The sequence below is a fragment of the Arthrobacter sp. AB6 genome (assembly GCF_031844545.1).
Classification (GTDB): domain Bacteria; phylum Actinomycetota; class Actinomycetes; order Actinomycetales; family Micrococcaceae; genus Arthrobacter.
The window spans coordinates 57,672-102,178 of the sequence record NZ_JAUZVL010000015.1 but is presented as its reverse complement, the minus strand read 5'-3'; the positions used below and the strand labels follow the sequence as shown (position 1 = coordinate 102,178).

The window sequence follows — 44,507 nt, the reverse complement described above, 5'->3', positions numbered from 1 at the left end:
GCTATCATGCCCGGCCGGAGCGGGGCAGGGAACTCGTGAATGAAGTCATTGCGTCATTCCCGTCCTGCCCGATCCCGGAAATGGCCCGCCTCGGCCGGACCCTCAAACAATGGAAGACGGCAATCCTGGCCTACTTCGAAACGAACGGCGCCTCCAACGGCCCTACCGAGGCAATCAACGGCGTCATCGAAACCACCCGCAGAATAGCTCGAGGCTTCCGCAACTTCACCAACTACCGGCCCAGATGCCTACTCGCCGCAGGAGGCCACCGGCACTACCTGAGCAAACAAACCAACCATGCATAACTGCGAAGGTCCCGATAACGGCGATGTGATGCGTGTCGGCATGCGTGTCGATTCCGCCGTAGACCTTGATTTGCTTCTCGGTCACCATGGAGACTGCGCCCTTCCTCGTTGTCGGGTGCGCAGCTCGGAGGGCGTCAGTCAGTTCACTATCGGGGCTCTTCACGGTTGGTGGGGAAATGGATCCTTGGAATGAGCGTCATGCCGCCGTCCGGACGGCACTTCTCAAGAGAATAACGGATTTGTAGTTGGCGGCGTTGCGGTACCCGCGGGCGGTTCGTTTGATGTTTTTGATTGCCGTGTTGTTGGCCTCGACCTTGCCCGTCGTGGCGCCGGTGATGATCAGCACCTCGATCTCTTTCCACCATCTGCAGACGGTGCGGTAGAGCCTGTTCGTCTCCGGCCGTGCGGCTGCCTTGACCAACTCCTCGAGTACCTTCTTGGCCGCAGCGGCGTCTTCCAAAGAGCCGGTGCGCAACAGGGCTCTGAGTTGTTCCTTCACCTTCCAAACGGCGTGGAGCGTGCCGGTTGGATCGTCCAGAGCGAACACTTCCTCGAGCCGGAGGGCGGCCCGGCAGCTGAGGGTGTCACCGCCGCGCAGGAGCAGCATGCGGTGCGCCCAGGCCTTGTCGATGGCCCTGCCGCGCCGGCCGTTGACCTGCTGGGAGAGGTTCTGCCGGGTCTCGGTCATTGCCTGGTTGGCCAGCGAGATCAGGTGGAAGTGATCGACGGCGACAGCGGTCCGGGGCAGCCACATCCGCAACGCCTTCCTGAACGCCGCGGAGGGGTCGATCGCGACAACTGCACGGCCAGGCGCCAATGCAGCGGCCGGGCGAAGAGCCAGTCCCCGACGCCCTTGTGGTCCCGGCCGTCGACCACGCCAAGGACCTGACCGGTATCCAGATCCACGATGGTTGTCATCCACGGCTCGAACCGTGTCCACGCTTTCGTGGTCGGATCCTGGAAGTAGCGCACGGACCGGAACCGGTGCTCATCAATGCCCAGCATCCGCGGGCTGAGCTTGTCCACGTCGGGCAGCTGCAGCAGGCAGGCCTCGGTCACCGCCGCCCGGACCATCCACCAGGACACGGCGAAGCTGGCAGCTGTCTCCGAGACAGCCCTGCCGGAGCGGATGACCGCGTCCACGAGCTGGTCCCGCAGCCGGCTCGTCGAGCGGGCCCGGCGCGGCACCTGGGGTGTGGATTCGAAGAACGAGAGCCGGTCGCACGCTGACTCTTCGCAGTACCAGCGGTACTTGGACCAGAGCACGTCCACCGGCCCGGCGACGGGGATATCACGGAGCCGTTGAAGCCGGCGTTCCTTCCGCCGGGATGCGATGACTCCGCAGCTTGGGCAGCCTGGCGGCTGGTCGGTTTCGATAATGACCTGTCGGCGGCCGGCAGTGATGGTGGTGGAGATGACGTGGTAGTCGGGCAGGTTGAAGAGGATGGTGGCAGCGTCGGCTGCGACCCCGGTAGGGTCGTTCAAGGGCTCGTGGTCCTGTTCCAGGTTGAATGCTAGACACACTCATCCCAACAGGGCCACGGGCCCTCTTGTCTTCAACGACACGAACTCAATTCCCCATCAACCACGAAGAGCCACTATCGGGGACTCGCCAGACTCCTATCAGGACATGACGGCCTGCCGGGCTGCACTTCGAAAATGAGCCAGGTCGGCCGACAGGTCACGGGAAGGACAATCACCAGGGAATGATGTCAGAAGAGCCGGGAGTCAGACCCGCCTCACCAGATCATCCTGCATCCAGCAAGCCGAGGCCGCCACGTCCATCAAGGAGCCAGACCAACCGGTCCACAACTCCATAGTGAAGAGCCCCTACAAGGACCCCGCGTGTGCTCAGCTGCTATGCAGTTCCATCCAGTTTAAGGCTCATCATCTTTCAATGCATCGTTGTCATTCACCGTCGGAGGCGGCGCCACGCTTCCATCAGCAACCAGCCACAAATCATCGTCAAGGCCGCAACCATGCTGATAATCACGAAGGGCCATCCAGGAGGCTGAAACTCGATGGTTACCTCAGTTCCAACGGATGACTCAGACAAATCCAATTTGACAAGGTAACCACGCAGTGGATCGGCCAGTTGCGCACCTTGGACGGAATAGCCTGGCCAATCCAAGCGACTCAACACCGCACTGGCATCCCCTTGAGGCAAAGAGTCGACCCTAAGCACCACCTTCTGACTACTCATAGAAACCGTCGTCAACTGGACACCAGTACTTTGCCAAACGACATTGCCTGTATCAAGGTGGGGGTTATTACGTACCCAGAGCACGGTGTTCTCCGTGGTCTCGGCAACGTGCCATCCCTCCGGGACCGCAACTGCGCTGATCTTGCTTGTCCCCGCATCATTCAATTCACGAATCAGTTGCACCGAGTCGATCGAGAGCAGGTCAACAAGTTGCGTTCCCGTCGCCCCGTCTTTCGTGAACAACTTCTCGCCAGATAGCGGACAGGTCCATCCATGAGGATCTAGACAGAGATCCTCCGCGTAGTTTTTGTACATAATTGGCGTGTAGAGGTTTTGGACCGGGTGCTCGTTGAGGTACCAAGAATTTGCGAGCAACGTTTCATCCCAGACATCCGGGCCCAACCCGGCAGGGTTACCCGAAATGAAAGTCATCCCCTTTGCCTTTTTCAAGGGAATGTCGAATGCCCGGCCATCGTCAGGAAGCCCGAAGTCAGGCAACGGCGTCGCCTTGAAGTAATGGTGCTGTCCTACGGCGGTTGCCAAGGTGACACCTACTACAAGGATCACGGGCAACTGGCGCCATTGGAGCCATGGGAGCCATCGGACTTTCCCGCTGCCGTAAAGAAGCACAAGAAGACTGCCCAGACCTAGGGCGGAGAGTGCAGTAAATTTCAGGTGGACCCCGGGATTGGGGATTTGAGCCCATGCGATGTAAGCGCCTGCAACCAGCAGGCAACTCAAGGCAACAATCCGCGATCGATTCAACACAGGGACCCGGTACTTGCTCAGGAGAACCGACAGAATAATCAGCAAGGCCAAAGACACGTATGGCGTAAGACGTACAGGAAACCGAAGGGGGCCAAGATCACTTGGGGCCAGTACGAGTGCAAGGGAAACTGTGCCAAAAAATAAGAGACCCCGAAGATCCCTGAAAGCCCGCCTAGCACGGTTGAAATCGAGAATTCCCACAAGGGGAAGAAACCACGCTATATAAAGCAAAGGCACTGGCGAGTATGTTCCCCACCATCCAGAGACCTGCGGAAGGCCGCTGCCGATCCAAGAACTGGCAAATCCGGTTAGGTCCGGGGTGAGGAAACCCGTGTTAGATATCTCCGATTCGCGGGCAGTGACCGGTGCAGTCAGTACTCCCGGCAGGTACACCGCGATCGCAACGAGTCCCAAGATAAAGCCGGCCAACACCAATCTCATAAAGCCAGAAAGGGTTTTACCTGCCCAAACCTCGAGCAACAAACCAACCAACACCAATACAAGCATCAAGGTGCCATGGACATAACCGATGGTAACGAGGAGGTAACCAGAAATTAGCCCGGTAAGGGGACTCTTACCTTCGTAAATTCGCTTGAGGCCATACCAAGTAAGGGGTAAGAGGGCGAAAACCATAAGTCCAGTCACCCATGACGCCGCATCCATGTACACAGTAAAACCAGTCAGTGGGACCGCGACCCCGGCCGCCAACGCCCACGTCCGACTGGCACCGTACTCCCGCGAGAGGAGGAAAACGCCGAGGGACAGTATGCATAGAAACGCAATCTTAAGAACGCTAGCAAAGAAGACAGGACTATCTGTGACGCTGGCGCCAAGTCCGATGAGCATGATCAGCGGATTCCAAAGCCCCCACTGGCCCTCAGCGGTATAGTTACCAGCTCCCCAGGCCTGCGCGCTGAAGATCGGCCATTCACCGGAACGAAGCTTGGTTCCGATCTCAAACCAAATCCCGTAAGCACCTGATTGGGTGTCGTCGTAAAAGTAGAAGCGTGGGTTGTTGACTAACGGGATCAACGCAGCAACCACGGTCACAAGCACAGCGGAGGAGGCGTATATCAGATCCTCGAACCACCTGTGAGCGCTTCCTGGTGAGACGTCAACAGGAGCTCCTGTTTCGACGCCCTTGAGAGAGCCTACGGCTGCATCCATATGTCAGTCCCTAACCTTCACTGCGAAGCCGATGCACGGCTTCCCCGATCGGGCCGTCAAAAACAACGTTGCCGTGCTGGAGGACGATGCCTCGATTACATACGCGTGACACTAAATCGAGGTCGTGACTCACAACAACCAGGGTTTTTCCATCACGAGCCAATTCTTGAATTTTGTCTATGCACTTACGCTGGAACGGTTCGTCTCCGACGGCCAATATCTCATCGATTAGAAATACTTCAGGGTTCGTATGAACAGCCACCGAGAAAGCCAGCCGGAGATACATGCCGGAGGAATAGAACTTCACCTCGGTATCAATAAACTGACCAATTTCGGAGAATTCAATAATTGAATCGAAACGCTCCGTGGTCTCAGCCTCAGACATGCCGAGAATCGCCGCATTCAAAAATACGTTATCGCGCCCAGTCAGGTCCGGATGGAAACCTGCTCCTACCTCAATGAGGCCAGCCACCCTGCCACGGGTCCTCACAGTTCCTGAATCCGGCAACATCACGCCGGATATGTGCTTGAGCAGAGTTGATTTACCGGAACCGTTAAAGCCAAGAAGCGCCACGGTCTGTCCCTGGTCGATTGTCAGTCGTACATCTTTCAGCGCGTGAAACTTTTCGGACAGCTCACCCTTTCGTCCCTTGAGCAGCCAGACCACTGTCTCTTTCAGAGACCGGGAATGACGAAGAACAAATTGCTTGCTGATGTTCTCGATCTCGATCGCAACTAAATTCGTTTTTTGCAATACGCTCACCTCTTATAGTTCCTGCGCGAATCGGCCTTCAAGGCGGCGGAATGTCAACTGTCCGGCCGTGACGACAAGTACGGCTACGAGAAGGCCGGCCGGCAGCCAGATAGTGAGTAGATTGGGCGGAAGTTCCGCACTGCCATCCGTGGTGGGGAACCAGAAGGCAAAATGGAAAACCTCTACGGCAATCGTCAGAGGATTCATTTGGTATACGAAAGCGAAGGTGGAACCAAGAGCTGCGCGTACTTGTGTCCAAACGTAGAGGACAGGCGAAGCCCATGTGGCAACCATAAGGAGTAAATCAACCAAGTTCTCAGCGTCACGAAAGTAAACATTCGCGGCGCCGAAAAGGAGCCCTAGCCCGACCGCCAGTAATGCCACGAGCAGGAAGGCAAGCACGGCTACCACTAACTGGAGAAGGCTCGGCTGCCACCCCGTAAAAAAGCACGCCACGAGCAAAACCAAGAGTTGAGGAAAGAAATGAACAGCAGCTACCCATACAGATGCAACCGGGAAGAGTTCCCGAGGAAGGTAAATCTTTTTGATCAAGCCGCCGTTAGCGACCATTGACCGGGAAGCATTCGAGAGTGCCTCAGAAAAGAAGTTAATTAGGATGATTCCCGAGAAAAGATAAACCGCATAATTCTCGGTACCCCTGCTCTGACCTAAAAACACACCCAACGCAAAGTAGAATACGCCAAACTGGATACCCGGTTTCACGTACGACCAGAGGATTCCCAATATAGACCCGCGGTACCGCACAGTGAGTTCTTTGGCCACCAGCAGCCGCAGAAGATAGCGTCTTCTATAAACATCTGCCAGGCCAGCACCGGCCCCAGCCACGATCAGATCAGAACTCATCGTTCCTGAGCGCTTCCATTCTTCGCATTTTCGATTGTCGCCTCCCAAGCCCGGATCGAAGTCACCTCTGAGAGTTGGCTACGATACTGCTTCTGCAGTGTTTCCCAGTCTTGGCGGAGTCGCGTATGCAGTAGGACACTTTCACGCAGAAGGGCGCGAGCCTTCCGGGAATCACGCTTGTACCACGATGCTCCAGTTCCGTCAGCATTTGACACCACCGCGCTATCCAGTTGGGACAGGCGCCACCATTTACTGTCTTGGTGAGCAATGGCGACTTCAGGATTTTGTGCCGACAAATTCGAGGCCGGGATGGTCGTTTGTTTGATGAGGGTCTTAAGTAGCCAAGGGCCGAGTGCATACAACTTCGGAGCCGATGGTTCTTTACCCTTCTTCGGGGGTTTCCGCCGTCGAGGCGGCGGAAACGCTGCCGGGTCCTGTTGCATTGCAGAGTCGGGGAACTTACCCTTCATCGCGCGGAGCTCGGGCGCCCTCTTCGCCATGGTCCTGTGCATATGGTCAGGACCACTAAGAACGTCGTGAAGGGCCGATATCCTGGCTGAAGCCGCGTAGTACTGCATAGAAAAGATGTGCTTCACGTCGGTGGCAAGGCTCTGTCTCAACAGATCGCCACCCTTGTGATAAGGCGAATGGATCAGGCCCGCTACTAAGCGGTTCCGGCCATGAAAATAGGCTTGCCAGTCGACCGAGTCGTCCTTGTCGATCCAGGACACGTGCCAAACCGCCGTCCCGGGCATGGAGACGGTGGGAAAACCTGCCGCCTTGGCCCTGAGCCCGTATTCTGCGTCATCCCACTTGATGAACACGGGAAGAGACAAACCTATCTCTTTGATGACAGCAGTAGGGATCAGGCACATCCACCAACCATTAAAATCCACATCCCACCGCCGGTGCATCCAGGGGGTGGCCCTCAGATTTTGAGTGGCCAAGTTGTGGCGGTGATAGAGGTCGCCACTTGGACCCCATAAGAACTTCCACAGATTAACGGACTCAGCATAGGCGTGAAGTACGGAACGATCGAACATGTCAAACATATGTCCGCCGACGATCGTCGGCACACGGCAGAAATCGGCGAAGGTTGCAGAACGCAGTATCCCCTCGGTTTCAACCATGACATCGTCATCAAGCAGGAGAACGTAATCTGCTTCCGCACCGTTCACTGTCTCGAGCATATTTCGCGAGAAGCCGCCAGAACCACCCAAATTAGGTTGGTCGATGACCCGCAGTTGCGCACCCATCTCGGCCGCAAGCTCATCGAACCCCTGGACGTCACGGACTTTCTCGTTTCCTTGGTCCACGACGATCATTTCGTGTATGACCTCACGGAGATCGGAATCAGCAGCTATAGCGGCGATAGTGTTGTTGCAGTAGTCCGCGCGGTTGTATGTGGTGACGCCGATATTCAGCCGGCCACACGGTTTCCCGTTATCAGGCACCGCCCACTCGGCCGAGATCAATGTCATGCCTTCGGCGTCAGCAATCAAGTCGAACCAATACCAACCACCGTCGCCGAACTGAGCCAGTGAAAGCTCTTGGACACTAGTTTCCTCGCCCGAGACACGGAAAGATTCCACGCGCTGCGTTACACCGCGTGCGTTCGACCGATAAACCACCAATGATCCGGAGCCCGAAGTCTGAACTCGCAGGGTAACTGTGGACACGGTTGTCCATTTGCGCCAATAAGCGGCAGGAAAGGCGTTGAAGTACGATCCGAAAGAAAGCCGCTGTCCGGGACGGACACGGACTGAGCGCCTTCCCAATAGGTCGTCAGGATGAAGTGAAGTGCCCGACGACTGGATTTGCACAGATGTTGCTCCGGCAGCATCGTCCCGGAGCGGACTATTAGGAACGTCGCCGGAATCCATGTACAAGGGTAGAACGTCGAGGTCCCTATCGGCAGGGAAGACCACCCGGTGCACTACGCGCATCGGGTTGGATTCTGTCGCGTCGGGCAGCATCGAGGCGTCCCGCAGAGGCGGCCCTGATTGAACAGTCTTGCTCATGCGTCCACGCCTCCGCTTTCCAGCTTTACGCCGCTTTCGAAGTGCGGCCGGATCTTGTTGTCGAACATGGTCAGCGCAGAACCGATGGCCATGTGCATGTCCAGGTACTTGTACGTGCCGAGGCGCCCGCCGAAGAGGACGTCCTTCTCGACCGCCGCCAGGTCGCGGTATTTCAGGAGCCTTTCCCGGTCAGCGGACGTGTTGACCGGGTAGTACGGCTCATCACCCTTCTCGGCGAAACGTGAGAACTCTCGCATGATGACGGTCTTTTCCGTCTGGTAGTCACGCTCGGGGTGGAAGTGGCGGGGTTCGATGACCCGGGTGTAGGGGACGTCGTCGTCGTTGTAATTCACAACGGAGGTGCCCTGGAAGTCCTCCATGTCCAGCACTTCTTCCTCGAAGTCGATGGTGCGCCAGGACAGGTCACCTTCAGCGAAGTCGAAGTAGCGGTCCACGGGGCCCGTGTAGATCACCGGGATGTTCCCGACCACCTTGTTCTTGCTGTACTCATTCGACTCATCGAAGAAATCGGTGTTGAGGCGGACCTCGATGTTCGGGTGCTCCGCCATCTTTTCGATCCACGCCGTGTAGCCGTTCGTGGGCAGGCCCTCGTACTTGTCGTTGAAGTACCGGTTGTCGTAGTTGTACCGCACTGGGAGCCGCGAAATGATGCTGGCCGGCAGGTCCTTGGGATCCGTCTGCCACTGCTTGCCGGTGTAGTGCTTGATGAAGGCCTCGTACAGGGGACGGCCGATCAGCTGGATGCCCTTGTCATTGAGGTTCTGTGGATCGGTCCCGGCGAGCTCGCCGGCCTGCTCCTGGATGAGTTCCCTCGCCTGGCCCGGTGTCAGGTTGGCACGGAAGAACTGATTTATGGTCGCCAGGTTGATGGGGAGTGAGAAGACCTCGCCCTTATGCACGCCATAGACCTTGTGGACATAGTTCGTGAAGGTCGTGAACCGGTTGACGTACTCCCACACCCGCTCGTTGGATGTGTGGAAGAGGTGGGCGCCGTAGCGGTGCACCTCGATGCCGGTCTGCTCTTCTTTTTCGCTGTAGGCGTTGCCGCCGATGTGGTGGCGGCGGTCGATGACGACAACCTTCAAGCCCAGCTCGGTAGCGGCCTGTTCTGCGATTGTCAGGCCAAAAAAGCCAGACCCTACGATGACGAGGTCAGCGGTCACAAAATCTCCTGGATTGAATGCGGGCAGCGCAATTGTGCGCATTGTCTGCTGCTCTAGCCTACCCGAGGGACAGCGGGCCCCGTCGAATCGAATGCTCCGGCCAGTTGTCCACATACGAGTTTCAGCGGGGGCTCTCATGCGCGCCGCCCGCCTACCGTAGGTCCAAAGCACCAAAGGATTCACGCCCATGACACTCCACTGCACACTGGTCCGCAGCCCCCACGCGCTGCATGCCCGGCCGCCCCTGGAACTTTCCATAACGGCACCTCCGGGTACTTCCGGCGCGAAGATCCACGCCCGGCTGGTGGAGAGGTTCGGCACGGGAGCGGTCTCCGTCTGCGGGGATGACCTGTGTTCCATGAGCCTCGGCACAGCACCCCTTGTGAATGGCGCTGTCCTGGTCGACGGCGGGAGCCAGCCCCCCAGCCGAAGAAGGCTGAGGAGTCCGGCTCCTGACACCGCCGCACTCATCGCGCTGGCTGTGCACACCGGCGCCGGAGCAGGCATCCTGGTCCCCCTGCGGCGCGGCACTTACACGATAGGCAGAAGCAATACCCGCATCGTGGTTCCCGATCCTGAGCTCTCCCGTGAGCATGCCCGCCTGGTGGTCACCGAAAAGGACATCATGATCGTCGATCTGGATAGTGCCAACGGCACCTATGTCGACGGCGGGAGGGTACGCCATGCGGGCGTTACCACGGACTCCACTATCCGCTGCGGCAATACGGCAATGTCGCTCGTCTTCCTGGACCTGCCTGACAAGGCACTGGCCGACGCCGGCACGTCAGTTCAGGAGCCTCTCACCGTCACGGGCCGCACCGACTCCGGCAGTCGCGGGATCCTTCTGCTCACCGCAGTTCTCCCACTGGCCATCGGCATAGGACTCGCGGTTCTTTCAGGAATATGGATGTTCCTTGGTTTCGCGGCCGTCTCGGCAGTCTCCGTACTCATCCCGCTGGCGGCGGGCCGCCGCCAGGGGCGCGAGTTCGCGCGACGGATCCAGTCGGCAGTGGAGGAGGACCGGAAGCGGCGGCAGCGGGCAGGCCCCTCCCTCCCGCTGCTGGTGCTGGTTGCCCGCCATGGGCAGGTTGCGGCTTTCCGCGACGAGGGAAACGGCAGGGTGTGGCTTCGCCTTGGGCAAGCGCCCCAGGAAGCCAATCTGAAAGTCGAGCCGGGGGCCGCGCCCCGCGCTGTCCCGTCAGCCGGGGAAGTCCCCGTATTGCTGGATCCGGGTCCCCCCAACACCACGTTCCGTGGGCCCCGGACCGTTGCGGAGGCGATGATCAGGTCGCTGGTCATGCAGTTGACAGGCTACCCGCGTGGCAACAGGACCCGCATCATCATCTGCGGCCCGCTGGACACTCTGCCGCTCGCTGCCCGCTTTCTTCCCGCCGTGACCCTCGCAGCGTCCCCGGAAGCCGGACTGCGGGCACTGGCGGAGGGCTTTGGATGCACGTTTGCGCATGGCGTCCTCCTGTCCATCGACGCGTCACTCATGGACGGGGGCGGACTACGGGAAGAGGCAGCGCGGTTGGGGTGGCAAGTGATCCAGTTTTGCGTGCCTGACACAGTTCCGGGTATCCCCGACGTGGAACTCGCCGAGCGGCAGTCATTCCTGCGGGAAACGCGGCGCCGCATTGCCTTCGTCCCGGACCTGGCACCCGAGGACGTGTTCAGCAACTTCTGCCGGCAGGCGGCGGCCTTGCCGAGGCGAGTGGAAGGACAAGGACAAGGGGTTCCTCCCGCATGCACACTGGACGAACTGCTGCGGCTCTCTCCCGAGGACACAGCTGCCCGCTGGGATGCGAGCACCCGCACCCACGGTTTAGGCGTTCCGCTGGGAGTTGGAGCAACAGGGCCGCAAAACTTGGACCTGCTGGCTGACGGTCCGCACCTATTGGTGGCGGGAACCACAGGCTCGGGCAAATCGGAACTGCTCCGAAGCCTGGCGCTGGCGCTGGCGCTCACCCATCCTCCGGACAGGGTCAATTTCCTCTTTGTCGATTTCAAAGGCGGATCAGGCCTTGGTCCGTTGGCGGGCCTGGTCCACTGCGTCGGCATCCTGACCGACCTGGCCACCCACGAACTCGAGCGGACCCTCGCATCACTCCGGGCGGAAATCAGGGTCCGGGAGGAAGCCCTCGCCGCTGCCCAGGTTCCGGACCTCGCCGCCTACCGTTCCAAACGTGCAGGCCGAAGTCGTCCCCTCCCCCATCTGGTCATAGTCATCGACGAGTTTCGGATGCTCGTGGACGACGCTCCAGAGGTGCTCCGCGAACTCATGAGGATCGCTTCCATCGGGCGCTCGCTCGGCCTGCACCTCGTCATGGCTACCCAGCGTCCCCAGGGAGCGCTGACCGCCGATATCCGTGCAAACGTCACATCCAGCATCGCGCTTCGCGTCCAGTCCGAGATGGAGTCCCACGACATCATCAGGACAGCGGCGGCAGCCGGGATCCGGCTGGACACTCCGGGGCGTGCCTTTATTGCCCGCGGCATGGAAGAGCCGGAGGAATTCCAGGCGGCAGCAACGGGACAAGCGCGCTGTGCCACAGCATTGGAAGAAACAGAGGTACACCTCACCACGGAATATTTGAAGGCGATGCGCGAAAACACCACTGCACCCGCCGGCACCGCTGACCGGACGCCGGCAGAAGCAGCAGCCTCCCTCGTCTCGATGGTTCGAAGTCTATGGGCCTCACAGGGTGGGGCATCACCTCGGCCGCCGGTTGCCCCTCCGCTGCCCCGGAAGCTCGCCCGACCCGAACAGAAAATATCCCCTGGCGGCGTGACCGCCGAGGCAACGGCGAAGGACGGGACCAGCCAGTGGACCATTGAGCTGGGCTTGGTGGACTTGCCCGACCGCCAAGAGGTCGTGCCGCTGTTGTGGGACCCCGCAAAAGTCAGCCACCTCGCATTTGTCGGAGGCCCGGCGTCCGGCGCCGCGGAGGCCCTTGACCTGGCCGCCCGGGAAGTGGCTGGCCATGCAACCGAATCACACTGCTACTTCCTGGACGCCGGCGGAACCTTCCTCGGCCTGGCAGCACACACCCGGACGGGAGCACACGCAGGGCTGCACGAGCTGCGGCGTGCCGTCCGCATACTTGAACGGCTGGCCCAGGAACTGGCCAGCCGCCTGAGTCGGGCTGACCGCCACGTTCCGCTGGTCCTTGTCATCTCCGGCTGGGGGGCCTGGGTATCGGCTTTTCGGGCAGGACCGCTGGCCTGGGCCGAAGACCTTGTCCAGGATCTGGTCCGCGACGGCGCCCACGCCGGAATCACGGTGCTCATCTCCGGCGAGAGGGAACTCGTTACGGCCAGGTTCTGCGGATCACTTCCCAACCGCATCTACTTCCCCGCAGGCTCCAACGAGGACAGCCGAATCGCATGGCCAAAGATGCCCTCCACAGCCGCGGTCAAAGGCAGGGGCGTGGCACTCGGGCCGATCGTCGGCGGGACCGCGGCCGTCTGCCAGCTCTTCGAACCCGCTGCGGCCAGTGCCGCGCATGGCGGCACCAGCCCGGCCCACGTCGTTACGGCGGGGACCCGGCCTTTCCGGGTTGAGCCGCTGCCCTCCATGGTGTCAATCTCGGAGGTTATGGCGTTGGCTGCCAGGATGGACGACGTCGGGGCGACTGTTAGCGAAGCGCCGCTTGCGAACGGGCAGGGATCACGCCGAAACGCCGCCCATGCCCAGCCGCGGGACCTGCTGCTGGGCGTCGGCGGGGACGAGCTGCAGCCTGTCACCATGCGGATCCCGGCTGGCGGCGTCTTCGCGGTGCTCGGGGGAACAGGTACCGGGAAGACGAACGTCCTGCGAATCCTGCAGGCACTTAACCCCGCGGGCCACTGGACCTGCCCCGACGGCGGCATGGACCCGGAGGAGTTCTGGAAGTGTTCGCTGGCCAGGGCCAAAGCGGGGGAACTGCCAAGGACAGCGGTGCTGTTGGCGGACGACATTGACCTCTTGCCTGCCTGCGCCTTACGCGAGCTGTCCGAGTTGCACGCTCTCGGCCACCCAGTGGTCCTCACGGCAAATTACAGCCCGTTGCTGCTTCAGCGAGTTCCGCTGGTAATGGATTGCCGGGCCGCCGGAAAGGGACTCCTGCTGTCTCCGCGGTCCGCATCGGAGGGCGACCTGTTCGGGGTCCGCTTCGACATCGAGCCGAATCCGCCTGCGGGCAGGGGGATGTTGATATCCCGGGGGCGGACCGCCGCTGTCCAGGTGGCCTGGGCGGGGACCGAATAACAGGACCGGCAGCAGAACCGGCTAAAGCGCCGGCGTGCCTCCACCGGTGCGTGAGGCGTAGCTGATCACCTTGCTGTGGAACAGGAGCACGATGGCTGTGATGGCCGGAACCAGCATTGCCAGCCCAGCAAGCAGGAGGCCGCTGCCCAGAGTAGGAAATCCGATGGTCAGAACGAACAACTGCGCTACAAGGGCCGCAGCCCGGGTCCAGCGGTAGCCGCGGTTCAGGAAGACGGCCACCGCATACAGCCAGGCGGAGAAAGCAAGCAGGAGCACAAGGGTGAATACTGCTCCCCAGAAGGACAGGACAGGACTCCCCGCCACCAATTGGTAGCCGTACCACCCCGCCGCGACCAGGAGGGCAGTAGCCTCCGCGGCCACCACCAGAGCCACCACAATCGCCGCGCCGGGCCGGGCGCTCGGGCCTCCACCATCCTGGCCGCTGCGGTCCTGACCGGGGTCCTCGGCGGGTGAAGGGGACTCTGCTGGATTTACCGGGGGTCTTGACACACTGGCACCCTACCGGACATAGTCGGACAGTGGTGAGGGCCAGCGGCGCCGGTGTGATGTATCGCTCAGCTTTCCGGGGATATCAAGCGTTATTACCCCTTGTTTACACAGCGTTAACATGACAGGCTTGATTCAGATGACCAAGGGGGCCCTGCCGGGCCCTTTTCCTTTGTAGCTACTAGTGAATAATTTCACAAGGGCTCTTCCCAGAAATGGAGCAACTGATCAGCATGGATTGGCGTAACCGCGCAGCGTGCCTCGAAAAGGACCCCGAACTCTTCTTCCCCGTCGGGAACACCGGGCCTGCCCTCCTGCAGATCGAGGAAGCAAAAAGCGTCTGCCGCCGGTGCCCCGTTGTGGACACCTGCCTGCAGTGGGCCCTCGAGTCCGGCCAGGACGCCGGCGTCTGGGGCGGCATGAGCGAAGACGAGCGCCGGGCGCTGAAGCGCCGCGCTGCCCGCGCCCGCCGCGCTTCCTGATCCCACCGAAAGTCCCCATGTTCAAACAGCCCCGGCTGCAACCTTCCAAGGCTGCAGCCGGGGCTGTTTCAGTTGTTCCTCCTGGGCAAGGCCGGCTCCCGCGAAGGCTGCCGTGCTCCGAACCTACTTCCCGGCAAGGCTGAGCCGGATCTCGACGGCGGTGCCGCCACCCTCCCGTGGCCGCCACTGGATGGTCCCGCCCAGTTCGCTCGTCACCAGGGTCCGCACGATCTGAAGCCCAAGCCCCTCAACGTGAGGTGTGTCCGGAAGGCCCGCGCCGTCGTCGGCAATGGTGACGGTGAGCTCCTCTCCGTCATCTCCGTCCGACCGGTCAGCGATCAGCGAGACCGTCCCAGCCCGCCCCTCCAGTCCGTGCTCCACGGCATTGGTTACCAGTTCGTTGATGACCAGGGCCAGCGGGGTGGCGAGGTCGCTGGGCAGCTCGCCAAAGGTGCCGGAGCGTTCCGTCCTGACCTGCTGTGAAGGTGAGGCGACTTCCGCGGAAAGTCGGAACTGCCGTCCGATGAGCTCATCAAAATCCACGCTTTGGGTAAGGCCCTGGGACAGGGTCTCGTGGACCAGCGCGATGGTGGCCACCCGGCGCATCGCCTGCTCAAGCCCCTGTTTCGCTTCGTCGCTGACCATCCGCCGGGACTGCATGCGCAGCAGCGCCGCGACGGTCTGGAGATTGTTCTTGACCCGGTGGTGGATCTCCCGGATGGTCGCGTCCTTGGTAACAAGCTCCATTTCACGCCGGCGAAGCTCGGACACATCGCGGCACAGGACCAGCGCGCCGAAGCGCTGCTGCTCGTCGCGGAGCGGAATCGCGCGCAGGGACAGGCTCACGCCCCGGGACTCGATCTCACTGCGCCACGGCATCCGGCCGGTCACCACGAGGGGCAGCGTCTCATCCACCATGCGGCGGTCCTTCAGCAGGCTGGCGGTCACCTCCGCCAGGGACCGGCCCTCAAGTGACTCCCCGTCACCCAGCCGCCTGAAGGCAGAGACACCATTGGGACTGGCGTACTGCACAATGCCTTCTGCATCCAGCCTGATCAGCCCGTCCCCCACACGCGGCGCACCGCGCCGGGAGCCCGTAGGCGACGCGAAGTCCGGCCAGAGCCCCAGCGTGCCCATCCGCAGCAGGTCATACGCGCACTGGCGGTACGTCAGCTCAAGCCGCGACGGCATCCGCGAGCTGGAGAGGTCCATGTGCGTGGTGACCACGGCAAGGGTGCGCCCGTTGCGGACCATGGGGACCGCCTCCACCCGCAGGGCCATGTCGCTGCTCCAGTTGGTTTCGCTGGAGCGTTCGATGGAACGGCTGCTCCAGGCCTTGTCCACGAGCGGCTGCAGGTCGGACCGGATGCCCTCGCCCACGAAGTCGCCGTGGAACACCGTGTGCGTGGTGGAGGGCCGGACGTGCGCCAGCGCCACGTATCCGTGGTCCGGGTGTGGGAACCACAGTGCAAGGTCGGCGAACGCCAGGTCCGCGACCATCTGCCAGTCCCCCACCAGGAGGTGCAGCCACTCGGCATCGCCCGGCCCAAAATCAGCATGTTCCCTGATGGGGTCCGTAAAGATTGCCACTGCACCTCCATTTGCGACGCCGATTCGCTAGCGTCGAACGATTGACCTCAAGAGCCTCAATGCTACCGACAGTGACGCCATATCGTCGGCCTCGAGTGAATTGACCTCGTCGAACATGGACTTGGCCCTGCTTAGCTGCTCGGCATTCTGAGCCTCCCAGTCCTTCAGGCGGGCCTCCGGCGAGTCGCTGGCAGCGGTGGCGTCCAGCACCGCGGTCGTCATGTCCGAGATGGTGGAGTACAGGTCATCCCGCAGGGCCGCCCGGGCCAGCGCCTGCCACCTGTCCTGCCGGGGCAGGCTGCTGATCCGTTCCAGCAGCGAGTCCGCGTGGAACCGGTTGAAGACGGTGTAGTAGACGGCCGCGATTTCGTTCACGGGGTCCTTGCGCACATGCGCAATCTTGGCAATGTCCAGCAGTACGAAGCTCTCGAAAAGCTCCGCCCATCGCAGGGCGAGGCCCTCCGGCAGTTCCCATTCCCGCGCCGTCTCCAGCCAGCCTGCCACCCGTTCCCGGTCGTCACCCCGCAGGTAGTCCAGCAGGTGGGCCCGCATCGGCTCCATCACGGGCTTGAACTCCGACACGACGTCGGCTATCGGCCGGGATACCGTGCCCTGGCCCAGGAGCCAGCGGACTGCACGGTCAAGCAGCCGCCGGATGTCCAGGTGGACGGCACTCCAGTGCTCGGTGGGGAAGGACGCCGGCAGGCTGTTCAGCTCCCCCACCATGAGGTCCAGCTCGTAGATCTCCCGCAGGGCCACAAACGCCTTCGCCACCGCTGCTTCGCTCGCCGATGTTTCCTCCATCACCCGGAAAGCGAACGTGATGCCGCCGAGGTTAATCATGTCGTTGGCAACCACCGTGGCAATGATCTCGCGCCGCAGCGGGTGGGTGTCCAGTTCAGCGTCAAAACGCTCCCGCAGCTGCGCCGGGAAGTAGGCGCGCAGCGTCTGCCGGAACCAGGGGTCGTCCGCCAGGTCGCTTTCCCGCAGTGCGGTCGCCAGCTCGATCTTGGCATACGCGGCGAGCACCGACAGTTCCGGCGATGTCAGCCCCTGCCCCTGCTGCAGCCGCTCCCGGAGTGCTTCGGTAGAGGGAAGTGCCTCAAGGTCCCGTTTCAGGTCGGCCCTCTTTTCGAGCCAGTCCATCAGCCGTTCGTAGCTTGGGCTCCACTCGGCCACCCTGGTCCGGTCGTTCAGCAGCAGGATGTTCTGGTCGATGTTGTCTTCAAGAACCAGCCGGCCCACTTCGTCGGTCATCGATGCCAGGAAGCCGGCGCGTTCTTCCGCCGACAGTTTTCCGGCGGCCACCATCCGGTCCACGAAGATCTTGATGTTGACTTCGTGGTCGGAGCAGTCCACCCCGGCGGAGTTGTCGATGGCGTCCGTGTTGAGGATGACACCCTGCAGCGCTGCTTCAATGCGGCCGCGCTGCGTCATGCCGAGGTTTCCGCCTTCGCCCACCACCTTGACGCGCAGGTCCCGGCCGTCCACCCGGATCGCGTCGTTGGCCTTGTCCCCCACCGAGGCATTGGTCTCGGTGCTCGCTTTGACGTAGGTCCCGATGCCGCCGTTGTAGAGCAGGTCGGCGGGGGCCAGGAGGACTGCGCGGAGGAGCTCCGGCGGGCTGAGTTCGGTGGTTTCGGCCGGCAGTCCCAGCGCAGAGCGCACTTGGGGCGAAACCGGAATCGACTTGGCCTGCCGGGCGAAGACTCCGCCGCCTTCACTGATGAGCGACTTGTTGTAGTCATCCCACGAGGACCTCGGCAGCTCGAACAAACGCTGCCGCTCGACGAACGAGGCTTCCTCGTCCGGGTTGGGGTCGAGGAAGATGTGGCGGTGGTCGAAGGCAGCAAGGAGGCGGATGTGGCGGGACAACAGCATGCCGTTTCCGAAGACGTCCCCGGACATGTCCCCCACGCCCACCACGGTGAACGGCTGGGCCTGGGTATCCAGGTCGAGTTCGCTGAAGTGGCGTTTCACCGACTCCCACGCGCCCCGCGCGGTAATGCCCATCGCCTTGTGGTCGTACCCCACGGACCCGCCGGACGCGAACGCGTCCCCGAGCCAGAAACCGTACTCGGCAGCGAGCCCGTTGGCGATGTCGGAGAACGTCGCGGTGCCCTTGTCGGCAGCCACCACGAGGTAGGAATCGTCGTCGTCGTGCCTTACAACGTCCGACGGCGGCACAAGCCTTTCGCTGTCACCCTCGGTGAGGAGGTTGTCGGTGATGTCCAGCAGGCCCCTGATGAAGGTCTTGTAGCTTTCGATCCCTTCCGCCATCCAGGCAGCGCGGTCAAGGGTGGGATCCGGAAGCTGCTTGGCAAAGAAGCCGCCCTTCGCACCCGTAGGCACGATGACGGCATTCTTCACCGTCTGCGCTTTAACCAGCCCAAGGATCTCGGTGCGGAAATCCTCGCGGCGGTCGGACCAGCGAAGCCCGCCGCGTGCCACCTTGCCGAAGCGGAGGTGGACCCCCTCCACCCGCGGCGCATAGACCCAGATCTCGAACATGGGGCGCGGGAACGGCAGGCCTTCGAGCCGTGCCGGATCGAGTTTGAAACTCAGGTGAGGCTTCTTCTGGTAGTAGTTGGTCCGAAGGGTCGCCTCGATCAGGTTGACGAAGGTGCGAAGGACCCTGTCGGCGTCGAGCGTTTCCACCTTTTCAATGGACGCGTCCAGGTCCCTGCGCGCGGACGCCTGGGCCTCGGCGCGCTCTTCGTCGCTGAGGGAAGGATCGAAACGCGCGGCGAAGAGCGCCATCAACCCCTTGGTCACGCGGGGGTTGGCCAGCAGGGTGTCGGCCATGAAGCCGAAGGAGTTGGTGTTGCCCATTTGGCGCATGTACCGCGCGTAGGCCCGCAGCACGGTGATCTTCCGCCACTGCAGCCCCTCGCGCAGCACCAGCCGGTCGAAGCTGTCCGACTCCGCTGCACCCGTCACTGCAGCGCCGAAAGACTCTGCCAGGAGCTGACCGGTGGAGACCGGGTCCACCTTTGCCGGGTACTTCAGCCCAAGGTCATACAGGAAGAAGTCGCGGCGGTCCGAAGTTTCGATTTCGAAGGGCCGCTCGTCCAGGACCTCCAGTCCGAGGTTGTGGAAGTACGGCAGGATTTGGCTAAGGCTCTTGGGCTCCAGCATGTAGAGCTTGACCCGGGCGTCCTCCTCCAGCGTTGCCCCCGCGCCTTCCGGGAGATAGACGTGGACGCCGGGCCGCTCCTGGACAGTACCTTCAGCCCTTTCCGCGGCGGCACCATACTTTTCGAACCGGGCGATGTCCTCGAGGGCGTCCTCGACTTCATAATCCACCCGGTAGCTGGCGGGAAACGCTTCCGACCAGATGGCGGCAAGCTCCTTCGCCTCCGCGACGTCCCGCCCCTCGCGCAGGACCTCCGCGATCCCCTCGCTCCAGGAGCGGGCAGCCCGCACAAGGCGCTTTTCCAGCTCTTCCGTATTGACGTTGCTGACGTCCGCGTTCTTGGGCAGCCGGATGCGGAAGAACAGGCGGGCCAGAGCCGACTCCGTCATGCGGGCTTCATAATCGATGGAGACGGCCTGGAACGTTTCGCGGAGTTCCTGCTCGATGCGGAGCCGGACGTTCGTGGTGTACCTGTCCCTTGGAAGATAGACGACGGCGGACATGAACCGGCCGTAGATGTCCGGCCGGAGGAACAGCCGGGTGCGCCGGCGCTCCTGCAGTTTCTGGATGCCGAGGGCGGTGGCAGCCAGGTCCGGGACCTCAATCTGGAAAAGTTCGTCCCTGGGATATGTTTCCAGGATGCCCAGCAGGTCCTTGCCGGAGTGGGAGTCCGGGGGAAAGCCGGCGCTTCGAAGCACCGCGTCAACCTTCTCGCGCACAATCGGAATATTCCGGACCGAGCCGGTGTAGGCGCTGGTTGCCAGGAGGCCAATAAAGCGGCGCTCGCCGTTGACATTCCCCGCGGCGTCAAAGCTCTTCACACCGATGTAGTCCAGGTAGGCCGAGCGGTGGACGGTGGAGCGGGAGTTTGCCTTCGTGATGACCAGTGCGCGTTTTTCCCGCGCCTTCTTCCGGCCGGTGTCCGTCAGGTGCTGGATGTGGGGCGAGTCGGTGGAAGGCCGCAAAAGCCCGAGGCCGCTGTCTTCACGGAGCTCCAGGACATCTTCCCCGTCAACGTTGACCAGGTCGTATTCCCGGTAGCCCAAAAACGTGAAGTTCCCGTCGTCGAGCCAGCGAAGGAGGTCCTGCGCCTGCCGCAGTTCGGCGATTTGGGAGGGGTTGGCTGTCTGGTCAAGGCTTTCCGCGATTTGGATTGCCTTCTGGCGCATCTTTGGCCAGTCTTCCACTGCGGCGCGGACATCCTTCAGGACCCGTTTAAGGCCGTCCAGAAGGGCGGCTTTCGCTTCTTCCGAGACGCGGTTGATCTCGACGGCGATCCAGGACTCCATGTGCGAGGCGTTCTCGCCCTGGGCAATGAGGTGGGACAGGTTGGGCATGGCGGCCGTGTCGCCGCTTGAAATCCCGATGTGCGCCGGGACCCTGCTGACCTTGGTGAGCTCGCCGCTGTCCCTGTTCCGGGTAGCCACGAAGAGGGGGTGCATAACCAGTTTGATGGCGGCATGCTGCCGAACGAGTTCGGCGTTGACCGAGTCCACCAGGAAGGGCATGTCATCTGTTACAACGAAGACCACGCTGCTGTCTTCCTCGTCCAGGATGGCGACCTTCGCCTGGCCAGGCCGCCGGACGGAAGCGATCTCCCGGTGATGATCGGCGCGCGCAACCAGCACGTCCCGGGGGTACGTTCGCGCGTCCTCTTCGGCGAGATGCTGGTAGTAATCCCCAATGAAGCCCTCATCGCCTTCAAGAGAAAGGGGCTGATCCTCCACGCTGGATCCAGACGACATCGACAAACGCCTCCATCACAAGATATTTGCTGCACCATTGCAGCTCTTATGGCGAGCCTAGTCCTTCGCCCGGCGTCGTGCTGTGGAAGAAAAGACAGGAGATCTACGATTTTGCTGGTCGGATGCACAAACCAAATTGCGGATGGCCTGGCGGAGGGGCGAATCTGGTGCAACCTCCAGCAGCAGGGATCCGCCCAACAGTGCGGCATCCGCCGCTGACACATCGTAGGGGAGGAAAGCCTTCAGCTCAGATGCGGGACCGTACCGTTCCCAGGCATCCTTCAGCTGCCGCTCCGGCCCCCTGCCTACCGACGAGGCGCGTACCCGGTTCATCACAACAATGGGTGATGCCTGGGGAACGGATACCTCGAGCTCGGCGAGGCCACGGACCAGCCTCGGCACTCCAACCGGGTCCGCGGTGCCCACTGCGTAGAGTGTGTCAGCCAGCTCAAGCGACCGCAGCGTAGCTGCGTTCCGCCGCGGTGCGAGCGTGTCGAAACTGAGTTCTTCATCCGCTTCAAGGCAGAACCCGGCGTCCACCACCACGATTTCGGCAATCTGCCGGGCGCGTTCGAGGACCAGCGCAAGGGCGGACGCCCTGAGCTCCGTCCAGCGGTCCGCCCGGGTAATACCGGTAAGCACCCTGAAAGTGCCTGCTTTGGTTGCCACTGGTGCGGCAATCTTCTCGAGCGCCTCCACGTCCAGCAGTCCCTGGTCCGCGAGCCTGCACGCCTGTGCAAGGCCAGCCGACTCATCGAGGAGGCCCAGGACGGCCGCTATGCTGGCGCCGTAACTGTCGGCGTCAACAAGGAGAACGGCCTTACCTTCCGCCGCCAACTCCCCCGCTATGTTTGCAGCCACGGTGGTCCGCCCGGGAGCTCCGGCCGGTCCCCAGACCGCGATGATCCTGCCCGGGCCCGGTTCGTCCGGGCCCGGGCACGGCTCTGCCTGGTCGAGCTTCAGGGCAGCGCCGGGGTCAGCCGGTCCGCTTCTCCGGGCGAGACCACCGGGTCCCGGCCCTGCGAGTTGGGCTACCGCCTCCGCAATCCTGTCGGAGAGCGCAGCCGACTCCACGCCGGTCAACGCTGACGCAACCCCTATTGACCGCAGCCGGGCGGCTTCGTCGGCGCTGTCAGTCAGGGCGATGATTGCCACGCCAACGGCCGCGAGCCTGTCCACGAGGGACGAAGTCAGCCCCTCGGACCCGTCCGCCACAATCGCAGCCCTGGCCAGGCCACTTTGGCACGCCGCCAGAAGTTCAGGAAGTTCCGCGCACCTCCTGACCACCGTGACCGGTCCGTGCAGGCGCTCGAGGCCGCCCACCAGATCATCCCGGCTCTGGCCGACGGTAACTACCGGGATGCTCACCTGGCACCGCCGCCCGGGTTCCAGACCACGGAGATTTTCGCTTCGTTGGCCTGGGCTCCCAGAAGAGCCGGCATCTGGCCGTCCTCTACCAGCACCATCAGGACGGTGGTTTTTGACGATCCCAAGGCGGTGGAGCCTGCGGTTACTTCCGCGATCTCAGCACCGGGGAGAAGGAGCTTCGGTTCGCTGAATCCGTTGCGGGCGTCCGGCTGTGCAACCCAAACGTCAACCCTCGCACCGGCGACGGCCTGCGCCGGGAGGGTTTCCTCGATGGTGAGGGCTACCGGTTTCCGGTCGAGTTCGTCGACTGTGCCAAGGCTTGCGCGGGGCACCAGTTGGTCCTTGCCGATGCGCTGGACCGCCACCACGCCTTCGGGGAGACCTGATTCGGCCGTAATGTACTGCGCTTCCGTCTCGCCCAGGCGCACCTTTGCGCGCACGACGTTGTCCCGGGTCAGCCTTTCCCCTACCGCAATGCCGTCACGGGCCGCATATACCTCGGTGGTCCGGTCCGCATTGCCAACAAGGAACACAACACCCGCCACGGACACCAGGACCAGAAGGACACCCACCAGCAAGCGGGGGTCCTTCCATGATGGCCGCTTCAACCTTGCCGCCGTGGCAGATGAATCAGGAACCAAGATAATTCTCCCCCTATGCGCCAGCCCTGCTTGCCGTGTCCAAACACCCTCATTGTTACCGCCGGGGCGCTGGAACGAAAGTCACGATGCCAAACAGGGCCAATCTGTGGATAACAGCAGCATGATGCCCCTTTCGATGGCAAAATGGAGGCATGCCAAGGTTCCTAACGCTTGCAGATGTCGCCGAGCAGCTTCAGATCAACTCGCCGGCCGCGTACGCGCTGGTCCGCAGCGGAGAACTGAAGGCCATCCAGGTGGGCGGCCGGGGGCAATGGCGGGTTGAAGAAAAGATGCTGGAGCAGTACATCGAGGAGCGCTACGCCGAGGCCAGCCGGATGATCCAGGAATCAAAGTCCAAGTCAGTCTGAGCTCCGTCCGGGACTTCGGCGGCAACAGTACCGCCGGCTAAAAATCGGCAGTCCGCCGTGACCTGATGGCCGCCAACCCCGCAAACGGGATGACTGACACCTGTCCGACCTGGCTGCTGCGGCGCACCTCCCCCGGAGTGAACGTCGCCAGGTCCAGGTAGTCCTTCCCCACCCGGTCGATGACACCGGCCAGCCTCACCGCCCCGGCGCCATGCCCCAATGTCACCGCCAACTCCGCACGGTCCCGCGCCAGGGCGCGCAACGCGTGCGCAAGTCCCAGCGCCCTGCGCACCGCCGAGGGTTCAGTGACTGATAACCTGCCCAAGCCCACATAACGTACAGCGGCGGCATACGGGACCAGGACCTGGTGCCGCTCCTCATCGAGCACCAGGGCATCAGCGCCGGCGTGGCTCAGTGTGCCGCGGGCAACCTCGCCACATGCGAGATGCACGGCGAGGCGGCATCCCAAGGCGCCGCGGAGCCGGTCCGCGAGCCCGACGTCCACCATCTCCGCCCGGGCCCGTTCGTTGATCTCGGCGTCCATGGAAAGCCGCTCCGCTTCGGCGAACTGGCTTTCCATGTCATTGAAGAGTGCATCCCAGCGCATTGCGCCAGCGTAGGACCGCGCCGGGCGGCCGGTCAATGCAGCAAGTAATTCTTTCCAGCGTATGGACAAACCTGCACAGCTAGGATCAAACTGTGCTTATGCGAATCAAACAGCATCAAACTGCATCAAACAGGGACTTTGCGGTGAGGTACGCTGCACTGCGGTTGTCCGCCGACGCTGTGGCAGCGGCAGCTGCTCTCCTGTTGGGTCTTTTGCTATGCCTCGTCGGTTCGGGGCTGATGGCACAGTGGAAGGATTCGTCCGCGCGGCAGCAACAGCCCGGCGTCGAGGAGCTTCTGGCCGCCGCGGCAGGCATGGCAGGAGCGGGCATTGTGGCCTGGTGGTTCCTGTCGCTGGCGTGCGCGGCAGCAACAGCCTTCCTTGCCAGGACCGGCAGGACCAGGGCTGCAGCCGCCAGCCGGAAGTTTTCCCCCGCATTCATGCAGCGGCTGATGCTTGCCGCGTTGTCCGTTCAACTCCTGTCCGGACCCGTTGCCCACGCCTCGGTGCCGGCACCCGGCCCGGCGTGGGCACCCACGCAAGGCCATTCAACCTCGGCGCCCGCCAGCCACGCCACGGCGACAGCCCCGGTTTCAGTTCAGTCCCCGCCGGCCGGCACGGAGGCGCTGTCCGGTGCAGGGACCCGACCCGGGAAAGAAGCACCTGCCGGCAACGTGGCGCCCGTCCATACAGGGACGGAACCCGTTGTCGTCGAAGCGAGGGCGACATCAACACCCGTCCACCCTGGCTGGCAACCTGTCCCGCCGGTGGTGAACCCTGGCATGCTTGCGGCTCCTGCCACCCGGGTCCCTCAGGAAGCGGCGGCTGCGGGGCTTGAAGGCGTCACCGTCCAGGCGGGAGACACCCTGTGGGACATCGCTGCCCGTCATCTGGGACACGGCGCTTCGGACCTGGACGTCGCGCTTCAGTGGCCCCGCTGGTACCAGGCCAACCTGGCACTCATCGGACAGAACCCTGACGTGCTGCTCCCGGGACAGATTCTTCAGCCACCTTCACACGCCCGCAAATAGCCAGGTCCGCTCCCGTCGATCCGTCAACAGTCCTTAGCCCGATCCCATCCGCCGTCCAACTGACCGGCCATCCAACCAAGGGGAACCAATGAGTGCAGTAACATCGATACGCACGGACCGGACAACAAGCAGGGCGGGCCAAGGTGCAGCCCCGGGAACGGAGGCAGGCCATGCGCCGCCGCGCCGGGCACCTACACCATCGTTGGCTCCGAGCCGCCACGGAACTCCCGCGCCTTTGCATCCCGCCGACGACATGGCAGAGGTCCGCGCAATCACCCGCGCCACGGTGCAGGCAGCCATGGAGGTACTCGCGGGGATCCGGCCGATCCATCAGCTCGCCCGGCGCCTTGACCCCCGCTGCCTGGCGGCACTACAGCACCGCGCCGCCCTTATCCGGCGCGAGCTCACGCGGACGGGCAATCCGGCCCTGGCAAAGCTCCATCGCAACTCAACTGTCAGGTCGGTCCGGGTCTGCGAGGTCGCCGACGGCATTTACGAGGCCAGCGCAGTGGTGGTGGACGACGTCCGTGCCCGTGCTGTTGCCGTCCGGCTTGAGCAAAGCAAACAGGTGTGGCGGGTGACTGAACTTATCATTGGTTGAAGACGCAGCGAAAAGGCAGCAGGGCCGGGAACCCTTGTTCCCGGCCCTACACTCACTGCATTGCCTGGCACTGCCGCCGGCAGGTCCGCCAGCGGTCAGCGGCGCTTCTTCTTTGCGGAGCGCCTGGCCGCATCCTGCGCGGCCGCCTTGGCCGGATTTCCGGAACGGCCGGAGGAACGGGTCTCTACCCTGGTCTGCGTTTCACCGGTTTCGCTCGGAGCCGTGTACTGCAGCTGGGCAGGCTTTTCCGGTGCTTCCAGACCGGCGGCCCGTACCTGCGGTTCAACATGCTCGGTGTGTCCGCCCTGGGCATCTGCCACCACCACGTCCTGGGCAGGCGTGACTTCCACTTCAAGATTGAACAGGAAACCGACGCTCTCTTCCCGGATGGCTTCCATCATGCTCTGGAACAGGATGAAGCCCTCACGCTGGTACTCCACGAGGGGATCACGCTGTGCCATGGCGCGCAGGCCAATGCCCTCTTTGAGGTAGTCCATCTCGTACAGGTGTTCCTGCCACTTCCGTCCAATGACGGAGAGGACCACCCTGCGTTCAAGTTCCCGCATGCTTTCGGAGCCGATTGCTTCCTCACGCGCCTGGTACACCAGCCGCGCGTCGGACAACAACTCCTCCTTCAGGAACTCAACGGTGAGCCTGGACTTCCCGCCGGCTTCCTCGATGATCTCTTCCGGAGTAACGCTGACAGGGTAGAGCGTCTTGAGGTTGGTCCAGAGCTGGTTGTAGTCCCAGTCGTCACCGTTACCTTCGGCCGTTGCGGCGTCGATGAAAGCGGTAATGGTGTCCTCGACGAAGAACTGCACTTTCTCATGCAGGTCGTCGCCTTCGAGAATCCGGCGCCTGTCGCTGTAGATAGCTTCACGCTGACGGTTGAGGACGTCGTCGTACTTCAGGACGTTCTTGCGCTGTTCGGCGTTGCGGCCCTCAACCTGCCCCTGGGCGGAGGCAATTGCCCGGGACACCAGCTTCGATTCCAGCGCGACGTCGTCGGGCACGGAGCTGTTCATGAGCCGTTCGGCAGCCCCTGAGTTGAAGAGCCGCATAAGGTCATCGGTCAACGACAGGTAGAACCGGGACTCGCCGGGATCGCCCTGGCGGCCGGAACGTCCGCGGAGCTGGTTATCGATGCGGCGTGATTCGTGGCGCTCGGTGCCGAGGACGTAGAGTCCGCCGAGGTCCAGGACTTCCTCATGTTCGTCCTTGACGGACTGCTTCGCAGCCTCAAGGGCGGCCGGCCACTGGGACTCGTACTCCTCGGAGTTCTCTTCAGGGTCCAGTCCGCGCTTCGCGAGCTCGGCCACAGCGGTGAACTCAGCGTTGCCGCCGAGCATGATGTCGGTACCGCGGCCGGCCATGTTGGTTGCCACCGTGACGGCACCCTTTCGGCCCGCCTGGGCCACGATGGCGGCTTCGCGTGCATGGTTCTTCGCGTTCAGGACCTCGTGGCGGATGCCCTCCTTCGCAAGGAGCCGGGAGAGGTATTCGCTCTTTTCAACGCTGGTGGTGCCCACCAGGACGGGCTGGCCCTTTTCGTGGCGTTCGGCAATGTCCCGCACAACGGCGTCGAACTTGACCGTTTCATTCTTGTAGACGAGGTCCGGCTGGTCGATGCGCTGCATGTCCCGGTTGGTGGGAATGGCCACTACGCCCAGCTTGTAGGTGCTCATGAACTCGGCTGCCTCGGTTTCGGCGGTGCCGGTCATGCCCGAGAGCTTGCCGTACATGCGGAAGTAGTTCTGCAGCGTCACGGTGGCCAGGGTCTGGTTCTCAGCCTTGATCTCGACGCCTTCCTTGGCCTCGATCGCCTGGTGCATGCCCTCGTTGTAGCGCCGGCCGGCCAGGATGCGGCCGGTGTGCTCGTCTACGATCAGCACTTCGCCGTCCAGGATGACGTAGTCCTTGTCCCGCTTGAACAGTTCCTTGGCCTTGATGGCGTTGTTAAGGAACCCGATGAGGGGTGTGTTCGCAGACTCGTACAGGTTCTGGATACCGAGGTAGTCCTCCACCTTTTCGATGCCGCTCTCCAGGACGCCGACGGTGCGCTTTTTCTCGTCCACCTCGTAATCCTTCTCCGGCTGCAGCCGGAGGACCACTTTGGCGAATTCGCTGTACCAGCGGTTGGTGTCCCCCTGCGCGGGGCCGGAGATAATCAGCGGGGTACGCGCCTCATCGATGAGGATCGAGTCCACCTCGTCAACGATGGCGAAGTTGTGCCCGCGCTGGACGAGCTCGTTCCTGTCCCACGCCATGTTGTCGCGGAGATAGTCGAATCCGAACTCGTTGTTGGTTCCGTACGTGATGTCCGCGGCGTACTGCTGGCGCCGGACGGCAGGGTCCTGGTTGGCCAGGATGCACCCGCTGGTCAGGCCCAGGAAGCGGTAGACGCGGCCCATGAGGTCGGACTGGTATTCGGCGAGGTAGTCATTCACGGTGACCACGTGGACACCCTTGCCGGTCAGCGCGTTCAGGTAGGCGGGAGCGGTCGCCACCAGGGTTTTGCCTTCACCGGTCTTCATTTCCGCGATGTTGCCCAGGTGCAGGGCGGCACCACCCATCAACTGGACATCGAAGTGGCGCATCCCCAAGGTCCGTGACGAAGCTTCGCGGACTGCGGCAAAAGCCTCGGGGAGGAGGTCGTCCAGCTTCTCGCCGTCCTGGTGGCGTTCGCGGAGCCGGGCGGTTTCTTCCCGGAGTTCGGCATCGGTGAAGGTCTTGAAGGAATCTTCCAGGGCATTAATGGAGTCGGCATAGTTCCGCAGTTGCCGGAGTGTTTTTTTGTCACCGGTGCGGAGAAGTTTTTCGATAAGTGATGCCACGTGAAGATGCTCCCAGTCTCATGCCGCCGAATTCTGGCGTTTTTAGTCTACGGGAGAGACACCGCCGAGAGTCCCGTTTGTTCCCTCAGAGCGGATACTCCCCCGCCGCCGACTGCCGCGGCGAGGCTCCCCGCGAGGTCGCCCACCGGGAACACTTCCACATCGGACAGGCCGAGCCAGTCCGCCATGAGCCGAACCTCCGCAGCGAGTTCGACGGCGGTGTCCGGCGGGGCGTCCGGCTCCGCGAAGGCGGACCTCGCCAGCAGGGTCCCGCGTTTGCGGTCCGCCTTCAGGTCCACACGGGCCACGATCCTGTCGCGGAGGAGGAAAGGAAGGACGTAATACCCGTAGCGCCTCTTGTGTTCGGGCGTGTAAATCTCGATCCGGTAATGGAAGCCGAACAGTTCCTCAAGCCGCCGGCGTTCGAAGACCAGGGAGTCGAACGGACTCAGCAGGGCACGGCCGGTGGCCCGGCGAGGCAACCTCGCCCCGACATGGCGGAAGACGTCACGGTCCCAGCCCGGCACAGTGACGCGCTCCAGCCTGCCCATCCGCACCAGATGTTCGACGGCGGCCGCCGCGGCTTTGGGAGGCGTGCGGAAGTAGTCGGCGAAACAACGTACGGTGCCGATGCCATGTGCCTGGGCAGCGGCGTCGATCAGCCGGTGCATTGCTTCCGCGGGACCGGCCTCGTCTCCCGCCGGCGCGGTCTGCTGCGGCAGCACCCTGGGAGTCAACGTGTACCTCCGCTCGAACTGCTCCGTCCGCGATGCCGCGGAAACCACGCCTTCCTCGAACAGATGCTCGAGCACGCGTTTGACGGCATTCCAGTTCCAGCCCCAGTTGGCCGTCTCCTTCTCCTCGACATGGCCCATCCTGGCAGTCAGCTGGGCCGCAGTCAGTGGCCGTGAGCGTGCCAGCGTGTCCAGGATCTTCCCTGCGATTGCGTCGCGAAGGTCCGGGTCCATGCGGGAGGCGCCAACCCAGGAGCGCTTCTGCCACAGGAGAAGGTCCGCGTAGTGCTCCGGGCGGATGTAGCTCGCCTCGTGGGCCCAGTACTCCACCATGCGCCGCGGATGGACGTCGGTCATTCGCTGCAGGATGTTTAGGTCGTAGTTTCCCAGCCGCGAAAAGAACGGCAGGAGGTGGCTCCGGGAGACGACGTTCACGGAATCGATCTGGACGAGCTGGATCCGGGCAAAGGTGCGGCCCACCGCCCGCGAGGTCACGGGGCCGGTGGGCCGTCCTTTGTCGAGTCCCTGGGCTGCCAAAGCGATCCGCCGTGCCTGGTCCAGGCTCAGCGTCGCTGACACATCAGTCCTCTCTGTGGATGGTGTTCACCACCCTAAGCCTTTGCGGCGGCGTCATCCGAACGGTACGCGATGACCTTTTCCTCCACCACGGTGTCTCCGGGTTCGCACTCGTGGTCCAGCGTGATGACCCCGTAGGTCCAGCCGCGGCGCCGGTACACGACCGACGGCGTGTTGGTGGCCTTGTCCACGAAAAGGTAGAAATCATGGCCAACAAGTTCCATGTTGTCTACGGCATCGTCGAGGGAGAGGGAGGCGGCAGGAAAAACCTTGCGCCGGATCAGGACCGGGGAATTACCGGCCGGGATGTCGTTTTCAACATCGTAGGGAGACTTGTCCTCGGGGGCGGCGACGGCCTCGTTCCGGTGGCTGGCCTCGACATAAAGCGGTTCTTGCGTGCTGGCAGGTTCCAGGGCGGCCGTCGCTTCCCGGACCGCCTTAGGGGTGTGCCGTCCATGATGGACCTTCTTACGGTCCTTGGCCCGACGGAGCCGTTCAAGCAGTTTGTTGTAGGCAAGATCAAAGGCCGCGAACTTGTCAGCGGCGCTGGCTTCGGCACGAATCACGGGTCCCCGGCCCAGTACGGTCACCTCAACGGTCAGCTGATCGCCGGTCTGCCGGGCATTGGTCTCCTTGGAGACTTTCGCGTCGACCCGCTGGACCTTGTCCCCAAGCGACTCGATTTTCGAAATCTTTTCCCCGGCATATTCACGGAACCGGTCTGAAACTGTCAGATTTCGTCCGCTGATCATAAACTCCATGGTGCCCTCCAAATGACTTCGGTGACACGACGGCGGCGCTTCCCTGGGCCGATCTGTGTGACAGTCGAGCCCCTCTCCGAGCCGCCATCGAAAGGTACATTCTGTTCTTGGTACCCACCACCGACGTTAGTTCATAGGCACCCGTTATTCATCCTTTCTTGGTTTATTTTTTTCTAAGTCATGGCGGTTTCCGCGGGTCCCCGGGGTGGGGCGCTGTGGCCCTCGGCGTCCGGCGGGCGTGTCGCAGCGAGGACGACGGCGCCCGCTACCTTGGCCCCTGCCGCATGAAGCGCGCGGGCTGCTTCGGCCAGCGTGGCGCCGGTGGTGAGGACGTCGTCGATGATGACGCAGCGGCGCCCGGCCACCCGTGCCTGCCCCCGCACGGTGACCCGCATGGAACCGCGCACCCGCTGCGCCCGGGCCCCCCGGTCCAGGCCTTTTTGGCCGCCCGGCAGCTGCAGGACGGCCCCGCCGGATTTGGCGAGGACATCTGCGACAGGCAACCCGGCAAGCTGCTGCGAGGCCCCGGCAAGCAGCAGGTGGACGGGGCTGAAGCCCCGGTTCAGATAGGCCTTGGTGCTGGTGGGCACAGGGACAAGACAGGTCTCTTCGAAGCCATCAATTGCTGCGCGGACCGCCCCGCCGAGCGCGCGGCCCAGGCTTCGCTTGAGCTGATACTGGCCGTGCCTCTTGAACGACAACAGCGCCTGCGCGAGCTCTTCGCGGTAGACGCCGGCAGCCACCACCGGAAGCAGCACCAGCCCGTCCACATCCATTAGTGCCGGTGCTCCGCTTTCTGCCCGGAACGGGACTGCGGTGAGGCGCCGGATGTGGCGGCCGCAGGGGATGCAGAGCGCCCGGTCTTCCGCACCGCAGCAGACGCAGTCAACCGGAACGGCAAGCGACAGTAGGTCTGCCGCCGCTCCCGCCAGCTGGTCGGTGAACCGCAGGAGGGCGCTGCCGTGGTCTGAGCGGTGCCTGCCGGAAATTATTTCGGCAGGCGGGTTGAGGTCGGGATCGAGCCGGACACGTGTCACGGCCCTCCGGCCGGCCAGGGGTCTGATGTCCACCCCTACATCTTCGGCCTGCGCACCGTTGCCGGGCAGCGGGCAGGCGCGCTATGTGGACAGTGCCCCGACGGGCTCCTGCCTACCGCGTTCTCAGCCGGGAAATGCCGGATCGATCGGGCCCTTGATCTGCGGAGACCAGCCGTTGCCAAGCCGCTGGAAGATCCCTTCGGCGGACTGGGCATAGATTTCCTCGGACCCGTTGCCCGCGCTGAGGGCCACTAGGCCCGGCCACGGTGCCAGCTGCTGCGGCTGCCCGGAGGTGAGCGACAGCAGTTCCGGGGTGACGTTCTGCCCGGCAGATCCCTTCATCACGGCAACGGTTGTATCCGTGACCCAGACGCCCTGGTCCGGATCATTGCCAGTGGCCAGGGTAATCGGCGGTGTCAGCTCACGCGGCGTGCCGTCGGCGCCCCGGATAATTCCGGTCACCTGAACCCGGGTCTTGCCGTTCTGCTCCGAAATCACCAGCGCCCGGACCGCTTCCCTGGAAATCCGGAATTCCTTGACTGTCCTTCCGGCCAGCCACGCGGGCGACAGGGTGACGGTGGGGACGGCGGCGCCCTCCGCAATCCCGGCCGGGCGGAATGCCACAACTTCAGTGCCGCCCGTGGCACCCGGACCTGCCGACCAGACCCATTCACTGAGGCCGAAGGATGGCCGGCTCAGCGTGGTCCTCGTGGTCAGTGCCCGTGCGGGCTGCCCGGGACTGATGCTGTACAGCGTGGTGCGGCTTTCATTGAGGAAGGCGGCCGTCTGCGAAACCGGGGATTCCGCGGGGAACCGCGGGGTGAGCGATGACACGGGCTGCATGTCCGGAAGCGGCGAGACCCTGTTGTTTTCGTACCGCACCAGCTCGTTGCCGCTGATGGCAATCTGGCGGGACGGCACGCTCTTGTCCTGGACCGGCGGGAGGACGGCTCCGTTGTCCTCCACCCGCACCAAGTCCTGGTTGGCGCGGAGCTCGACATTGACGACGTCAGGCTGGCTGCGGAACGTCAGCGTCAGCTGCATCTGCATCCGGAGCCGGTCCTCCGGGGACGTCTCCATCAGTTCCTTGGCCGTCAGGTCCACCTGCGCAGCCCCCGAGACGACGGGAACCGATTCCCGAGCGAGCTTGATGCCGGAGGGGAACGCACTCGCCACCGCCCCGCGCAGGTACGGCGCAGGGCCCGCCAACAGCGCGCTGGTCATCGCCTTGACCGTCTTGTTCTTGATAAACCAGCGGACATCCGGGACAGCGAACGTGAAAGTGGGGTCGTAAAAGTAGATGGGGTAAGCCCCGTAAATCACTTTGAAGGTTTCCTCGGCGATGGCGGTGCCGTCAGGGAGGTTGGAAATCCGCCATTCACCGTCCACCTGGGTGAGAGTCACGGGAATATTCTCAATGGTTCCCTCCGGCGACTGGGTGGCGATGCCGTCCGCGTCCACGGTGTAGGCGACATCCAGCTCATAGTTGTAGACATTCTCGTTTCCCGTTGCCACCACCCGCGCCTCCCGGTAAACGAGCGCCCGCTGGTCCGGTTTCCAGGACACCGAGGAGGCCTGGGTCAGGTATTGGCGTGCCACAGCGTAGTCGTCCTCGTAGCCGCTGCCGGCCCGGTAGAAGTAATCGATGATGGTTTCCGGCAGGGCACCCGGTTGGGGAGCTGCCGGCAGAAACACCGGCGCGCTGACGTTCCCCGCGCTGCCTTCGCTGCTTTTCCCCACCGGCCCCGAGGTGGGAATACGGGCGCAGCCGGCCAGCAGTACCAGCAGGAGGACCAGCAGCGCAGCAGGCAGCTTCGCCCGGCTGCCGGCGCGACCCATCATTTTCCCTCCTTGGGGGACGATGCCGGAGCAAGCGACGTGGCCCCCGTTTCCAGGACCAGCATGTTCCTTGAGCCCGGCTCACCGGGAAGCGTGATGTCCTCGGGCTCCAGCTGGACCGGCGACTTGTCGATCTCTTCTCCTTGGCGGAGCGGCAGCGTCAGCCGGAAGTTGGCGCCGCTTCCCTTCTTGCCCCACGCCTGGAGCCAGCCGTTGTGCAGTTTGGTGTCCTCCATGGCAATGGACAGGCCAAGGCCGCTTCCGCCGGTAGTGCGCGCCCGCGCAGGGTCTGCCCGCCAGAAACGGTCAAAGACGCGCGCCGCTTCCGCGGGATCCATTCCGATCCCCTGGTCCCGGACGGCCACCCCGACGGCGGTCTGGCTGGCTGCCACGGTGATAGTGACGGGCTTACCTTCGCCGTGCTCCACGGCGTTGAGGATCAGGTTCCGCAGGATCCTGTCGATGCGCCGGGCATCCATTTCCACGATGACGGCACCCTCCGGTGCCCTGAGGACGATCTCGGAACCATATTCGGCAGCCACCGGGGCGGCACCCTCGATGGCGTGGGCGATCACCTGCAGGATGTCCTCCGCTTCCGCATCCAGTACCGCCACACCGGCGTCGAACCTGGAGATCTCCAGCAGGTCCGAGAGGAGCGACTGGAACCGCTCCACCTGGTTGTAGAGCAGTTCAGCCGAACGCTTGTTGATGGGGTCAAAATCGTGCCGGGCGTCGTACAGGACCTCCGCAGCCATCCGGACAGTGGTCAGCGGTGTCCGCAGCTCGTGGGAGACGTCGGAGACGAAGCGCTGCTGCATCTGGGAGAGGGTTGCCAGCTGGGTGATCTGTTCCTGGAGGCTGGCTGCCATGTGGTTGAAGGAGGCGCCGAGGCGGGCCACTTCATCTTCACCGCGGACCACCATCCGCTCCTGCAGCTGGCCCGCGGCGAGCTTCTCGGAGACCATGGCGGCGTGGCTGACCGGGCTGACCACGTTCCGAGTGACGTACCAGGCGACGGCTCCGATCAGGAGCACCAGCACCGCACCGCCCGCCCAGAGGACGCTCTGGATCTCGTCCAGCGTCTTCTGCGCGGTATTAAGGTCGTAAATAAGGTAGAGCTCGTAGACGGTGCCGTTGAAGGTCACTTTGTTGCCCACGGCAATGCCTGGCCGGTCCTCGGTGCCGACCGGGATGACCGTGGATGCCCAGTACTGGTCCTTCCCGGATTCCTGCACGGCCTTGCGAAGCTCCGGCGGAATGACGCTGACGGTCAACTGGTCGGAAGCCCGGGATTCGACCCAGCGGTTCCGCGGTTTTGTTTGTTCAGGCACCGCCTCGAAGACGTACCTGCGCTGGATGACCGACCCGCGGCCCTCCACAGCGTTCAGGGTGTCGTAGACGAGGGTGATCACGCTTGCCTGGTCGGTGACCTGCGCGCCGTCGAACGTGTCCTGCACCTGCTTTACGTTGTAGCGGGTCTCCGACTCGGCCTGCGTCAACCGCTCCTGGAAGAGGTTGTTGGCAATCTGGTTGGACAGGTACGCGCCCACCACCGCGAAGGAGGTGACGGCCAGGAGCAGTGTGGTGAGGACCGTCCGAAACTGCAGGGACCTGCGCCACCGGCGCTGAAGGGAGCGTCCGATGTACCGCAGTGCAGGAAGGAACCGGCGGACTCCGGTCTTGACCAGCCGCGCAACGCGCATGCTGACAATCAGGGACCGCCGCTGCCAGAGATGGGCGCGGAACGCCAGGCGCCGCAGGCGCAGGCTGATGTCGTCCCCGTGTTCGGGGGCAGGCGGCGGGCCGGTGCCGCTGTGATGCCCGGAAGTTCCCCCGGGGGCGGGGTTCGCTGAAGCGGGCACGCCCGTCCCGGGTGTACCGCCTTGCGCCGTGGGTTCAGGCTCCTGCTTTGTAGCCGACACCACGCACCGTCAATACGACTTCCGGAGCTTCCGGATCCTGCTCGATCTTGGAACGGAGGCGCTGGACATGGACGTTCACAAGGCGAGTATCGGCAGCGTGCCGGTAGCCCCAGACCTGCTCGAGCAGCAGTTCGCGGGTGAACACCTGCCAAGGTTTCCGGGCAAGGGCCACCAGGAGGTCAAACTCCAGGGGCGTCAGCGAGATCCGCTCATTGCCCCGGCTGACGGTGTGCCCGGCGACATCGATGGTGATGTCGGCGATGCGCAAGGTTTCGGGCGCTTTCTGGTCACCGGGGCGGAGCCGTGCGCGGACGCGGGCCACGAGTTCGGCCGGCTTGAACGGCTTGGGCACGTAGTCATCGGCGCCGGATTCGAGTCCCCGGACGACGTCGGACGTGTCCGACTTGGCAGTGAGCATGACGATCGGAACATCGGACTCAGCGCGGATTTGCCGGCAGACCTCGATGCCGTCCACACCGGGAAGCATGAGGTCCAGCAATACAAGGTCCGGCCGGGATGACCGGAAAACGTCCAGCGCCTGGGCGCCGTCCGCGCAGAAGACCGGCTCGAAGCCGTCGTTGCGGAGAACAATTCCAATCATTTCGGCCAGCGCTTCGTCATCGTCTACCACCAGAATGCGTGCCTTCATAGCTATATATTCCCTTATCAGGATGGCTTTGTCCTATTGGACACCCTCCGGCATGGCGGGGCGCTAGGATGCCCGACGCCGGAACTATAGGCTGGTGCCACGCCGGGCGTTTTGCAGCGCCGCGCCTGAGCCAATGGAGCGGGTGCCAGGCTGACGGCGCACTGGTACGGGGGAAGGAACATTGGTGTCACCACAGGATTCGGACTCGCAGGAGCCTCAGGACCGGGAGGCTGCCTGGCGGCACCCTTCCGGACAGCAACCGTCGGCACAGCAACCCCCGGCACAGCAACCCCCGGGGCAGAACCCGTGGGGGCCGCCGGCGGGGCAGCAATCCCCAAGCCAACAGACTCCAGGCCAGCAAACCCCAGGCTGGCAGACCGCAGGCTGGCAACAGGCTCCTCAGCAGCCGTGGGGGCCGCCGTCGTGGCAACAGCCCCCTGCGCAGCCGCCGTGGGGCCAGCCCGGTTCTGGCCACTCCGGGCCGCCGCAGCCCCGCTATCCAAACCAACTTCTTCCGAACCAGCAGTTTGGCCAGGCCTCTCCCCGGGGCCAGCAGCGGTATGCTGCTCCCCCGAAGCCGGGCATAGTCCCGCTGCGTCCCCTGATGTTCGGGGAGATCATGGACGGGTCCTTCCAGGTGATCCGGCGGAACGCAAAGGCCATGCTGGGCGCTTCGCTGCTGGCCCAATCCCTGGCCGCCGTCCTTACCGCTGTCCTCACTGCGGCCACTGCAACTTCGGCGGGCTCCATCGAAGCCTGGGCAAACAGCGCCAGTGAGGCCGATCTGACAGCCCTGGGCCTGGGATTCGTGGCCGCCATGCTGCTGGTCGTCGTCTTCACCCTCTTCATTGCCTCCGTCCTGCAGGGCGCCATGGTGGTGCCGGTGGCCCGGTCCATCCTCAACCGGCCCACCAGCTTCAAGCAGATGTGGTCCCTCGCCCGCCCTCGGGTCGGGGCGCTGATCCGGCTTGCTGCCCTGCTGATGACCGCCGGACTGCTGGCGATGCTTGTCCCCGCCGCGTTGGCCGTGGCGCTGATCGCAAGCATGGAAGGGGTGGGGATCCTGCTGCTCATCCCCCTGTTCCTCGGTTTCGTTGCCCTGTACGTATGGATTTACGTGAAGCTGATGGTGGCCCCGGCCGCGGTTGTCATTGAAGAGCTGGGTGCCCTGGACAGCCTCCGCCGCTCATGGGAACTCACCCGGTCCAACTGGTGGCGGATCCTGGGGATCACGCTCGTAGTGGGCATTCTGGTGGGCGTCGTCAGCCAGATCGTCATGATCCCGGCAGGCCTGCTGCCCCCGCTGGTGGCCAGTTACCTTTCCCCGCACGGCGGCAGTGGGCAGGAGGTGGCCATCGCCGTGGCGGTCGGAATCATCACCGCAATCCTCGGCGCGCTGGCCGGGGCCCTCGGCTACGCCTTACAGACGTCCGTGATGGCACTGATCTACATGGACCTCCGCATGAGGAAGGACGGGCTGGACCTCTCGCTGCTCCGCCAGATGGAGTCCGGAGCCGATCCGGACGGCATTCCGGGCAGGGTCCATGCGACGGGCGCGCAGGGCTGGAGCCAGGCTGGCTGGAGCCCCGGACCCGGACCCGTGGCAGGGGCATGGCCGGATGGCCGCTGAACCCCCGGTCCTGCCCGCGGCAGGGGAAGCCCGGCGGTGGGCGGCCGAGGAACTGGCCAAACCGGAGTACCGCGAAGCTGCTCCGGGCTGGCTTGAGGCGCTCTGGAAGGACTTCGTGGACTGGCTCCAGTCGCTGGACAGTTCCGCGGCCGACGGGAGCACAGTGCCCGGCCCGGTCATCGGGATCGTCGTCGCGGCGGTCATCGCCGCCGCCGTGATCATTGCCAAACCCCGGCTGAATCCTAAAGCGCGGCGGGCCAAGCAGGTCTTTGAGCCTGAAAGCGTGCTGACACCAGCGGACTACCGGCAGCGCGCCGAAACGTCCGCTGCGGCCGGGAAGTGGGGGGACGCCGTCGTCGACCGCTTCAGGGCGCTGGTCCGCTCTGCCGAAGACCGCACCATCCTCGATCCGCAGCCGGGACGGACGGCTGACGAAGTGGCCCGTGAACTTGCTGCACCGTTCCGTGCCGAAGCGGACCGGCTGGCCAAGGCGGCAGGGACCTTCGACGCCATCCGGTACGGGAACCGGACGGCGGACGCCGCCGACTACCAGGCAATGGCGAGCCTGGACCAGACCCTCGAAGCAATGAAGCCCGGCCGCACCCCCGCCCGGCAGGAGCAGGCCCCGCAGGAACGGGAACAGCAGGATTTCCTGCGGCACACGGCGGCGCGGCCATGACCGCCGTTGCTCCGGCGCCCTCAACCCGCCGGGTGCCTGAGCCCGGCGGCGCACCGGACAACGGCACAGGGAAAACCAAGGGCTTGTGGGGGTGGCTACGGCGGCACCGTGCCCTCGCGGCCGGGTGGGCCCTCGTGGCCGCCGCCCTGGCGCTGGTTCTCTGGGCGCAGCTGGCACCAAAAGGGGACGATGTTCCCCTGTCCCTCAACAACGCCGGCCCGGACGGTGCCCGGGCCGTCACGCAGATCCTGGCCAGGCACGGTGTCAAGGTCCACGCGGCGGGGAATTTCGAGACGGGCATGGCGGCGCTGAAGGCTGGAACTTCGCCGACTCTCCTGCTGTACGACAGGAGCGGCTTCCTCGACGAGCCGCGGCTCCGTGAACTGGCGGCGTCCGCGGAAAGGGTGGTGTTGGTTTCGCCCAGGCTGCAGACCCTGGCAGCGCTCAGCAGCAGCATCCGCCAGGCCGGGGTGGTGCCGGACGCCTCCTCCGCGCTGGATCCCGGGTGCAGCGTTCCTGACGCGGAAGCAGCCGGACCGGTGTCCGGCGAGTCAGGCTTCATTTACGACGGCGGGACCGCCTGTTACCGGCCAACCGGTTCTGCCGCCGGGGTGCTTACCGTGGAGGATGACGGGCGGCTCACTGTCCTGGGAAGCACCGGCATCCTCACAAATGAGCGGCTGGACGAACTCGGTCACGCGGCGCTTGCCATCCGCACCCTCGGCGCCTCCCCGGACCTGGTCTGGTACCTCCCCACCATCGAGGACCTGGAAACCGGCGGTTCCCCGCAGACCCTCGACGAACTTGCCCCGGGCTGGGCGCGTTTCCTCGGACCCTGGCTCGCCCTGGTGGCCGCGGCGGCAATAGCCTGGCGGGGCAGGCGCCTTGGCCCGCTGGTGTTTGAGCCCCTTCCCGTGGTGGTCAAAGCAGTGGAGACAGCAGATGGCAGGGCCCGGCTTTACCACGATTCCCACGCCGTGGACCAGGCCCGGGACAATCTCCGGGCCGGAACCCTGGTTCGGCTCTCAGGGCACCTGCGGCTGGGCGCCGCGGCCACGGCCGACCAGGTGGTCAACGCTGCAGCACGGCACCTCGGCCAGCCGGCCCGGCAGATACACCAACTCGTCAACGAACATCCCCGCACCGAGGCAAGGCTTGTTGCCTGGTCGCGGGACCTGGACAACCTAGAGAAAGAAGTCAAAGGACGATGAGCGAGCAAGGCAGCAGTCCCCGGGTCCTGGACCATATGGAACATGATTCCGCCCGGCAGGCCCTCATGGACGTGCGGCACGAGGTGGCAAAGGCCGTGGTGGGGCAGGACGCCACCGTTACGGGGCTGTTGATCGCGCTGCTCTCGCAGGGCCACGTGCTGCTGGAGGGTGTTCCGGGCGTCGCGAAAACCTTGGTGGTCCGCGCGCTGTCCGCTGCGCTGAGCCTGGACACCAAGCGCGTCCAGTTCACTCCGGACCTGATGCCGGGCGATATCACGGGCTCGCTGGTCTATGACTCGCACACCTCCGAATTCACCTTCCGGGAGGGGCCGGTCTTCACCAACATCCTGCTGGCGGACGAGATCAACCGGACGCCGCCCAAGACCCAGGCCTCCCTGCTCGAAGCCATGGAGGAACGGCAGGTGTCCGTGGACGGCGAGTCCCGGCCGCTGCCCGGTCCGTTCCTCGTTGCTGCCACCCAAAACCCGGTGGAGTATGAAGGCACCTATCCGCTGCCTGAGGCGCAGCTTGACCGGTTCCTGCTCAAGCTGACCATGCCGCTGCCGGGGCGCCAGGACGAAATGGAAGTCATCCGGCGCCACGCGGCGGGCTTCGACCCGAGGGACCTTAACGCTGCCGGCGTCCGCGCCGTGGCAGGCGCGGAGGACCTGGCGCGGGCGCGGCAGGCGGTGGCCTCCGTGGCGGTGGACCCTGAAGTCATCGCGTACATCGTGGACCTGGTGCGTGCCACCCGCTCGGCACCTTCATTCCTGCTTGGTGTCTCGCCCCGCGGCGCCACTGCCCTGCTGAACACCTCCCGGTCCTGGGCCTGGCTCTCCGGCCGAAGCTTCGTCACCCCCGACGACGTCAAGGCCCTGGCCCTCCCCTGCCTCCGGCACCGCGTGGCGCTCCAGCCTGAAGCCCAAATGGACGGAGTACAGGCGGACGACGTACTGGGCAGCATCCTGGCGTCCGTTCCCGTCCCCCGCTGATGGCCGTCTCCGGGCGTTTCGTGCTGCTGGTGCTGCTGGGCACGGTGCCGGTCCTGGCGTTGCCCAGCTGGGGAACGGTGCTGCTGGTGGCCGGGGCGCTGGCGGCCCTTGCCGCCGTCGACCTCCTGCTGGCGGCTTCCCTGCGCCCGGTGCACGTCCTGCGTTCCGAGCCCGGCAACGTCACGCTGCATGCGGGCGTGGACGCCGTGTTGAGGGTGCAGAACGACGGCGGCCGGCGGCTCCGCGGTGTCCTCCGCGACGCATGGCAGCCCTCCGCCGGGGCGCAGAATCCGGTCCAGGACATCGACGTCCCGGCCGGTGAGGGCAGGCGCGTGACTGTCCGGCTGCGGCCGGTCCGGCGGGGAGACCTGAAGGCTCCGCACGTCACGGTCCGCTCTTTCGGCCCGCTGCTGCTGGCAGCGCGGCAGCGGACCATTGACTGCCCCGGTTCGCTGCGGGTGCTGCCTCCATTCCATTCCCGGCGGCACCTGCCGTCAAAGCTGCGCAAACTGCGCGAGCTGGACGGCAAGGCAGCGGTGCAGATCCGCGGTGCGGGCACCGAGTTCGATTCACTGAGGGACTACGTCCGGGGCGACGACGTCCGGTCCATTGACTGGCGGGCCACCGCGCGCCGGTCAGCGGTGGTGGTGCGCACCTGGCGGCCTGAACGGGACCGGCGCGTGGTCATGGTCCTGGATACGTCACGGACGTCGGCGGCCAGGATCGACGACGAAACCCGCCTGGACACGGGCATGGAAGCGGCGCTCCTGCTGGGTGTGCTGGCAGAGCGGGGCGGGGACCGCGTGGACTTCCTGGCGTTTGACCGCCGCACCCGCGCCCGGGCGGGCTCTGCCGGGCAGGGAAACCTCCTGGGCCAGCTGGTCCAGGCGATGGCGCCGCTTGAGGCCGAACTCATCGAAATGGACTGGTCCGCGGTCCCGGCCCAGGTCCGCGCCGTTTCCGCGCACCGTTCGCTGGTGGTGCTGCTGACGTCGCTGGATAGCGGCGCACCCGAGGAAGGCATCCTTCCCGTCGCGGCACAGCTGGCCCGGCAGCACGTGGTGGTGGTGGCAGCCGTGCGGGACCCGCAGCTGGGTGCCATGCTCCAGGAACGCGACGACGCCGCCGGTGTATTCCGCGCCGCCGCCGCAGAGCGGGCGCTGCTGCAGCGCGCGGCCATCTGTACCGAGCTGCGGCAGTACGGCGTGGAAGTGGTGGACGCCGAACCGCACCAGCTGCCGCCAAAGCTGGCCGACATGTACATCAGGCTCAAGGCGGCCGGTACATTGTGAGGTCACAGCATCTTGTTCCCGCCCTCACGCAGGAGGCCCCATGAACGTTCCCATCTACCAGCAAGCGCTCGGCGCGGACTTTTCCCGGCTCCAGCCGGAGCTCCAGGACTACTTTTCCCTGGTTCCGGGGTCGGGCAGCTACGGAGTGGGGGAAGGGACCTTCGATGTCGTGGGCTGCCGGCAGGACTGGCTGCGTCCCCTGCTGCGGCTAACCAGCGGGGAGGAAGCATTCTTCCCCGAGTACGGCGAGAACATTCCTTTCCGGATTGAGAACCATGCCCACCAGGACCCCTTCGGCCGCTCCAGCCTGACAGCCCGCCGCGAAATCCGGTTCCCGGGCCGGACCCGGATCTTCCAGGACACCACCAGCGCGGCCCGCCGGGCCGGTGCATTCCGGCTGGTGGACTACGTGGGACGGTACCGGAGGCTGGTGACTGACCTGAACCTGAGTGTCACGCCGGAGGGCCGGCTTCGCGGCATCTCCGAAGCATCCCGGCTCTTCCTTGGCCCCGTCCGCATCCCCCTTCCCGCCGCCTTGGATGCCAAAGCATACGCGGAGCAGTGGTGGGACCCGGCCGAAGGCGCAGCGGGCAAGCACCGGATCCAGGTGAAGGTGATCCAGCCGCAGATCGGCCTGGTGCTGGTGTATGCCGGCAGCTTCGACTACAGGCTGCGCCCCTATACCGGCGGCAGTTCGGCCCTGAGTTTCCTCCCGCGCTACGCGCAGCCGGACCGCTGGGAAAACCGGGTCTGACCCCCGCTATCCCAGCGCCAGCTGGTTCAGCCCATCGGCCACCTGGGTGAGGCGGCCAAGGACCGCCGTGGCCTGGGCCGGAGTGCCACCGGAGAGTCCCTGCGAGGGGGTGATCCGGACGGTGCCAAGCGCTGTTGCTGGCAGTCCCAGCTGGCGCCAGGGGCGCCACACGGCCTCGACGCAGTCCGATACCTTTGGCAGGGACTTTCCCGCAGTTTCCAGCGCGCCGATCCACAGGCGCTTGTCCGCCTCCACCGCTCCGGCCAACTGTTCCCACTGCCGGGAGGTCAGGGCGTTTAACGGAACAGCAATGCCGTCGGCTCCTGCCGCGAGGATCTGTTCGAAGGGCGCCTCGATCGCCGGCACGGCTATGACGACTTCGGCCGCGCCGGATGCGCGCAGTGCGTCCAGGACCATCCGCCACGATTCCCGTGCTTCGGAGGCGGCCACCGAACGCAGGGTGCGGTAGCCGCTGGAGGTGGGGATGGTGCCGGCCAGCACAGCGGCGATGTCCGGTTCGTCCACCTGGACCACCAGCCGGGCGCCCGGCACCGCAGCGGCAACCCGCGAAAGGTACCGTCCCACACCGGCGGCGAGGGAAGCCGCAAGATCCCGCCGGGCCCCGTAGTCGATGAGTGCCCGTTCGCCGTTGTGCAGGTGGAGCCCGGCCGCGAGGCTCAGCGGCCCCACCAGCTGCACCTTAATTTCGGTTGCCGGGTTTTCCTCGGCTCCGGCCACATCCGCCAGGACATTGATGTCCGTGGCAAGGGCGGAAGCCGCACGCCGGAAGTCCTTGCCGGGACGGTCCACGAGGCGCCAGCCATACGGCTGGACGTCGACTGCCAGCTCCTCCAGGAGACAGGCAGTGCGCCCCAGGGCGTCAGAGCCGACACCCCTGTCCGGCAGTTCGGCGAGGAACGGCATGTGGGGGCTCCCCAGCTCGCCGCGGATGATTTTTGCCGCTTCCACCGGATCTTCGCCCGGCCAGGGGCCCAGCGCGGTGGCCGTTACCTCACGCGTCAGCGCCTCGTTCCCCAGTCCGTTGCTGGAACCGGCCTGGCGCCGTCCGTCCCCGCTCACGCGCGTGCTGGTGCCTGCGGCTGCTGTCCGGAGGCCGCCTCGTGGTCTTCGGCGATCGCTTCGTGATGCCTGATGACCTCGCCGATGATGAAATTCAGGAACTTTTCCGCGAACGCAGGATCGAGGTGGGCGTCCTCGGCCAGCCTGCGCAGCCTGGCGATCTGGGCTGCTTCACGGCCGGGATCGCCGGCGGGGAGCCGGTGGGCTGCCTTGAGGAACCCCACCTTTTGGGTGGCCTTGAAGCGCTCCGCCAGCAGATAGACCAGGGTTGCGTCGATGTTGTCGATGCTGGAACGGATGGACAGCAGCTCAGCCATCACCGAGTTGTCCACCTGGCCGGCCAAGGAACTGGCGGAGGGGTCGTAGTCTTCGGAATCAGGAGAGTGGGGGTTGTGCTGCGTCATGGCTCAAGTCTATGGGAGCGCACACGGATAGCCGGGGTGTTAAGCGCCGGCGCCGCAACCGGCACCGGCGCCTGCCACATACAAGTGGGCCCCCGGTCCGCAACCCATCAGATGCCGAGCAGTGCCCGGTGTTCCTCCCGGCGCCGTGCCTGTTCCTCCGGGTCCGGCACCGGCAGTGACGCGATGAGCCGCCGGGTGTAGTCATGCTGCGGGTTCCCCATCACCTGGTTCCCGATTCCCTGCTCCACCAGCCTGCCCTTATAGAGCACGCCCACCCAGGAGGACAGCGTGTCCACGACGGCCAGGTCGTGGCTGATGAACAGGCAGGCAAAACCGAACTCCCGCTGGATGTCCTTGAACAGCTCCAGGACCTTCGCCTGCACCGAAACATCCAAGGCCGACGTCGGCTCGTCCGCTATCAGCAGGCGGGGGTTCAGGCTGAGTGCCCGGGCGAGGGACGCACGCTGCCGCTGCCCGCCGGACAGTTCGTGCGGATAGCGTCCCGCATACGACGCCGGCAGC

Annotated in this window: 35 protein-coding genes and 1 pseudogene (1 of these 36 only partly in view); 13 read left to right on the top strand and 23 right to left on the bottom strand. The window is 64.2% G+C overall.

Translation table 11 applies throughout. The annotated features are described in order from the left end of the window. Positions 1–305: transposase (locus tag Q9R30_RS12985; RefSeq protein WP_311217803.1), on the top strand; the 305-nt coding region annotated here is incomplete at its 5' end. 196 nt (positions 306–501) lie between these two features. On the opposite strand, the gene Q9R30_RS12980 is transcribed toward Q9R30_RS12985, so the two are convergent. The 7 genes from Q9R30_RS12980 to glf form a co-directional block, all read right to left on the bottom strand. After that, positions 502–1,059, bottom strand: coding sequence for a transposase (locus tag Q9R30_RS12980; protein ID WP_311217802.1), 558 nt, complete (start codon positions 1,057–1,059; stop codon positions 502–504). After that, positions 1,014–1,790 carry a transposase family protein gene (locus tag Q9R30_RS12975; RefSeq protein WP_311217801.1) on the bottom strand — a complete coding sequence of 259 codons (777 nt, stop codon included), beginning with the start codon at positions 1,788–1,790 and terminating at the stop codon, positions 1,014–1,016. The genes Q9R30_RS12980 and Q9R30_RS12975 overlap by 46 nt, the downstream gene beginning before the upstream one ends. Positions 1,791–2,217: 427 nt before the next feature. Then, positions 2,218–4,443 (bottom strand): hypothetical protein, encoded by a 2,226-nt coding sequence (locus Q9R30_RS12970; protein ID WP_311217800.1) that lies wholly within the window; start codon positions 4,441–4,443, stop codon positions 2,218–2,220. 10 nt (positions 4,444–4,453) lie between these two features. Further along, positions 4,454–5,197: an ABC transporter ATP-binding protein gene (locus tag Q9R30_RS12965; protein ID WP_311217810.1), complete on the bottom strand. Its 744-nt coding sequence runs from the start codon at positions 5,195–5,197 to the stop codon at positions 4,454–4,456. A gap of 12 nt (positions 5,198–5,209) precedes the next feature. Continuing rightward, on the bottom strand, positions 5,210–6,061 hold the full coding sequence (locus tag Q9R30_RS12960; protein ID WP_311217799.1) for an ABC transporter permease: 852 nt from the start codon (positions 6,059–6,061) through the stop codon (positions 5,210–5,212). After that, a complete protein-coding gene (locus Q9R30_RS12955; RefSeq protein ID WP_311217798.1) occupies positions 6,058–8,082 on the bottom strand; it encodes a glycosyltransferase in 2,025 nt (674 codons plus the stop codon). The genes Q9R30_RS12960 and Q9R30_RS12955 overlap by 4 nt, the downstream gene beginning before the upstream one ends. After that, positions 8,079–9,266: a UDP-galactopyranose mutase gene (glf, locus tag Q9R30_RS12950; RefSeq protein WP_311217797.1), complete on the bottom strand. Its 1,188-nt coding sequence runs from the start codon at positions 9,264–9,266 to the stop codon at positions 8,079–8,081. The genes Q9R30_RS12955 and glf overlap by 4 nt, the downstream gene beginning before the upstream one ends. Before the next feature lie 187 nt (positions 9,267–9,453). Between glf and Q9R30_RS19360 the strand changes: the two are divergent. Further along, positions 9,454–11,673, top strand: a pseudogene (locus Q9R30_RS19360) (FtsK/SpoIIIE domain-containing protein); the annotation flags it as partial. A gap of 427 nt (positions 11,674–12,100) precedes the next feature. Beyond that, complete coding sequence (locus Q9R30_RS19355; RefSeq protein ID WP_396136725.1) at positions 12,101–12,406, top strand: multiheme c-type cytochrome; 306 nt, start codon at positions 12,101–12,103, stop codon at positions 12,404–12,406. A gap of 1,130 nt (positions 12,407–13,536) precedes the next feature. Here Q9R30_RS19355 and Q9R30_RS12940 read toward each other — a convergent pair. Beyond that, the gene (locus Q9R30_RS12940; RefSeq protein ID WP_396136724.1) at positions 13,537–13,914 is read right to left on the bottom strand and encodes a hypothetical protein; all 378 of its coding nucleotides are present in this window, start codon (positions 13,912–13,914) and stop codon (positions 13,537–13,539) included. A 341-nt stretch (positions 13,915–14,255) separates the two neighbouring features. Here Q9R30_RS12940 and Q9R30_RS12935 point away from each other — a divergent pair, with 341 nt between their 5' ends. Further along, positions 14,256–14,504 carry a WhiB family transcriptional regulator gene (locus Q9R30_RS12935; RefSeq protein ID WP_015937605.1) on the top strand — a complete coding sequence of 83 codons (249 nt, stop codon included), beginning with the start codon at positions 14,256–14,258 and terminating at the stop codon, positions 14,502–14,504. Between the two features lie 123 nt (positions 14,505–14,627). Here the strand turns inward: Q9R30_RS12935 and Q9R30_RS12930 are convergent, their stop codons facing one another. Genes Q9R30_RS12930 through Q9R30_RS12915 form a run of 4 tightly spaced genes read right to left on the bottom strand, consistent with a single transcriptional unit; the run spans position 14,628 to position 22,984 of the window. Continuing rightward, positions 14,628–16,094, bottom strand: coding sequence for a PAS domain-containing sensor histidine kinase (locus tag Q9R30_RS12930; RefSeq protein WP_311217795.1), 1,467 nt, complete (start codon positions 16,092–16,094; stop codon positions 14,628–14,630). Between the two features lie 27 nt (positions 16,095–16,121). Next, positions 16,122–20,975 carry an NAD-glutamate dehydrogenase gene (locus Q9R30_RS12925; protein WP_311217794.1) on the bottom strand — a complete coding sequence of 1,618 codons (4,854 nt, stop codon included), beginning with the start codon at positions 20,973–20,975 and terminating at the stop codon, positions 16,122–16,124. A 57-nt stretch (positions 20,976–21,032) separates the two neighbouring features. Next, the gene (locus tag Q9R30_RS12920; RefSeq protein WP_311217793.1) at positions 21,033–22,343 is read right to left on the bottom strand and encodes a P-loop NTPase; all 1,311 of its coding nucleotides are present in this window, start codon (positions 22,341–22,343) and stop codon (positions 21,033–21,035) included. Then, the gene (locus tag Q9R30_RS12915; RefSeq protein WP_311217792.1) at positions 22,340–22,984 is read right to left on the bottom strand and encodes a hypothetical protein; all 645 of its coding nucleotides are present in this window, start codon (positions 22,982–22,984) and stop codon (positions 22,340–22,342) included. The genes Q9R30_RS12920 and Q9R30_RS12915 overlap by 4 nt, the downstream gene beginning before the upstream one ends. 152 nt (positions 22,985–23,136) lie before the next feature. Here Q9R30_RS12915 and Q9R30_RS12910 point away from each other — a divergent pair, with 152 nt between their 5' ends. Further along, a complete protein-coding gene (locus tag Q9R30_RS12910) occupies positions 23,137–23,352 on the top strand; it encodes a helix-turn-helix domain-containing protein (protein WP_045729765.1) in 216 nt (71 codons plus the stop codon). 37 nt (positions 23,353–23,389) lie between these two features. Here Q9R30_RS12910 and Q9R30_RS12905 read toward each other — a convergent pair whose 3' ends face one another. After that, complete coding sequence (locus Q9R30_RS12905) at positions 23,390–23,959, bottom strand: hypothetical protein (protein WP_311217791.1); 570 nt, start codon at positions 23,957–23,959, stop codon at positions 23,390–23,392. 98 nt (positions 23,960–24,057) lie between these two features. Between Q9R30_RS12905 and Q9R30_RS12900 the strand changes: the two genes are divergently transcribed. Together Q9R30_RS12900 and Q9R30_RS12895 are read left to right on the top strand one after the other, a co-directional pair. Next, positions 24,058–24,990, top strand: a complete 933-nt coding sequence (locus Q9R30_RS12900; RefSeq protein WP_311217790.1) for a LysM peptidoglycan-binding domain-containing protein — start codon at positions 24,058–24,060, stop codon at positions 24,988–24,990. Positions 24,991–25,078: 88 nt separating this feature from the next. Then, positions 25,079–25,591 (top strand): Rv3235 family protein, encoded by a 513-nt coding sequence (locus Q9R30_RS12895; RefSeq protein WP_311217789.1) that lies wholly within the window; start codon positions 25,079–25,081, stop codon positions 25,589–25,591. Between the two features lie 95 nt (positions 25,592–25,686). Here the strand turns inward: Q9R30_RS12895 and secA are convergent, their stop codons facing one another. From secA to mtrA, 7 genes are all read right to left on the bottom strand, one after another. Further along, positions 25,687–28,425, bottom strand: a complete 2,739-nt coding sequence (gene secA, locus Q9R30_RS12890) for a preprotein translocase subunit SecA (protein WP_104998448.1) — start codon at positions 28,423–28,425, stop codon at positions 25,687–25,689. A 47-nt stretch (positions 28,426–28,472) separates the two neighbouring features. Further along, positions 28,473–29,738 carry a DNA glycosylase AlkZ-like family protein gene (locus Q9R30_RS12885; RefSeq protein ID WP_311217788.1) on the bottom strand — a complete coding sequence of 422 codons (1,266 nt, stop codon included), beginning with the start codon at positions 29,736–29,738 and terminating at the stop codon, positions 28,473–28,475. A gap of 32 nt (positions 29,739–29,770) precedes the next feature. Continuing rightward, on the bottom strand, positions 29,771–30,496 hold the full coding sequence (gene hpf, locus Q9R30_RS12880; RefSeq protein WP_311217787.1) for a ribosome hibernation-promoting factor, HPF/YfiA family: 726 nt from the start codon (positions 30,494–30,496) through the stop codon (positions 29,771–29,773). 173 nt (positions 30,497–30,669) lie between these two features. Then, positions 30,670–31,566 carry a phosphoribosyltransferase family protein gene (locus Q9R30_RS12875; protein WP_311217786.1) on the bottom strand — a complete coding sequence of 299 codons (897 nt, stop codon included), beginning with the start codon at positions 31,564–31,566 and terminating at the stop codon, positions 30,670–30,672. A 90-nt stretch (positions 31,567–31,656) separates the two neighbouring features. After that, positions 31,657–33,372 carry an LpqB family beta-propeller domain-containing protein gene (locus tag Q9R30_RS12870; RefSeq protein WP_396136723.1) on the bottom strand — a complete coding sequence of 572 codons (1,716 nt, stop codon included), beginning with the start codon at positions 33,370–33,372 and terminating at the stop codon, positions 31,657–31,659. Next, positions 33,372–35,075, bottom strand: coding sequence for an MtrAB system histidine kinase MtrB (mtrB, locus tag Q9R30_RS12865; protein WP_311217809.1), 1,704 nt, complete (start codon positions 35,073–35,075; stop codon positions 33,372–33,374). The genes Q9R30_RS12870 and mtrB overlap by 1 nt, the downstream gene beginning before the upstream one ends. Before the next feature lie 193 nt (positions 35,076–35,268). Further along, positions 35,269–35,943: an MtrAB system response regulator MtrA gene (gene mtrA, locus Q9R30_RS12860; RefSeq protein ID WP_104998452.1), complete on the bottom strand. Its 675-nt coding sequence runs from the start codon at positions 35,941–35,943 to the stop codon at positions 35,269–35,271. Between the two features lie 604 nt (positions 35,944–36,547). Here mtrA and Q9R30_RS12855 point away from each other — a divergent pair. Genes Q9R30_RS12855 through Q9R30_RS12830 form a run of 6 tightly spaced genes read left to right on the top strand, consistent with a single transcriptional unit; the run spans position 36,548 to position 42,501 of the window. Then, positions 36,548–37,573: a hypothetical protein gene (locus Q9R30_RS12855; RefSeq protein WP_199775251.1), complete on the top strand. Its 1,026-nt coding sequence runs from the start codon at positions 36,548–36,550 to the stop codon at positions 37,571–37,573. After that, positions 37,563–38,252: a DUF4129 domain-containing protein gene (locus tag Q9R30_RS12850; RefSeq protein ID WP_104998453.1), complete on the top strand. Its 690-nt coding sequence runs from the start codon at positions 37,563–37,565 to the stop codon at positions 38,250–38,252. Before Q9R30_RS12855 ends, Q9R30_RS12850 begins: the two co-directional genes overlap by 11 nt. After that, a complete protein-coding gene (locus Q9R30_RS12845; RefSeq protein WP_311217784.1) occupies positions 38,249–39,463 on the top strand; it encodes a DUF4350 domain-containing protein in 1,215 nt (404 codons plus the stop codon). The genes Q9R30_RS12850 and Q9R30_RS12845 overlap by 4 nt, the downstream gene beginning before the upstream one ends. Beyond that, entirely contained in the window at positions 39,460–40,455 is a 996-nt protein-coding gene (locus Q9R30_RS12840; RefSeq protein WP_104998454.1) for a MoxR family ATPase, read from the top strand. The genes Q9R30_RS12845 and Q9R30_RS12840 overlap by 4 nt, the downstream gene beginning before the upstream one ends. Continuing rightward, positions 40,455–41,747 carry a DUF58 domain-containing protein gene (locus Q9R30_RS12835; RefSeq protein WP_311217783.1) on the top strand — a complete coding sequence of 431 codons (1,293 nt, stop codon included), beginning with the start codon at positions 40,455–40,457 and terminating at the stop codon, positions 41,745–41,747. The genes Q9R30_RS12840 and Q9R30_RS12835 overlap by 1 nt, the downstream gene beginning before the upstream one ends. Before the next feature lie 40 nt (positions 41,748–41,787). Further along, positions 41,788–42,501 (top strand): DUF4166 domain-containing protein, encoded by a 714-nt coding sequence (locus Q9R30_RS12830; protein WP_311217782.1) that lies wholly within the window; start codon positions 41,788–41,790, stop codon positions 42,499–42,501. 6 nt (positions 42,502–42,507) lie between these two features. Here the strand turns inward: Q9R30_RS12830 and Q9R30_RS12825 are convergent, their stop codons facing one another. The 3 genes from Q9R30_RS12825 to Q9R30_RS12815 form a co-directional block, all read right to left on the bottom strand. Then, on the bottom strand, positions 42,508–43,539 hold the full coding sequence (locus Q9R30_RS12825) for a hypothetical protein (RefSeq protein ID WP_311217808.1): 1,032 nt from the start codon (positions 43,537–43,539) through the stop codon (positions 42,508–42,510). A 38-nt stretch (positions 43,540–43,577) separates the two neighbouring features. After that, positions 43,578–43,985, bottom strand: a complete 408-nt coding sequence (locus Q9R30_RS12820) for a chorismate mutase (protein ID WP_104998457.1) — start codon at positions 43,983–43,985, stop codon at positions 43,578–43,580. A gap of 107 nt (positions 43,986–44,092) precedes the next feature. Further along, a protein-coding gene (locus Q9R30_RS12815; RefSeq protein ID WP_104998458.1) for an ABC transporter ATP-binding protein crosses the window boundary here: on the bottom strand, positions 44,093–44,507 show its 3' portion. Its footprint extends 1,310 nt past the window's final position; 415 of the gene's 1,725 nt are visible here — the last part of the coding sequence; its start codon lies beyond the right edge, outside the window; the stop codon is at positions 44,093–44,095.

What these genes read in the sequence shown, in the direction of transcription:
- Q9R30_RS12925 (WP_311217794.1), bottom strand. Translation starts at nt 20,975, where the DNA reads ATGTCGTCTGGATCCAGCGTGGAGGATCAGCCCCTTTCTCTTGAAGGC.
- Q9R30_RS12830 (WP_311217782.1), top strand. Translation starts at nt 41,788, where the DNA reads ATGAACGTTCCCATCTACCAGCAAGCGCTCGGCGCGGACTTTTCCCGG.
- Q9R30_RS12935 (WP_015937605.1), top strand. Translation starts at nt 14,256, where the DNA reads ATGGATTGGCGTAACCGCGCAGCGTGCCTCGAAAAGGACCCCGAACTC.
- Q9R30_RS12960 (WP_311217799.1), bottom strand. Translation starts at nt 6,061, where the DNA reads ATGAGTTCTGATCTGATCGTGGCTGGGGCCGGTGCTGGCCTGGCAGAT.
- Q9R30_RS12870 (WP_396136723.1), bottom strand. Translation starts at nt 33,372, where the DNA reads ATGGGTCGCGCCGGCAGCCGGGCGAAGCTGCCTGCTGCGCTGCTGGTC.
- mtrB (WP_311217809.1), bottom strand. Translation starts at nt 35,075, where the DNA reads ATGCGCGTTGCGCGGCTGGTCAAGACCGGAGTCCGCCGGTTCCTTCCT.
- Q9R30_RS12845 (WP_311217784.1), top strand. Translation starts at nt 38,249, where the DNA reads ATGACCGCCGTTGCTCCGGCGCCCTCAACCCGCCGGGTGCCTGAGCCC.
- Q9R30_RS12850 (WP_104998453.1), top strand. Translation starts at nt 37,563, where the DNA reads ATGGCCGCTGAACCCCCGGTCCTGCCCGCGGCAGGGGAAGCCCGGCGG.
- Q9R30_RS12855 (WP_199775251.1), top strand. Translation starts at nt 36,548, where the DNA reads ATGTTCGGGGAGATCATGGACGGGTCCTTCCAGGTGATCCGGCGGAAC.
- Q9R30_RS12835 (WP_311217783.1), top strand. Translation starts at nt 40,455, where the DNA reads ATGGCCGTCTCCGGGCGTTTCGTGCTGCTGGTGCTGCTGGGCACGGTG.
- Q9R30_RS12970 (WP_311217800.1), bottom strand. Translation starts at nt 4,443, where the DNA reads ATGGATGCAGCCGTAGGCTCTCTCAAGGGCGTCGAAACAGGAGCTCCT.
- mtrA (WP_104998452.1), bottom strand. Translation starts at nt 35,943, where the DNA reads ATGAAGGCACGCATTCTGGTGGTAGACGATGACGAAGCGCTGGCCGAA.
- hpf (WP_311217787.1), bottom strand. Translation starts at nt 30,496, where the DNA reads ATGGAGTTTATGATCAGCGGACGAAATCTGACAGTTTCAGACCGGTTC.
- Q9R30_RS12840 (WP_104998454.1), top strand. Translation starts at nt 39,460, where the DNA reads ATGAGCGAGCAAGGCAGCAGTCCCCGGGTCCTGGACCATATGGAACAT.
- Q9R30_RS12910 (WP_045729765.1), top strand. Translation starts at nt 23,137, where the DNA reads ATGCCAAGGTTCCTAACGCTTGCAGATGTCGCCGAGCAGCTTCAGATC.
- Q9R30_RS12955 (WP_311217798.1), bottom strand. Translation starts at nt 8,082, where the DNA reads ATGAGCAAGACTGTTCAATCAGGGCCGCCTCTGCGGGACGCCTCGATG.
- Q9R30_RS12820 (WP_104998457.1), bottom strand. Translation starts at nt 43,985, where the DNA reads ATGACGCAGCACAACCCCCACTCTCCTGATTCCGAAGACTACGACCCC.
- Q9R30_RS12895 (WP_311217789.1), top strand. Translation starts at nt 25,079, where the DNA reads ATGAGTGCAGTAACATCGATACGCACGGACCGGACAACAAGCAGGGCG.
- Q9R30_RS12900 (WP_311217790.1), top strand. Translation starts at nt 24,058, where the DNA reads ATGCGAATCAAACAGCATCAAACTGCATCAAACAGGGACTTTGCGGTG.
- Q9R30_RS12980 (WP_311217802.1), bottom strand. Translation starts at nt 1,059, where the DNA reads ATGTGGCTGCCCCGGACCGCTGTCGCCGTCGATCACTTCCACCTGATC.
- Q9R30_RS12905 (WP_311217791.1), bottom strand. Translation starts at nt 23,959, where the DNA reads ATGCGCTGGGATGCACTCTTCAATGACATGGAAAGCCAGTTCGCCGAA.